General features: G+C 73.2%; 49 protein-coding genes and 1 tRNA gene (1 of these 50 running past the window's edge). 27 read left to right on the forward strand and 23 right to left on the reverse strand.

Annotated elements, in window-relative coordinates; all coding sequences use genetic code 11:
* The coding region (locus ACFVZH_RS23960) for a homocysteine S-methyltransferase family protein (RefSeq protein WP_384900077.1) at positions 1-2,291 on the reverse strand (2,291 nt) is incomplete at its 3' end.
* Positions 2,292-2,535: 244 nt separating this feature from the next.
* On the opposite strand from ACFVZH_RS23960, the gene ACFVZH_RS23965 reads away from it, so the two are divergent.
* The 6 genes from ACFVZH_RS23965 to ACFVZH_RS23990 all read left to right on the forward strand — a co-directional run bounded on the left by ACFVZH_RS23965 (position 2,536) and on the right by ACFVZH_RS23990 (position 9,994).
* Positions 2,536-3,300, forward strand: a complete 765-nt coding sequence (locus ACFVZH_RS23965; RefSeq protein ID WP_384900079.1) for an IclR family transcriptional regulator — start codon at positions 2,536-2,538, stop codon at positions 3,298-3,300.
* Between the two features lie 278 nt (positions 3,301-3,578).
* On the forward strand, positions 3,579-4,337 hold the full coding sequence (locus ACFVZH_RS23970; RefSeq protein WP_384900081.1) for an MIP/aquaporin family protein: 759 nt from the start codon (positions 3,579-3,581) through the stop codon (positions 4,335-4,337).
* Positions 4,338-4,371: 34 nt separating this feature from the next.
* Entirely contained in the window at positions 4,372-5,898 is a 1,527-nt protein-coding gene (glpK, locus tag ACFVZH_RS23975) for a glycerol kinase GlpK (RefSeq protein ID WP_384900083.1), read from the forward strand.
* A gap of 5 nt (positions 5,899-5,903) precedes the next feature.
* Positions 5,904-7,508: an FAD-dependent oxidoreductase gene (locus ACFVZH_RS23980; RefSeq protein ID WP_384900085.1), complete on the forward strand. Its 1,605-nt coding sequence runs from the start codon at positions 5,904-5,906 to the stop codon at positions 7,506-7,508.
* Positions 7,509-7,608: 100 nt separating this feature from the next.
* Positions 7,609-8,670 (forward strand): LLM class flavin-dependent oxidoreductase, encoded by a 1,062-nt coding sequence (locus tag ACFVZH_RS23985; protein WP_384900087.1) that lies wholly within the window; start codon positions 7,609-7,611, stop codon positions 8,668-8,670.
* Between the two features lie 142 nt (positions 8,671-8,812).
* Positions 8,813-9,994 carry a PAC2 family protein gene (locus ACFVZH_RS23990; RefSeq protein WP_384900089.1) on the forward strand — a complete coding sequence of 394 codons (1,182 nt, stop codon included), beginning with the start codon at positions 8,813-8,815 and terminating at the stop codon, positions 9,992-9,994.
* Positions 9,995-10,066: 72 nt separating this feature from the next.
* On the opposite strand, the gene ACFVZH_RS23995 is transcribed toward ACFVZH_RS23990, so the two are convergent.
* From ACFVZH_RS23995 to ACFVZH_RS24020, 6 genes are all read right to left on the reverse strand, one after another.
* Positions 10,067-11,038: a superoxide dismutase gene (locus ACFVZH_RS23995; protein WP_384900091.1), complete on the reverse strand. Its 972-nt coding sequence runs from the start codon at positions 11,036-11,038 to the stop codon at positions 10,067-10,069.
* 172 nt (positions 11,039-11,210) lie between these two features.
* Complete coding sequence (locus ACFVZH_RS24000; RefSeq protein ID WP_384900093.1) at positions 11,211-14,267, reverse strand: NPCBM/NEW2 domain-containing protein; 3,057 nt, start codon at positions 14,265-14,267, stop codon at positions 11,211-11,213.
* 115 nt (positions 14,268-14,382) lie between these two features.
* Positions 14,383-15,612: a cysteine--1-D-myo-inosityl 2-amino-2-deoxy-alpha-D-glucopyranoside ligase gene (gene mshC, locus ACFVZH_RS24005; protein ID WP_384900095.1), complete on the reverse strand. Its 1,230-nt coding sequence runs from the start codon at positions 15,610-15,612 to the stop codon at positions 14,383-14,385.
* A gap of 150 nt (positions 15,613-15,762) precedes the next feature.
* A complete protein-coding gene (locus tag ACFVZH_RS24010; RefSeq protein WP_384900097.1) occupies positions 15,763-16,569 on the reverse strand; it encodes an SCO1664 family protein in 807 nt (268 codons plus the stop codon).
* Positions 16,566-17,156: a DUF3090 domain-containing protein gene (locus tag ACFVZH_RS24015; protein ID WP_384900098.1), complete on the reverse strand. Its 591-nt coding sequence runs from the start codon at positions 17,154-17,156 to the stop codon at positions 16,566-16,568. Before ACFVZH_RS24015 ends, ACFVZH_RS24010 begins: the two co-directional genes overlap by 4 nt.
* A 67-nt stretch (positions 17,157-17,223) precedes the next feature.
* The gene (locus ACFVZH_RS24020) at positions 17,224-17,913 is read right to left on the reverse strand and encodes a histidine phosphatase family protein (RefSeq protein WP_384900100.1); all 690 of its coding nucleotides are present in this window, start codon (positions 17,911-17,913) and stop codon (positions 17,224-17,226) included.
* 152 nt (positions 17,914-18,065) lie between these two features.
* On the opposite strand from ACFVZH_RS24020, the gene corA reads away from it, so the two are divergent.
* Positions 18,066-19,058, forward strand: a complete 993-nt coding sequence (gene corA / locus ACFVZH_RS24025) for a magnesium/cobalt transporter CorA (protein WP_384900102.1) — start codon at positions 18,066-18,068, stop codon at positions 19,056-19,058.
* Positions 19,059-19,070: 12 nt separating this feature from the next.
* Here corA and ACFVZH_RS24030 read toward each other — a convergent pair whose 3' ends face one another.
* Both ACFVZH_RS24030 and ACFVZH_RS24035 read right to left on the reverse strand, forming a co-directional pair.
* Positions 19,071-19,856, reverse strand: coding sequence for a ferritin-like domain-containing protein (locus ACFVZH_RS24030; RefSeq protein ID WP_384900104.1), 786 nt, complete (start codon positions 19,854-19,856; stop codon positions 19,071-19,073).
* A gap of 222 nt (positions 19,857-20,078) precedes the next feature.
* Positions 20,079-21,128 carry an LLM class F420-dependent oxidoreductase gene (locus ACFVZH_RS24035; RefSeq protein ID WP_384900106.1) on the reverse strand — a complete coding sequence of 350 codons (1,050 nt, stop codon included), beginning with the start codon at positions 21,126-21,128 and terminating at the stop codon, positions 20,079-20,081.
* A 129-nt stretch (positions 21,129-21,257) separates the two neighbouring features.
* Between ACFVZH_RS24035 and ACFVZH_RS24040 the strand changes: the two genes are divergently transcribed.
* Together ACFVZH_RS24040 and ACFVZH_RS24045 are read left to right on the forward strand one after the other, a co-directional pair.
* Positions 21,258-22,235 carry an aldo/keto reductase gene (locus ACFVZH_RS24040; protein WP_384900107.1) on the forward strand — a complete coding sequence of 326 codons (978 nt, stop codon included), beginning with the start codon at positions 21,258-21,260 and terminating at the stop codon, positions 22,233-22,235.
* Positions 22,232-24,499 (forward strand): helix-hairpin-helix domain-containing protein, encoded by a 2,268-nt coding sequence (locus ACFVZH_RS24045; protein ID WP_384900109.1) that lies wholly within the window; start codon positions 22,232-22,234, stop codon positions 24,497-24,499. The genes ACFVZH_RS24040 and ACFVZH_RS24045 overlap by 4 nt, the downstream gene beginning before the upstream one ends.
* A 227-nt stretch (positions 24,500-24,726) precedes the next feature.
* On the opposite strand, the gene ACFVZH_RS24050 is transcribed toward ACFVZH_RS24045, so the two are convergent.
* Positions 24,727-25,443 carry a hypothetical protein gene (locus ACFVZH_RS24050; protein WP_384900111.1) on the reverse strand — a complete coding sequence of 239 codons (717 nt, stop codon included), beginning with the start codon at positions 25,441-25,443 and terminating at the stop codon, positions 24,727-24,729.
* Between the two features lie 47 nt (positions 25,444-25,490).
* Here ACFVZH_RS24050 and ACFVZH_RS24055 point away from each other — a divergent pair, with 47 nt between their 5' ends.
* Positions 25,491-25,679, forward strand: coding sequence for a DUF5703 family protein (locus ACFVZH_RS24055; RefSeq protein ID WP_015032473.1), 189 nt, complete (start codon positions 25,491-25,493; stop codon positions 25,677-25,679).
* 73 nt (positions 25,680-25,752) lie between these two features.
* On the opposite strand, the gene ACFVZH_RS24060 is transcribed toward ACFVZH_RS24055, so the two are convergent.
* The 3 genes from ACFVZH_RS24060 to ACFVZH_RS24070 all read right to left on the reverse strand — a co-directional run bounded on the left by ACFVZH_RS24060 (position 25,753) and on the right by ACFVZH_RS24070 (position 28,435).
* Entirely contained in the window at positions 25,753-26,583 is an 831-nt protein-coding gene (locus ACFVZH_RS24060; protein WP_384900114.1) for a chaplin, read from the reverse strand.
* A 140-nt stretch (positions 26,584-26,723) separates the two neighbouring features.
* On the reverse strand, positions 26,724-26,957 hold the full coding sequence (chpH, locus tag ACFVZH_RS24065) for a chaplin ChpH (protein WP_030218232.1): 234 nt from the start codon (positions 26,955-26,957) through the stop codon (positions 26,724-26,726).
* Positions 26,958-27,109: 152 nt separating this feature from the next.
* A complete protein-coding gene (locus tag ACFVZH_RS24070; protein WP_384900117.1) occupies positions 27,110-28,435 on the reverse strand; it encodes a M20/M25/M40 family metallo-hydrolase in 1,326 nt (441 codons plus the stop codon).
* A 207-nt stretch (positions 28,436-28,642) separates the two neighbouring features.
* Here ACFVZH_RS24070 and ACFVZH_RS24075 point away from each other — a divergent pair.
* Both ACFVZH_RS24075 and ACFVZH_RS24080 read left to right on the forward strand, forming a co-directional pair.
* A tRNA-Leu gene (locus ACFVZH_RS24075) sits at positions 28,643-28,730 on the forward strand.
* 53 nt (positions 28,731-28,783) lie between these two features.
* Entirely contained in the window at positions 28,784-29,710 is a 927-nt protein-coding gene (locus tag ACFVZH_RS24080; RefSeq protein ID WP_384900119.1) for an RluA family pseudouridine synthase, read from the forward strand.
* Here the strand turns inward: ACFVZH_RS24080 and ACFVZH_RS24085 are convergent.
* From ACFVZH_RS24085 to ACFVZH_RS24095, 3 genes are all read right to left on the reverse strand, one after another.
* The gene (locus tag ACFVZH_RS24085; protein WP_384900121.1) at positions 29,694-30,323 is read right to left on the reverse strand and encodes an MBL fold metallo-hydrolase; all 630 of its coding nucleotides are present in this window, start codon (positions 30,321-30,323) and stop codon (positions 29,694-29,696) included. The genes ACFVZH_RS24080 and ACFVZH_RS24085 overlap by 17 nt on opposite strands.
* The gene (locus tag ACFVZH_RS24090) at positions 30,323-31,408 is read right to left on the reverse strand and encodes an S-(hydroxymethyl)mycothiol dehydrogenase (protein ID WP_384900123.1); all 1,086 of its coding nucleotides are present in this window, start codon (positions 31,406-31,408) and stop codon (positions 30,323-30,325) included. The genes ACFVZH_RS24085 and ACFVZH_RS24090 overlap by 1 nt, the downstream gene beginning before the upstream one ends.
* Before the next feature lie 233 nt (positions 31,409-31,641).
* Positions 31,642-32,343, reverse strand: a complete 702-nt coding sequence (locus tag ACFVZH_RS24095; protein ID WP_125749411.1) for a FadR/GntR family transcriptional regulator — start codon at positions 32,341-32,343, stop codon at positions 31,642-31,644.
* Between the two features lie 146 nt (positions 32,344-32,489).
* Here ACFVZH_RS24095 and ACFVZH_RS24100 point away from each other — a divergent pair, with 146 nt between their 5' ends.
* From ACFVZH_RS24100 to ACFVZH_RS24110, 3 genes are read left to right on the forward strand one after another with little or no spacing between them, the layout of a single operon-like run.
* Positions 32,490-33,011, forward strand: coding sequence for a gluconokinase (locus ACFVZH_RS24100; protein ID WP_384900125.1), 522 nt, complete (start codon positions 32,490-32,492; stop codon positions 33,009-33,011).
* A 55-nt stretch (positions 33,012-33,066) separates the two neighbouring features.
* Positions 33,067-34,464: a gluconate:H+ symporter gene (locus tag ACFVZH_RS24105; protein WP_384900127.1), complete on the forward strand. Its 1,398-nt coding sequence runs from the start codon at positions 33,067-33,069 to the stop codon at positions 34,462-34,464.
* Between the two features lie 51 nt (positions 34,465-34,515).
* Positions 34,516-34,941 (forward strand): ASCH domain-containing protein, encoded by a 426-nt coding sequence (locus tag ACFVZH_RS24110; protein ID WP_384900128.1) that lies wholly within the window; start codon positions 34,516-34,518, stop codon positions 34,939-34,941.
* A gap of 106 nt (positions 34,942-35,047) precedes the next feature.
* On the opposite strand, the gene ACFVZH_RS24115 is transcribed toward ACFVZH_RS24110, so the two are convergent.
* On the reverse strand, positions 35,048-36,703 hold the full coding sequence (locus tag ACFVZH_RS24115) for an FAD-binding dehydrogenase (protein WP_384900130.1): 1,656 nt from the start codon (positions 36,701-36,703) through the stop codon (positions 35,048-35,050).
* Positions 36,704-36,795: 92 nt separating this feature from the next.
* Between ACFVZH_RS24115 and ACFVZH_RS24120 the strand changes: the two genes are divergently transcribed.
* From ACFVZH_RS24120 to ACFVZH_RS24140, 5 genes are all read left to right on the forward strand, one after another.
* Complete coding sequence (locus ACFVZH_RS24120) at positions 36,796-37,461, forward strand: TetR/AcrR family transcriptional regulator (protein ID WP_384900132.1); 666 nt, start codon at positions 36,796-36,798, stop codon at positions 37,459-37,461.
* Positions 37,458-38,222 carry a glucose 1-dehydrogenase gene (locus ACFVZH_RS24125; RefSeq protein WP_384900134.1) on the forward strand — a complete coding sequence of 255 codons (765 nt, stop codon included), beginning with the start codon at positions 37,458-37,460 and terminating at the stop codon, positions 38,220-38,222. The genes ACFVZH_RS24120 and ACFVZH_RS24125 overlap by 4 nt, the downstream gene beginning before the upstream one ends.
* Before the next feature lie 95 nt (positions 38,223-38,317).
* On the forward strand, positions 38,318-38,854 hold the full coding sequence (locus ACFVZH_RS24130) for an NUDIX hydrolase (protein ID WP_384900136.1): 537 nt from the start codon (positions 38,318-38,320) through the stop codon (positions 38,852-38,854).
* Between the two features lie 21 nt (positions 38,855-38,875).
* A complete protein-coding gene (locus ACFVZH_RS24135; RefSeq protein WP_384900138.1) occupies positions 38,876-39,271 on the forward strand; it encodes a YidH family protein in 396 nt (131 codons plus the stop codon).
* On the forward strand, positions 39,268-39,585 hold the full coding sequence (locus ACFVZH_RS24140) for a DUF202 domain-containing protein (protein WP_384900140.1): 318 nt from the start codon (positions 39,268-39,270) through the stop codon (positions 39,583-39,585). The genes ACFVZH_RS24135 and ACFVZH_RS24140 overlap by 4 nt, the downstream gene beginning before the upstream one ends.
* Before the next feature lie 24 nt (positions 39,586-39,609).
* On the opposite strand, the gene ACFVZH_RS24145 is transcribed toward ACFVZH_RS24140, so the two are convergent.
* Entirely contained in the window at positions 39,610-40,539 is a 930-nt protein-coding gene (locus tag ACFVZH_RS24145) for an NADP-dependent oxidoreductase (RefSeq protein WP_384900142.1), read from the reverse strand.
* Between the two features lie 147 nt (positions 40,540-40,686).
* Between ACFVZH_RS24145 and ACFVZH_RS24150 the strand changes: the two genes are divergently transcribed.
* On the forward strand, positions 40,687-41,598 hold the full coding sequence (locus ACFVZH_RS24150; protein ID WP_384900144.1) for an MBL fold metallo-hydrolase: 912 nt from the start codon (positions 40,687-40,689) through the stop codon (positions 41,596-41,598).
* Between the two features lie 80 nt (positions 41,599-41,678).
* Here the strand turns inward: ACFVZH_RS24150 and ACFVZH_RS24155 are convergent, their stop codons facing one another.
* A complete protein-coding gene (locus ACFVZH_RS24155; protein WP_384900146.1) occupies positions 41,679-43,019 on the reverse strand; it encodes an enolase C-terminal domain-like protein in 1,341 nt (446 codons plus the stop codon).
* 132 nt (positions 43,020-43,151) lie between these two features.
* Here ACFVZH_RS24155 and ACFVZH_RS24160 point away from each other — a divergent pair, with 132 nt between their 5' ends.
* Positions 43,152-44,174 (forward strand): phosphotransferase family protein, encoded by a 1,023-nt coding sequence (locus ACFVZH_RS24160; RefSeq protein ID WP_384900147.1) that lies wholly within the window; start codon positions 43,152-43,154, stop codon positions 44,172-44,174.
* A 6-nt stretch (positions 44,175-44,180) separates the two neighbouring features.
* Entirely contained in the window at positions 44,181-45,413 is a 1,233-nt protein-coding gene (locus ACFVZH_RS24165; RefSeq protein WP_384900149.1) for an acyl-CoA dehydrogenase family protein, read from the forward strand.
* A gap of 28 nt (positions 45,414-45,441) precedes the next feature.
* On the opposite strand, the gene ACFVZH_RS24170 is transcribed toward ACFVZH_RS24165, so the two are convergent.
* From ACFVZH_RS24170 to ACFVZH_RS24180, 3 genes are all read right to left on the reverse strand, one after another.
* Positions 45,442-49,848 (reverse strand): hypothetical protein, encoded by a 4,407-nt coding sequence (locus ACFVZH_RS24170; RefSeq protein WP_384900151.1) that lies wholly within the window; start codon positions 49,846-49,848, stop codon positions 45,442-45,444.
* Positions 49,849-49,872: 24 nt separating this feature from the next.
* Positions 49,873-50,466: a TetR/AcrR family transcriptional regulator gene (locus tag ACFVZH_RS24175; protein WP_384900152.1), complete on the reverse strand. Its 594-nt coding sequence runs from the start codon at positions 50,464-50,466 to the stop codon at positions 49,873-49,875.
* Positions 50,467-50,553: 87 nt separating this feature from the next.
* Positions 50,554-51,387, reverse strand: coding sequence for an SDR family oxidoreductase (locus ACFVZH_RS24180; RefSeq protein WP_384900154.1), 834 nt, complete (start codon positions 51,385-51,387; stop codon positions 50,554-50,556).
* A gap of 139 nt (positions 51,388-51,526) precedes the next feature.
* On the opposite strand from ACFVZH_RS24180, the gene ACFVZH_RS24185 reads away from it, so the two are divergent.
* The 4 genes from ACFVZH_RS24185 to ACFVZH_RS24200 all read left to right on the forward strand — a co-directional run bounded on the left by ACFVZH_RS24185 (position 51,527) and on the right by ACFVZH_RS24200 (position 55,877).
* Complete coding sequence (locus ACFVZH_RS24185; protein ID WP_384900156.1) at positions 51,527-52,807, forward strand: exo-beta-N-acetylmuramidase NamZ domain-containing protein; 1,281 nt, start codon at positions 51,527-51,529, stop codon at positions 52,805-52,807.
* Positions 52,808-52,999: 192 nt separating this feature from the next.
* A complete protein-coding gene (locus ACFVZH_RS24190; protein WP_384900158.1) occupies positions 53,000-54,298 on the forward strand; it encodes a serine-threonine protein kinase in 1,299 nt (432 codons plus the stop codon).
* A gap of 167 nt (positions 54,299-54,465) precedes the next feature.
* Positions 54,466-55,080: a hypothetical protein gene (locus ACFVZH_RS24195; RefSeq protein ID WP_384900159.1), complete on the forward strand. Its 615-nt coding sequence runs from the start codon at positions 54,466-54,468 to the stop codon at positions 55,078-55,080.
* 17 nt (positions 55,081-55,097) lie between these two features.
* A complete protein-coding gene (locus tag ACFVZH_RS24200; RefSeq protein ID WP_384900349.1) occupies positions 55,098-55,877 on the forward strand; it encodes a 3-keto-5-aminohexanoate cleavage protein in 780 nt (259 codons plus the stop codon).
* Positions 55,878-55,940: 63 nt separating this feature from the next.
* Here the strand turns inward: ACFVZH_RS24200 and soxR are convergent, their stop codons facing one another.
* Positions 55,941-56,210, reverse strand: partial view of a redox-sensitive transcriptional activator SoxR gene (soxR, locus tag ACFVZH_RS24205; protein WP_384900161.1) — the 3' portion only. The gene runs 210 nt beyond the window's last position; 270 of the gene's 480 nt are visible here — the last part of the coding sequence; its start codon lies off the right edge, out of view; the stop codon is at positions 55,941-55,943.

A 56,210-nucleotide genomic window follows, 5' to 3' on the forward strand; every position in this document is an offset into this window, starting at 1 on the left:
TTGTAGCCGTTGTTGGACAGGATGATGTCGACGAGGTTCTTGCCGATGTCGTGGACGTCGCCGCGGACGGTGGCCAGCACGATCGTGCCCTTGCCGGCCGCGTCGGACTTCTCCATGTGCGGCTCCAGATACGCCACCGCGGTCTTCATGACCTCGGCCGACTGGAGCACGAACGGCAGCTGCATCTGCCCGGAGCCGAACAGCTCGCCCACGGTCTTCATGCCGTCGAGCAGGGTCTCGTTGACGATGTCGAGGGCGGGCCGGGACGTGAGGGCCTCGTCGAGGTCGGCCTCCAGGCCGTTCTTCTCGCCGTCGACGATCCGGCGCTTGAGGCGCTCGTCCAGGGGCAGGGCGAGGAGTTCCTCGGTCTTGCCGGCCTTCATCGACTTGGTGTTGACGCCCTCGAAGAGCGCCATCAGCTTCTGGAGCGGGTCGTAGCCCTCGGCGCGGCGGTCGTAGATCAGGTCGAGGGCGGTGGTGACCTGCTCGTCGTCGAAGCGGGCGATCGGCAGGATCTTCGAGGCGTGCACGATCGCCGAGTCGAGGCCGGCCTTGACGCACTCGTCGAGGAAGACGGAGTTCAGCAGGATGCGGGCGGCCGGGTTGAGGCCGAAGGAGATGTTGGAGAGGCCGAGCGTGGTCTGGACGTCCGGGTGGCGGCGCTTCAGCTCGCGGATGGCCTCGATGGTGGCGATGCCGTCCTTGCGGGACTCCTCCTGACCGGTACAGATCGTGAAGGTCAGGGCGTCGATGAGGATGTCGGACTCGTGGATGCCCCAGTTGCCGGTGAGGTCGTCGATGAGCCGCTCGGCGATGGCGACCTTGTGCTCGACGGTACGGGCCTGGCCCTCCTCGTCGATGGTGAGGGCGATCAGCGCGGCGCCGTGCTCCTGGGCCAGCCGGGTCACCTTGGCGAAGCGGGACTCGGGGCCGTCGCCGTCCTCGTAGTTGACGGAGTTGATGACCGCCCGGCCGCCGAGCTTCTCCAGGCCGGCGCGCAGGACGTCGACCTCGGTGGAGTCCAGGACGATGGGGAGGGTGGAGGCGGTCGCGAAGCGGCCGGCCAGCTCCTCCATGTCGGCGACGCCGTCGCGGCCGACGTAGTCCACGCACAGGTCGAGCATGTGCGCGCCCTCGCGGATCTGGTCGCGGGCCATCTCGACGCAGTCGTCCCAGCGGCCGTCGAGCATGGCCTCGCGGAACTTCTTGGAACCGTTGGCGTTCGTCCGCTCGCCGATCGCCAGGTACGCGGTGTCCTGGCGGAACGGCACGGTCTGGTAGAGCGAGGCGGCGCCGGGCTCGGGCTGGGGCGAGCGCTCGGGGGGCGTGATGCCGTGGACGCGCTCGACGACCTGGCGCAGGTGCTCGGGCGTCGAACCGCAGCAGCCGCCGACCAGCGAGAGGCCGTAGTCGCGGACGAAGTTCTCCTGCGCGTCGGCCATCTCCGGGGGCGTCAGGGGGAAGTACGCGCCGTCCTTGGTCAGGATCGGCAGACCCGCGTTCGGCATGCACATCAGCGGCGTGCGCGAGTGGCGGGCGAGGTAGCGCAGGTGCTCGCTCATCTCGGCCGGGCCCGTCGAGCAGTTCAGGCCGATCATGTCGATGCCGAGCGGCTCCAGGGCGGTCAGCGCCGCGCCGATCTCCGAGCCGAGCAGCATGACGCCGGTGGTCTCGAAGGCGAGGGAACAGATCAGCGGCACGTCCAGGCCGAAGGCGGCCATCGCGCGGCGCGCGCCGACCAGGCTCGCCTTGGTCTGGAGCAGGTCCTGGGTCGTCTCGACGATCAGGGCGTCCGCGCCGCCGGCCAGCAGGCCCTCGGCGTTCTGCTGGTAGCCGTCCCGCAGCACCTCGTACCGGGTGTGGCCGAGGGAGGGCAGCTTGGTGCCCGGTCCGATGGAGCCCAGGACCCAGCGCTGCCGGCCGTCCCGGGAGCCGTACGCGTCGGCGACCTCGCGGGCGATCCGGGCGCCCGCCTCGGAGTGCTCGAAGATGCGGTCGGCGATGTCGTACTCACCCGCGGCCGAGTGGTTGGAGCCGAACGTGTTCGTCTCGACGCAGTCGACGCCGGCCTCGAAGTACGCCTCGTGGACCGAACGGACGATGTCGGGGCGGGTGATGTTCAGGATCTCGTTGCAGCCTTCGAGGTCCTGGAAGTCCTCGAGGGTGGGGTCCTGGGCCTGGAGCATGGTGCCCATGGCTCCGTCGGCGACGACGACCCGGCTCGCGAGCGCCTCGCGGAGGGCTGCGGCACGGGTCCGGCTGTCAGCGGAAGGGGTCGGCAACGAGGCCATGGATGAGCTCCCTGGGATGCGACGGCTGTCGGCTTTGCACCCTCGGTGGAGGGTGCACGTGGCCAGCGTAACCGCGCTCGGCCCGGGGTGGACACGGCGTCCCACGGGGCGGACGGCATCCTGTGTGCGGGGACTCCCGGTCCGACCCGTTCTTGGCCGACACTGTCAGGTGTAACGCAAGGTCGGCATCGACCGATAGTGTTCAGCATTGTCGAACAGTGTGAGAGGGATAAGGGGCCGGGCGATGGCGAAGAACATCCAGTCGCTTGAACGGGCGGCGGCCATGCTGCGACTGCTCGCCGGCGGCGAGCGCCGGCTCGGCCTGTCGGACATCGCGTCCTCACTGGGACTCGCCAAGGGCACGGCCCACGGCATCCTGCGCACCCTCCAGGCGGAGGGCTTCGTCGAGCAGGAGCCGGCCTCGGGGCGCTACCAGCTGGGCGCGGAGCTGCTGCGGCTCGGCAACAGCTATCTGGACGTGCACGAGCTGCGGGCGCGCGCCCTGGTCTGGACGGACGACCTGGCCCGGTCCAGCGGCGAGAGCGTGCACCTGGGGGTACTGCACCAGCGGGGCGTGCTGATCGTGCACCACGTCTTCCGGCCGGACGACAGCCGCCAGGTCCTGGAGGTGGGGGCGATGCAGCCGCTGCACTCCACGGCACTGGGCAAGGTCCTCTCGGCGTACGACCCGGTGGCGCACAGCGAGGTGCTGGAGGTCGAGCGGGAGGCGTTCACGCCCCGCACGACCACGGCGCCGGTCGAGTTCGAGGAGCTGCTCGACCTGGTGCGGGCGCGCGGCTGGGCGGCGGACGCCGAGGAGACCTGGGAGGGCGTGGCCTCGGTGGCGGCGCCGATCCACGACCGGCGGCGGATGCCGGTGGGCGCGGTGGCGGTGACCGGCGCCGTGGAGCGGCTCTGCCCGGGCGGGGAGCTGCGGCCCGAGCTGGTGGCGGCGGTACGGGACTGCGCCCGCGCGGTGTCGCGGGACCTGGGGGCCAACCGCTTCTGACACGCCGCGGGGACACACCTCCCGCGGCTCCCGCGCACGACCGAACCCGTCGGTAACGATCCCGTTATCGGCGGGTTTTTCGTGTCCGGGACCCTTGACGCGCTGTTGAGCCGGGGGCAAAACTTCCGTTCACCGGTCGGCATTGCCGAACACCTAACGGCAATACACGCTATGGTGTGGCAGTGCCAAGGGCCGGTAACGCCCTCAACACGAGGGCGCGGACCACCGGAGGGACCCGGGGTTCGCCTTCCCCTGGACGAAGGACAAAGGAGTCGCGGGTGTCCAGCTCCGACATCTTCCTCGGCGAGACCATCGGTACCGCCGTTCTCATTCTGCTCGGCGGCGGTGTGTGCGCCGCCGTCACGCTCAAGGGCTCCAAGGCCCGCAACGCGGGCTGGCTCGCGATCACCTTCGGGTGGGGCTTCGCCGTCATGACGGCCGTCTACATGACCGCTTCCCTCTCGGGCGCCCATCTGAACCCCGCCGTCACGGTCGGCATCGCGATCAAGGACGGGGAGTGGGGCAACGTCCCCGTCTACCTCGCGGGCCAGATGCTCGGCGCGATGATCGGCGCCGCGCTGGTCTGGGTGGCCTACTACGGCCAGTTCCAGGCGCACCTCGCCGACCCCGAGGCATCGGGCACGAAGCCGATCGAGGGCCCCGGCCCGGTGCTCGGCATCTTCTCCACCGGCCCCGAGATCCGTAACACCTGGCAGAACCTGGCGACCGAGATCATCGGCACCGTGGTGCTCGTGCTGGCCGTGCTCACCCAGGGCCTCAACGACAGCGGCAAGGGCCTCGGCGTCATAGGCGCCCTGATCACCGCGTTCGTCGTGGTCTCCATCGGCCTCTCGCTCGGCGGCCCGACCGGCTACGCGATCAACCCGGCCCGTGACCTCGGCCCGCGCATCGTGCACGCCCTGCTCCCGCTGCCGCACAAGGGCACCTCCGACTGGAGCTACTCCTGGATCCCGGTCGTCGGACCGCTGATCGGTGGCGCCATCGCCGCGGGTATCTACAACATCGCGTTCGCCTGAGCCGTCTTTCCTCCAGACCCCCTTGGAGCACACCGTGACCGACGCACACACCTCCGGCCCGTTCATCGCGGCCATCGACCAGGGCACCACCTCCTCGCGCTGCATCGTCTTCGACAAGGACGGCCGGATCGTCTCCGTCGACCAGAAGGAGCACGAGCAGATCTTCCCGAAGCCGGGCTGGGTCGAGCACGACGCCGCCGAGATCTGGACCAACGTCCAGGAGGTCGTCGCCGGCGCCCTGACGAAGGGCGGCATCGCCGCCTCCGACGTCAAGGCCATCGGCATCACCAACCAGCGCGAGACCACGCTGCTCTGGGACAAGAACACCGGCGAGCCCGTCCACAACGCCCTCGTCTGGCAGGACACCCGCACCGACGCCCTCTGCAAGGAGCTCGGCCGCAACGTCGGCCAGGACCGCTTCCGCCGCGAGACCGGCCTGCCCCTCGCCTCGTACTTCTCCGGCCCGAAGGTCCGCTGGCTGCTCGACAACGTCGAGGGCCTGCGCGAGCGCGCCGAGCGCGGCGACATCCTCTTCGGCACCATGGACTCCTGGGTCATCTGGAACCTGACCGGCGGCACCGACGGCGGCGTCCACGTCACCGACGTCACCAACGCCTCGCGCACCATGCTGATGAACCTGCACACCATGGAGTGGGACGACAAGATCCTCCAGTCCATGGAGATCCCGGCGACCCTGCTGCCCGAGATCCGTTCCTCCGCCGAGGTCTACGGCCAGGTCAAGGGCGGCGTCCTGGACGGCATCCCGGTCGCCTCCGCGCTGGGCGACCAGCAGGCGGCCCTGTTCGGCCAGACCTGTTTCGCCGAGGGCGAGGCGAAGTCCACGTACGGCACCGGCACCTTCATGCTGATGAACACCGGCGACAAGATCATCAACTCCTACAGCGGCCTGCTGACCACGGTCGGCTACCAGATCGGCGACGCCAAGCCGGTCTACGCCCTGGAGGGCTCGATCGCCGTCACCGGTTCGCTGGTGCAGTGGATGCGCGACCAGATGGGCCTGATCAAGTCCGCCGCCGAGATCGAGACCCTCGCGTCCTCGGTCGAGGACAACGGCGGCGCCTACTTCGTCCCGGCCTTCTCCGGCCTGTTCGCCCCGTACTGGCGCTCCGACGCCCGCGGTGTGATCGCCGGCCTCACCCGGTACGTCACCAAGGCGCACATCGCCCGCGCCGTGCTCGAGGCCACCGCCTGGCAGACCCGCGAGATCACCGACGCCATGACGAAGGACTCCGGCGTCGAGCTGACCGCGCTCAAGGTCGACGGCGGCATGACCTCCAACAACCTGCTGATGCAGACCCTCTCGGACTTCCTGGACGCGCCCGTCGTGCGTCCGATGGTCGCCGAGACCACCTGCCTCGGCGCCGCCTACGCCGCCGGCCTCGCCGTCGGCTTCTGGCCGGACACCGACGCGCTGCGCGCCAACTGGCGCCGCGCGGCGGAATGGACCCCTCGCATGGACGCCGACAGGCGTGACAGCGAGTACAAGAGCTGGCTCAAGGCCGTGGAGCGGACCATGGGCTGGATCGAGGACGAGGAGTAAGACACATGACCACCCTGCAGAGCGTCCCTGCCCTCGGGACGCACCCGGCGTCCGGCTCTCTCCCGAGCCGCGCCGAGACCCGGGACCAGCTTTCCAAGGCGACGTACGACCTCCTGGTGATCGGCGGTGGCATCCTGGGCATCTCCACCGCCTGGCACGCCGCGCAGTCGGGCCTGCGGGTGGCCCTGGTGGACGCCGGCGACTTCGCCGGCGCCACCTCCTCCGCCTCCTCGAAGCTCCTCCACGGCGGTCTGCGCTACCTGCAGACCGGCGCGGTCAAGCTGGTGGCGGAGAACCACTTCGAGCGGCGTGCGGTCTCCCGTCAGGTGGCACCGCACCTCGCCAACCCCCTCACCTTCTACCTGCCCGTCTACAAGGGCGGCCCGCACGGCGCGGCCAAGCTCGGCGCCGGCGTCTTCGCCTACAGCGCCCTCTCGGCCTTCGGCGACGGCGTCGGTCACCTGCTCTCCCCCGCCAAGGCCGCGCAGGACGTGCCGGAGCTGCGGACGGACAACCTCAAGGCCGTCGCCGTCTACGGCGACGACCAGATGAACGACGCCCGCATGGCGCTGATGACGGTCCGCGCGGCGGTCGACGCCGGCGCCACCGTCCTCAACCACGCCGAGGTCACCGGGCTGCGCTTCACCCGCGGCCGGGTCACCGGCGCCGAACTGAAGGACCGCACCAGCGGCGACGAGTTCGGCGTGACCGCCCGTCTCGTGCTGAACGCGACCGGCCCGTGGGTCGACCACCTGCGCAAGATGGAGGACCCCAACGCGGCCCCCTCCATCCGCCTCTCCAAGGGCGCGCACCTGGTCCTCAAGCGGACCGCGCCGTGGAAGGCCGCGCTGGCCACCCCGATCGACAAGTACCGCATCACCTTCGCCCTCCCCTGGGAGGACATGCTGCTCCTCGGCACCACCGACGAGGAGTACGAGGGCGACCCGGGCCAGGTCGAGGTCACCGAGAAGGACACCGCCCAGATCCTGGACGAGGCCGCCTTCTCCATCCGCGACCAGCAGCTGTCGCGCGACCTCATCACCTACTCCTTCGCCGGTCTGCGGGTGCTCCCCGGCGGTCCCGGCGACACCTCCAAGGCCAAGCGCGAGACGGTCGTCACCGAGGGCCGCGGCGGCATGCTGTCGGTGGCCGGCGGCAAGTGGACGACCTTCCGCCACATCGGCCGTACGGTCATGAAGAAGCTGGAGCAGCTCCCCGGCCACCCGCTGGGCGAGGACTACGAGCCGGTGTCCACGCTGCCGAAGCGGCTGCCGCTGCCCGGCATAGCCAACCCGAACGCGGTCGCCCACCGGCTGCTGGTCGACGGTCCGGCCCCCGGCCCCCGGATGGCCGCCGACACCGCCAAGCACCTGGCGACGCACTACGGCTCGCTGTCGTTCGACATCGCCCGCATGGCGAACGAGAACCCGGAGCTCGCCCGCCGCATCCACCCGGACGCGCCGGAGATCTGGGCGCAGGTCGCCTACGCCCGCGACCACGAGTGGGCCGAGACGGCGGACGACGTGCTGCGCCGCCGTACGACGCTGACGATCCGCGGTCTCGCGACGGACGAGATCCGCTCCGAGGTCGAGTCGATGCTGCGGAAGTAACTCCCGCGGACACAGGGGCGGTTCCTCGTCGAGGAGCCGCTCCTTCGGCGTGCCACGCGCCGTCCACACGGCCGCAACACTCGGCGCGCAGAGTGGACGCATGAAGTTTCAGGTGCTGTCGATCGTCCACCACTCCCCGCACCCGCTGACCGGCGAACTCCTCTCCGCCGCCGACCGGTTGGAGCAGGTGGTCACGCTCGGGGAGACCGCCGAACGGCTCGGCTTCGACGCGTACGCGGTGGGAGAGCGGCACGCGGGCCCGTTCCTCTCCTCGGCCCCGACCGTCCTGCTCGCCGCACTCGCCGCCCGCACCACCCGGATCAGGCTGCTCACCGGCGTCACCGTGGTCGCGATCCTCGACCCCGTCCGGGTCGCCGAGGACTACGCCACGCTCGACCAGCTCTCCCGGGGCCGGCTCGAACTCGTCGTCGGCAAGGGCGCGGAGGCCGGGCACTTCGACCTCTTCGGGCTGGACGAGGAGCGGCAGTGGGACCTCCAGAAGGAGAAGTACGAGCTGCTCCGCCGGCTCTGGACGGAGGAGGGCGTCGACTGGGAGGGCGAGTTCCGCCCGCCGCTGAAGGACGTCACCACGGTGCCGCGCCCGTACGCGGGACCGCCCCGGATCTGGCACGGCTCGGCCACCAGCCTGAACTCCCCCGAGCTCGCGGCGAAGCACGGCGACCCGCTCTTCACGGCCAACGCGATCCAGCCGAGGGAGGCGTACGCGAAGCTCATCGCCCACTACCGCGAGAAGTTCGAGGAGTACGGCCACGACCCGGCCCACGCGCGCGTGGCGGCCGGTTCCGGCGGCCTGCTCATCGCCGACACCGCCGAGCGGGCGGTCGCCCGCTACAAGGACCTGTACGAGGCGAAGGTGCGGCAGAGCTTCAAGCCGCACCTGGAGGGCAGGGCCGGGTACAACACGCCGTTCCGCACCATCGAGGACGCGATCGCGGACGGCCCCCAGCTGATCGGATCGCCGCAGCAGATCATCGACAAGATCCTCGGCTACCACCGGCACTACGGGCACGACCTGCAGTCGGTCACGGTCGACACCTTCGGCCAGTCGACGGCCGAGCAGACCGAGACGCTCCAGCGCTTCGCGGAGGAGATCGCGCCGGTGGTGCGGAGGGAGGCGCCGAGCACGCTCTGGGAGGAGTGAGGCCGCCGTGTGCGGAGGGGAGTTCCTGGGTAGTCGATCAAGGCCGCACGGGTTTTCGGGGATGTCCGGGGGCTGCGGACGGACCGCCGGAAAGCCTTAAGGTTGGTCCGTACGACAGGAACTTCGAATAAGGAGGCGCTGGGTGATCGAGCTCGAGGGGGTACCCGAGCTGATCGACCCGGTCATGGTGGCCGCGTTCGAGGGCTGGAACGACGCCGGCGACGCCGCCTCCACCGCGGTCGCCCACCTGGACCGGGAATGGAAGGGCGAGGTGTTCGCGGCGCTGGACGCCGAGGACTACTACGACTTCCAGGTCAACCGGCCCACGGTCTTCCTGGACAACGGCGTCCGGAAGATCACCTGGCCGACGACCAGGCTCTCCGTGGTGCGGGTCGGCGGCGACAAGCCCCGCGACCTGGTGCTCGTCCGGGGCATCGAGCCCTCCATGCGCTGGCGCTCCTTCTGCAACGAGCTGCTCGCCTTCGCCCACGAACTGGGCGTGGAGATGGTGGTGATCCTGGGCGCGCTGCTCGGCGACACCCCGCACACCCGTCCGGTCCCGGTCAGCGGGGTCACGTCCGACCCGGACCTGGCGCGGACGATGGACCTGGAGGAGACCCGGTACGAGGGCCCGACCGGCATCGTGGGCATCCTCCAGGAGGCGTGCACGCACGCGGGCGTGCCGGCGGTGAGCCTGTGGGCCGCGGTGCCGCACTACGTGTCGCAGCCGCCGAACCCCAAGGCGACGCTCGCGCTCCTCAACCGCCTGGAGGACCTGATCGGTCTGCGCATCCCGCTGGGCGAGCTGCCGGAGGACGCGCGGGCCTGGCAGCTGGGCGTGGACCAGCTGGCCGCCGAGGACAGCGAGGTCGCCGAGTACGTGCAGACCCTGGAGGAGGCGCGGGACACGGCGGAGCTGCCGGAAGCCTCGGGCGAGGCCATCGCCCGCGAGTTCGAGCGGTATCTGCGGCGGCGCGAGCCCGGCACGGGGCCCGGGCCCGGCATGGCGACGGACGGCGGCGACTCGCCGTTCCTGCGGGACACCGGCAGCGGCCGGACGCGACCGCCGAAGCCGGAACAGCCGGGGCCCGAGGCCGTACCGGGCGCGGAGGCGACACCGACGCCGGAGGCGGCCCCGGACACGGAAGCGGCCCCGGGCACGGAGGCGGCCCCGGAACCGGGCGCGAAGGCGGCGCCGGAATCCGACACGGAGGCCGCCGCCGCACCGGGGGGCGAGCCCGACCCGGGCGGTGAGCCGGACGCCGGCCCGGGCGCCGAGCCCGAGCCGCCGGCCGAGGGCCGGGGCGGCGAAGCAGCGGAGTGACCGGTACGGGAGGGGTGGCGCGGCCGCCCCTCCCGTTCGGCTTTCCGGGCCCGTGCGCGCCCGGGCGGGGGATCAGACCCGCGGCACGGACACCGCGTCGTACGCGACGGTGGTGGGGTCCGGGTCCAGGCCGAACCGGGCGTTGGGCAGGTAGATCCGGTCGCCCCAGGCCGCCGCGGTGGTCGGGACGCGGAAGCGCTCCGGGTCGGTGATCCGGGCGATGGCGGTGCCGCGCGACCCGGTCGCGTCGAGCCGGACCACGTCGATCTGGTTGACCGCCTGCTGGACGACGTACAGGTCGCGGCCCAGGAGCAGCAGTCCGTCGCCGTTCGGGATCCGCAGGTCGCCGAGGTCGACCGTGCGGGCGAGTCCGGTGCGCGGGTCGACCCGCATCAGGGAACCGCCGTCCTTGGCGCAGTTGACCACGAGCAGGGCCCGGCCGTCGGGGGTCCGCTCGATGCCGTTGGCGGTGAAGTCGGCGCCCTGGGTCCAGTCGCCGCCGAGCGGCACGGTGGTGATCTCGTCGCCGGGCTCGCCCGTGCGGCCGATGGCGAGCCGGTACAGCTGCGGCTGGAAGGAGTCGGTGAACCAGGCGGCGCCCGGGGTGAGGACGACGTCGTTGACCATGGTGCTGTCCGCGCCGAGCCCGGTGAAGTGGCGCAGCAGCGCGCCGGAGCGGGCGTCGACGACGCGGATCTCCCGGCTCCAGCCGCCGGAGAGGAAGAGCCGCCGCTCGGCCCGGTCGATCTTGAGTCCGACGGTGATGTGCCCGTCGCCGAGGCCCTGGTGGACGATCCGGCCCTCGCCGGTGGCCAGCGAGGCCCGGTAGACGGCTCCGTCGCGGAGCGAGCCGAAGTAGGCGTACGGGCTGCGGCCGATGGCCACGCCCTCGGGCTGGAAGCCCTTCGGAAGCGGAATGTCGGTGGGCCACCGCCCGGGGGCGGCCGCCTGCGCCGTGCCCGCGGCTAGGGGGCCGGTGAGAGCCGCCGCGCCGAGGGCGACGGCGGCTCCCAGGAATCCTCTGCGTGCGAGGGGATGCTCCACTGCGTGCCCTTTCGTACAAACGGTCTACTGGCACGCACAGCCCATCACGACGCACGCTCCGCGCAGGGGACTTGGCCTGATCTCGCTCGCGCGAGGCTCAGATCGGCCGCAGGAGACCGGCAGCGGGTGATCGGCCGCAGGGAACCGGGCGCGGCCGATCACCCGCCGGAGATCAGGCGCAGCTGAAGCGGGCCGCCGCCCAGTCCCCGTGGTCGCCGCTCTTGGACCCGTTGGTGTCCGTGATCTTCAGCCGGACGTGTCGGGCGCCGGTCACGTCGACGTTCACGGGCAGGGTCGCGGAGGCGCCGGTCAGCCGGGGCGAGGTCCACAGGACCTTGCCGTCGGCCTCGACGGAGAAGGCCACGTCCCCGTAGCCGTTGATCTCGTCGTCGATGCCGACGTCGGCGGTGAGGGCGGTGCAGCGGCCGCCGAGGTAGACCTCGATGTCGGAGTCGGCGTGGGCGCCGATCCCCTTCTCGTAGGTCGTGCCCGCGAGGGTGAGGCTCCGGCCGTCGGCGGCGCCGGACTCGCCGTTGGAGCGGTCGCGTTCGGGCGGTCCCCAGCCGTTGGTGGAGCGCAGCCAGACGAGGTCGCTCGCCCAGGCGTCGTCCGTGGGCGGCGGGGGCATCACGCCGACCGCGAGCCGCTGGGTGGCGGTGCGGTCGGTGCCGGCCGCGCGGTGGCGGGCGGTCGCCGTGAGGGTGGCCTCGCCGGGCTTGGCGTCGGCCGCGGGGGTGACCGTCACCTCGACCCGGCGGGTGGTGCCGGCCGGGACGCGGGCGAGGGGCGCCGCCGGGGCGACCTGCCAGCCGGCCGGGACGTCGAGCGAGACCCGTACGTCGGTGGCGTCCCTGGTGCCGGCGGTGACGTCCACGGCGACGGTGCCGGGAACGCCGGCACCCAGCTCCTGCCCGGCGGGGGCGGCCAGGACGGCGGAGGCGCCCGGTACGGCGCCGCCGACCGCGCTGGTGTCGGTCAGCCGCAGTTCGAAGTCACGGGCGGTGGAGAGGGCGGCCGTCTTGACCCGGACCACTCCCCCACGCTCGTCGCGGTCGTACCACCAGCCCTCGGCGGCGGCGTCGAAGGCGGCACGGGAGGCGAGAGCGGGCAGCTTGCGCCCGTCGAGCCTGACCGCGCCGGGGGCGTCGCCGGTGTGGACGGTGAAGGCATACGGCCGGACGGCCGGCTTGCCCGTGTACGTGCCCTTGCTCGCGCCGATGCGGACGGTCACGTCGCCCGGGCCGGCGTTCGGGGCGCGCACCTCGGCACGCTGGGTGGCGTACCGGCCGGTGCGGTGCTCGCGGGTGACGCCGTCGTCCTCGTACAGGTCGAAGGACGAGCTGCCCTTGGGGTAGACGTCCCAGGCGATCGGGTCGCCGGGGGCGCGGTCGGTGTACGAGCGGATGCCGCCGGGCCACATCGGGACGGCCGCCCCGGCCCGTACGAAGAGGGGCAGGGTGTCGAGCGGGGCGCTGTAGTCGTCGATCGTCACCGGGCCCTGGTAGGCGCGCCCGTTCCAGTAGTCGATCCAGGTGCCCTCGGGCAGGTAGATGGCGTCGCGTTCGACGGCGTCCTGGTAGACGGGGGCCACCAGGAAGTCCTCGCCGCTGAGGAACTCGTACTTGGCGGCGTCGCTCGCGGCCTTCGGGTCGTCCGGGTACTCCAGGGCGAGCGGCCGGGCGAGGCCGACGCCGGTCTTCGTGGCCTGGTACGCGTGGCTGTAGATGTACGGGAGCAGGGCCTCGTGGAGCTTGAGGGAGGCGCGGTTGATCGTGGTGTACGGCTCGCCGTAGCGGAAGGGCTGCTTGTCGTTGGCGGCCCAGCCGTCCATGGTCATGGTGACGGGCAGGAAGGTCTTCCACTGGAGGTCGCGGGTGTACGTCTTGGCGCTGCCGCCGAAGATGCCGTCGACGTCACCGGTGGTGTAGGCGAGGCCGGACATGGACGCGCCCGCGTAGGTGGGTATCTGCCAGCGGATGTACTCCCAGCTGCCGGACTGGTCACCGGACCACTGGACGCCGCAGCGCTGGGCACCGGACCAGCTCTCGGGGGCCCAGGTGAAGCCCCGGGCGTCGCTGTACGCCTCGATGCCGGCGTGGGCGTCCTTGCAGCCGTCGAGGGCGAACTTGTAGCCCTCGCCGACCCAGGCGACGTCGAGCTTGGCGACCCGCTGGCCGGCCTTGACCTGCTCTTCGAGCTTGCCGATGCCGTCCTCGGTCCACAGGCCCAGCTTCATGCCCCGCTCGCCGAGTCCCGCGGACGCCTCGGCGAGGTTCTCGTAGCCGCAGCCGTAGCCGTCGTTGACGAGCATCCAGCCGTTGGGCATGTCGTGGGCGGCGTAGCCGTCGGCGACCTTCAGGGCGTCCAGGGTGCGGCGCTCGCCTCGGTTGGCGTTGTGGAGGTAGCAGTCGGCGTCGCCGATCTCCAGGCCGTACACGGGCGGCAGGAAGGGCTTGCCGGTGAGCCGGGTGTACTGGCCGATGACGTCCTTGGCGGCGTCGCGGCCGGTGCCGGCGAAGTAGTAGGCGTCGAAGCGCTGTTCCTTCGCGGTGGTGGTGACGGGCTCGGTGAAGGCGTAGGTGTTGGGGGCGTAGGTGTTGCGGTAGACGCCGTAGCCGGCGGAGGAGAGGTAGAAGGGGACGGAGTTGGGGTGGCCGCCGTCGTTCCAGTTGTAGTCGACGCCGACCTCGACGGTCTTGTCGCGGTGGGAGGTGTTGCCGCGGCCGTTCTGCATGCCGGCGCCGTAGAACTGCTCCGTGGCGCCTCGGGCGAGGGTCTGGACGGTGCGGTCCTGGTTCCAGGTGAGGCCCTGGGTCTCGGTCCAGAGCGGGGTGCCGTCGGCGCGGACGGCCGCGAAGCGGAGCGGTGCCTTGTAGGCGCGCAGGGTCACGTCGGCGGTGGCGAGTTCGTACCGGTCGCCGAGGTCCCGCCAGCGGGTGGCGGGCGGCGGGCCCTGGGGGAGGGTGATGTCGGTGCCGGTGGGGTCGGTGAACTTCCCGTCGGGGGCGAGTTCGATGCGGAAGGTGTCGGCGGTGACGAAGGAGACGCGGGCCTCGGCCCGGCCGGCGGTCAGCCGGTAGACGGAGCCGTCGGCGGCGAAGCCGGTCACGTCGCCCACGGTGGTGTCGGACGGGTCGGCCGTGGCGGTGGCACCGGGTCCCGCGAGGGTGGCGACGAACCCGAGGAACGCTCCGACGACTGCTGCTCTCATGCGCATTGATGATTGCATGGGGCCTATTTAGCGCAGATTCGAGCATCGCGACAGGACAAAAAGGAACCGCCCCCGGACTTCTTGAGGAAGTCCGGGGGCGGTTGCACAAAAGGGAGTTGTGTGGGAACGGCTCCTACAGGGCGACACCGAGGAGGGCGTCGACGGCGCGGGAGACCAGTCCGGGGGCGGAGTCGTCGTCGCCGCCCTCGGCCGTCTGCCGTGCGGCCCAGCGGTCCACCGCGGCGAGCGCGGCGGGGGTGTCCAGGTCGTCGGAGAGGGCCTCGCGGAGCTCCTCGACGAGCGCGTCGGCGGACGTGCCGTCGGGGCGGGACACTGCGGCGCGCCAGCGGCCGACGCGCTCCACGGCGTCCTGGAGGACCTGGTCGGTCCACTCCCAGTCGGCGCGGTAGTGGTGGGAGAGGAGCGCGAGCCGGATGGCGGCCGGGTCGACGCCGTCGCGGCGGAGCTTGGAGACGAAGACCAGGTTGCCCTTGGACTTCGACATCTTCTCGCCGTTCAGCGCGACCATGCCAGCGTGCACGTACGCCTTGGCCATCGGGTACTCGCCGGTGAGGGTCTGGGCGTGGGAGGCACCCATCTCGTGGTGCGGGAAGATCAGGTCGGAACCGCCGCCCTGCACGTCGAAGCCCATGCCGAGGTGGTCGAGGGCGATGGCGACGCACTCGATGTGCCAGCCGGGGCGGCCGGGGCCGAGGCTCGCGCCGTCCCAGCTCGGCTCGCCCTCGCGGGCGGCCATCCAGAGCATCGGGTCGAGCGGGTTCTTCTTGCCGGGGCGCTCCGGGTCGCCGCCGCGTTCGGCGGAGAGGTGGCGCATCAGCTCGGCGGTGTAGTTCGAGACCTGCCCGAAGTGCGGGTCGGCGTCGACGGAGAAGTAGACGTCGCCCTCGAGCTCGTAGGCGGCGCCCGTCTCCCGGAGCCGCTCGACGAGCGGGACGATGCCCGGTATGGCCTCGACGGCGCCGATGTAGTGCTGCGGGGGCAGCATCCGCAGGGCGGTCATGTCCTCGCGGAACAGGGCGGTCTCGCGCTCGGCCAGGCCGACCCAGTCGACGCCGTCGCGGATCGCGCGCTCCAGGAGCGGGTCGTCCACGTCCGTCACGTTCTGGACGTAGTGCACCTGCCGCTTGGTGTCGAGCCACACGCGCTGAACGAGGTCGAACGCGTTGTAGGTCGCCGCGTGACCCATGTGGGTCGCGTCGTACGGCGTGATGCCGCAGACGTAGATACGGGCGACGGGGCCGGGGGCGAGGGTGACTCGTCCGCCGGTCGCGGTGTCGTGGATCCGGAGGTCGCGGCCCTTGCCGGGAAGGGCGGGGACCTCAGAAGCGGGCCAGGCATGCATGACCCGAGCGTAACCGGACAGGTGTTCCGGATACGAACCGGATCCGGGATCTTGACCAATTAGGCACTCTTGCGGGTCGGCGGCGTGCGTGCATACCCCCCAGGGGTGCCCACCCCCGCCCATGCCTTGGCCGAAACCTTTCGGTCCGGCTCAGACGGGTGGCCAGGGGATCGCCGGCCACTGTCCCGACGGTTCCGGATGCCGCCCCGTGGCGCACAGGGCCTCCACGCGGGCGCGTACCGCGGCCACCTCGGCGGCGGTCAGCAGTTCCGCCAGACGGGCGGCGAGCGCCGCTCCGGGGGCCAGGGAACGGCCGAGGCCGTCGAGCACCCCGGCCGCCTCGGCGGGCAACTCCTCGCCCGCCCAGCCCCACAGCAGCGTCCGCAGCTTGTCCTCGACGTGGAAGGTCACCCCGTGGTCGATCCCGTACAGACGACCATCCGGGGTCGGCAACAGGTGCCCGCCCTTGCGGTCGCCGTTGTTGATGACCGCGTCCAGGACGGCCAGCCGCCGCAGATCGGGGGTGTCCGCGTGCACCAGGAGCGCGGTGCGGTCCTCGTCCACCTGGGCCGGCCCGACGGCCTTCCAGCCCTCGCCGGCCTCGTCGTCCTCGGTGAGGGCCAGCAGCCGCGCCCCGGGGTCCGCCTCGATCCACAGCTGGACCATGCCCTCCCCGTACGGCCCGTCGCGGAGCACCGTCGGCGGGATCAGCCCCCAGCCGGTGGCCTCGGAGAGCTCGTACGCGGCGACCTCGCGCTGCGCGAGGGTGCCGTCGGGGAAGTCCCAGAGCGGCTGCTCCCCCGCGACGGGCTTGTAGACGCAGGCCGCCTCACGGCCCTCGTACGCGACCGAGCAGTACAGCACGGCGTTGGACGCCTCGCGGACCCGGCCGCGCACGGTCAGCTCACCGCGGGCGAGCAGCTCGGCGTCCGGCGGGATCGGGGGGCTGCTGCTCATGCTCCGCGACGGTATCCGTTCTGGCGCGGGCAGACGTGCCCCTCGGGGTCCAGCGGCAGGCTGCACAGCGGGCACGGCGGCCGGCCCGCGTTGACGACGTCCAGGGCCCGCTTGGCGAAGGCCCGGGCCTGGGCCCCGCTGAGGCGGACCCGCAGCATCGGCGGGCCGTTCTCCTCGTCCTGGAGCAGCCGCTCCTCGGCCTCGGCGAGGTCCTCCTCGGAGTCCACGTCGAGTTCCACGAGGGCCTGCGCCTCGACGATCATCCGCTGCTCCTCGCCGTCCCAGGCGAGCGCCATGGTGCCCACCCGGAACTCCTCCTCGACGGGGGCGTCGAGCGGGGCCGTGTCGGCGATCTCGGCGGGCGCGACGGCGGGGACCGGGGCGTTGCCCCCGGTGCGGCGCACGACCTCGTCGAGGAGTTCGTCTATGCGCTCGGCGAGTGCGGCGACCTGTGTCTTCTCCAGGGCCACGCTGGTGACCCGGCCGGAGGCCGAAGCCTGGAGGAAGAACGTACGGCGGCCAGGCAGCCCGACCGTGCCGGCCACGAACCGCTCCGGCGGGTCGTAGAGGAACACCTGACGGGACACGTTCCCGACTCCCTTGGGTCTCGACAGTCGTACTACAGCGGCGCGTCCACCCTACTGCTCACGGGGATCACGGTGCGCCCGCACCACCCCCGACCTCCGCCGTCCCGCCGGCGTCGGGGTGGTCGCGGGGGGCGAGAGCCGCGAAGTCCCCCGTGTCGCCGAGCCGGACGAGGAAGGGACGCAGGCGCGTGTAGCGGATGACGGTGACCGAACACGGGTCGACGTGGATGCGCTGGAAGAGGTCGAGGTGGAGCCCCAGGGCGTCCGCGACGATCGACTTCACGATGTCCCCGTGGGAGCACATGAGGTACGTGGCGTCCTCGCCGTGCTCGGCCTCCACGCGGGCGTTCCAGTCGCGCACCGCCTCGACGGCGCGGAACTGCATGGCGCGCATGGACTCGCCGCCCGGGAAGGCAGCGGAGGAGGCGTGCGCCTGGACGACGTCCATCAGGGGCTCGTCGTTCAGCTCGGCCAGCTTGCGGCCGGACCAGTCCCCGTAGTCGCACTCGTTGATCCGGTCCTCCACGTGGAACGGGAGGTCCGGGCGGGCGCCCAGGAGCGGCCGCAGGGTCTCCTGGCAGCGCTGGAGGGGGCTGGAGACGGCGGCGGCGAGCGGGACGCCCGCGAGGCGGCCGGGGAGGGCCGCGGCCTGCGCGGCCCCGCGCTCGTCGAGCGCGATCCCGGGCGTGCGCCCGGCGAGGACCCCGGAGGTGTTGGCGGTGGAGCGTCCGTGCCGGACGAGGATCAGCGTGACCATGCGGGCCAGCCTAGGTCCTGTCGTGCCGGTCGGGCCGGGCCGGCGACGCCCGGCACCCCGAACTTCCCGCACGCGTGCGGGGCGGGCCGAGCTGCGGGCCGGCCGCCATCGGCGGCCGCACGCGCGTGCGTGGCGGGGCCGTTCGGGGGAGAATGCGCCGCGTGATCGTGGACTCTGCCATCTACCGCGACGGGCGCCGCACGGACGGGCCCGCCGACCTCTCCGACGCCCTGGAGGAGGCCCGGGCGACCGGGGACGCCTTTCTGTGGGTGGGGCTGCACGAGCCCACGGCGGCGGAGTTCGACCATGTCGCCTCGGAGTTCGCGCTGCACCCGCTGGCCGTTGAGGACGCGCTGAAGGCACATCAGCGGCCCAAGCTGGAGGTCTACGACGACTCGCTGTTCATGGTCCTCAAGCCGATCGTGTACGAGCCGGAGAGCGACCGGGTGTCCTCCGGCGAACTCATGATCTTCGTGGGCGACTCGTTCGTCGTGACGGTCCGCCACGGCGGGGGCGCGCCGCTGATGGCGGTGCGCAAGCGCCTGGAGGCCGACCCGAAGGTCCTGCGGCACGGGCCGACGGCGGTGCTGTACGCGGTGAGCGACGCGATCGTCGACCACTACCTCGACGTGACGGCCGAGCTCCAGGTCGACTTGGAGGAGCTGGAGGCGGACGTCTTCGCGCCCACCGGGGGCAATCCGGCGAACACCGCCGAGCGGATCTACACGGCGAAGCGGCAGGTCCTGGAGTTCCGCCGGGCCAGCGGGCCGCTGGCCGGCCCGATGGCCCGGCTGACGGCCGGCACCGTGCCGTTCGTGAACGAGGAGGCCCAGCCCTTCTTCCGCGACGTCAACGACCACCTGCTGCGCTCCAACGAGCAGGTGGAAGGGCTCGACCGGCTGCTGTCCGACGTGCTCTCGGCCCATCTGGCACAGATGGGGGTGCGCCAGAACGACGACATGCGGAAGATCTCGGCGTGGGCCGCCATGGCCGCCGTCCCCACGATGGTCGCCGGGATCTACGGCATGAACTTCGAGCACATGCCGGAGCTGCGCTGGGAGTGGTCGTACCCGGCCGTGATCATCGTGATGACGGGCATCGTCATCACGCTGTACCGGGCCTTCAAGCGCCGCGGCTGGATGTGAGGCGGGGCGGCCTCAGAAGGCGGGGGCGGGGACCGCGGGACCGCCGAGCGCGTCGAGCCGCTCCGGCATCCGCAGGCTCACCATCCGGTGCCAGCCGGCCGCCCGGTCGTACGCGTACACGCCGTGGATGCCGGCGGCCAGGACGGCCGCCTTGGGCCGGGGCCACTCCAGGATCCGCCGCATGTGCCGCATGACGGCGAGGCTGACGTCCCGGTAGACCGTGATCTCGGCGAGCGCCGACTCGCGCAGGGTCCGCTGGATGAGCCGGCCGTGGCCCGCGCGGGCGAGCCGGAGCAGCTCCTCGTGGCAGTAGGCGAGGTGGTTGTCCTCGTCGTTGCAGATCATCCGGATCGCCTTGCCGAGCTCCGGGTGGTCCCCGAAGTACTTCACCAGGAGCTGCATCTGCTCGGCGGCGCGCTCCTCGGTGACCCTGCTGTGCGCGAGGTAGACGACGACGTCCTCCTCGGTCAGCGGCTCGTCACGGCGGAGCTTGTCGTGCGCGAGGCCGATCCCGCGCTCTTCCAGCAGCATCGTGTAGTCGGTGTCGGGCGGTACGGGGACGGGTTCGAGGCCGCGCTTCCTCATCAACGCGTTGAAGATCCGGCCGTGCTTGTCCTCGTCGGCGCCGTGCCGGGTGATCTTGGGCGTGAGATCCCGCATCCCGGGGGCGACGAGTGCCGCGATCCGGGCGTTCTCCCAGCCGCCCTGCGCCTCGCCGCTCGCGGCGATGGAGCAGAAGAGCCGGAACGACTCGTCGTTGTCGATGATTTCCTGGAACAGGCCCTTGGCCGTGAGCATCGCCGCCACCTCCGTGCGGACGCCCGCACTCCGGTACGTCCGGGAAGAACGAGTCAAGTCCGGTCCCGCGCGGCGGGCAACAGCAGGGGTCGACAGCTCGGCCGAAAGAGTGAGACCCGGGGGCGTAACCGGGGACCCCCCGCCGGCGTTGTGCTGCATGACGGCCGTGGCGGGGAAGACCCCCGAGCCCCCACCACGGCCGCAGAACCCTTCTCGGCGGAACTACGCCAGTCCGGCGTGCTCCATCGCCTCCACGCCCGCCCGCAGGGCCGCCAGCCTCTCGTCGAGGGTGAAGCCGGCCGGGGCGAGGGTGAGGGTCGTGACCCCGGCCTCGGCATAGGCCGTCATCCGCTCCGCGATCCGCTCGACGGAGCCGAGCAGCGTGGTCTGGTCGATCAGGGAGTGCGGGACGGCGGCCGCGGCCCCCGTCTTGTCGCCGGCCAGGTACTTGTCCTGGATCTCGGCGGCCTCCTTCTCGTAGCCCATCCGCTGCGCGAGGTGGTTGTAGAAGTTCTGCTTGCGGCTGCCCATGCCGCCGACGTACAGCGCGGTGTACGGGCGGAAGACGTCGGCGAGGGCGCCGACGTCGTCGCCGAGGGCCAGCGGCAGCGTCGGGCAGACGTCGAAGCCGTCCATGGTCAGGCCGGCCTTCTCGCGGCCCGCCCGCAGGTGACGGAGCGCCGTCTCCTCCAGGTGGTCGGCGGAGGGGAAGATCAGCAGGGCGCCGTCGGCGATCTCGCCGGTCTGCTCCAGGTTCTTGGGGCCGATCGCGGCGATGTAGAGCGGGATGTGCTCGCGCTCCGGGTGGACGGTGAGCTTGATGGGCTTGCCCGGGCCGTCCGGGAGCGGCAGGGTCCAGTGCTCGCCCTCGTAGCTGAGCCGCTCGCGCGTCATGGCCTTGCGGACGATCTCGACGTACTCGCGGGTCCGGGCCAGCGGCTTGTCGAACCGCACGCCGTACCAGCCCTCGGAGACCTGCGGTCCGGAGACGCCGAGACCGAGGCGGAACCGGCCGCCGGTGAGCGAGTCGAGGGTGGCGGCGGTCATCGCCGTCATGGCGGGCTGCCGGGCCGGGATCTGCATGATCGCGGAGCCGACGTCGATCCGTTCGGTCTTCGCCGCGACCCAGGCGAGGACCGTCGGGGCGTCCGAGCCGTACGCCTCCGCGGCCCAGCAGACGTCGTAGCCCAGCCGGTCCGCCTCCTGGGCGACCGCGAGGTTGTCGCCGTCCATGCCGGCGCCCCAGTAGCCGAGGTTGATGCCGAGCCGCATTCCACACACCCCTTACCCATCGGTAACGTCCCTGTGGGCGGGACTCTAGCGCGCGGTCGGGGCATCCGTCAGGGCACGGTTGTCCACAGGCTCTCTCCGCGTGGTGCCCTGGCCAGTAATCTCGCGCCCATGGAGCAGAGGCATCTCGGACGCACCGGCCTGCGCGTGTCGCGCATCGGACTCGGCACCCTCACCTGGGGCCGGGACACCGACGAGCACGACGCCGCCGAGCAGTTGAAGGCGTTCTGGGACGCGGGCGGCACCCTCGTCGACACCGCCGACGTGTACGGCGGGGGCGAGGCGGAGTACCTGCTCGGCCGGCTGATGGACCGGCTGGTGCCCCGGCAGGACCTCGTCCTGTCCACCAAGGCCGGCAGCGTCCCCGACCCCGACCGGCGCACCGACGGCTCGCGCGGCCATCTGCTCGCCGCGCTCGACGACTCCCTCGCACGCCTCGGCACCGACCACGTCGACCTGTGGCAGCTGCACGCGTACGACCCGTACACGCCGCTTGAGGAGTCCCTCCAGGCGCTCGACATCGCCGTACGTACCGGGCGCGCCCGGTACGCGGGCGTCGCCAACTTCTGCGGCTGGCAGCTGGCCAAGGCCGGCACCTGGCAGCTCGGCGGTGACCGCACCCGGCTCGCCGGGGCCCAGCTGGAGTACTCGCTGCTCCAGCGCGGCGTGGAACGCGAGGTGCTGCCCGCCGCCCTCGACCTCGGCATAGGTCTGCTCCCCTCGTCGCCCCTGGGACGCGGCGTCCTGACGGGCAAGTACCGCGCCGGGACCCCCACGGACTCGCGCGGCGCCTCCGAGACGATGGCGCCCTTCGTCGAGCCCTACCTCGACGACGCCGCGGGCCGGATCGTGGACGCGGTCACCACCGCGGCCGACGGCCTCGCGACGACCCCCCTGCACGTGGCCCTCGCCTGGGTCCGCGACCGGCCCGGCGTGACCGCGCCGATCGTCGGCGCGCGCACGGCACGCCAGCTCACGGCCGCGTTGTCGGTGGAGACCCTTAGTCTTCCTGACGAGATCTGCCGAGCGCTCGACGATGTGTCGGCGCCCGTGCACCGCTATCCGGATCACGACTGGAGCACCTTGTGACCGAGCCTTCCGGGGAGACCGCGCCCGAGGCACCCGAGGACGCCGAGCCCACCCCCGACCTCCACGAGGAGGCCGTACCGGACGCGACCCCCGAGGCCACCACCGACGCACGGGAGCCCGGCGCGGGCGATGCGGCCGTCCAGGAGGCCGACTCGGCCGACGGCGAAGCCGGTGAGGCCGGGGACGCCGGCGCGGCCGACGTGGATGCCGAGGAGACCGACACGGCCGAGGGCGAGGGCGAGGCCGGAGCCGAGAGCGAGGAGGCCAAGGCCGCCGACGCGCCCGAGTTGAGCGACGCGCAGGCCGAGCTCGCCGCGCAGCGGGAGCTGCGGGCGAGGATCGAGGCGCGGAAGGCGGAGAAGGAAGGCACTGTGGCGAGCGGTGCCAAGCTGAGCGGCACCGCGGCGGACCTCCTCGCGGCGGTACGGGCCGTGGAGGGGGGCGCGGCCTCGGGCGGCACGTTCTTCGAGGCGGCCGAGCCCGCCCCGCGGCGCCCCTCCCCCGAGGCGGCCCCGGCCATGACCGTGCGGCCGGCCGCCCCGGAGCGGCCCTCGGCACCGGCGCCCGCCACCACGGCGGCCGTGCGGGAGGTGCTCGCCAAGGGCGGCGCGCCCGAGGCGCTGGCCGGACAGGTGGCCGCCGTGCTCGGCGAGGGCGCGGCCGCGGCCCTGGGCGAGGACCCGTGGCAGCTGCTCGCGGTGCCCGGCGTGCGGCCGGAGCAGGCCGACGGTTTCGCGCGGGCGCTGCTCGGCGCCGCGTGCGGCCCGGACGACCCGCGCCGGACCGTCGCGCTCACCGTGTGGCTCCTGGAGCGGGCCGCGCTCCAGGGACACACGGCGCTGGAGATCCAGGCCGTGCGCGCCGGGCTCGCCGGGCACGCGGTGCCGGACCCCGACCAGGCCGTCGAGACGGCCGTCTCCGAGGGCGCGGTCCTCGTCTTCCAGGAGGAGGAGACCCCGGAAGAGGAACCCGGCGAGGACGAGGAGGAGTCGGCGGAAGCGCCGGCCCCGCCCGCCGCCGAGGGGCCGGCCTCGCCCGTGCTGCTCGGGCTCGACCGGTACGCGATGGCGGAGGAGAGCCTCGCGGACGGTCTGGCCCGTCTGGTCAGGACCGCGACGGCCCGGACCTGGGAGGGCCCCGAGCTCGATCGGGCCGCCGGTGCGCACGGACTCGTCCTGCACACGGGCGGCGAGGCGTCGCGCGCCGAGCCGCTGGCACTCGCCGCGGCGGCCCGCGAGCGGGGTCTGCGGGCCCTGGTCGCCGTCCACAGCGACGCGGCCCGGCGCGGGCCGGGCGCCGCCGGAGCGGCCGTGGTGACGGTCGCCGGGCTGCTCTCCGGGACGTCCGGTCCCGGGCGCGACGAGGACGGCGCCCTCGCCCTGGACCTGCTGGTGGTGCTCGACGCGCCGCAGCTGGACGTGGAGACGGCCGCCGTCCTCGTGGAGTCGCTGCCGGACGGCTGCCGTCTGGTGCTGAGCGGCGACCCGGAGGTGCTGGGCGCGCCCGGCGCCGGACGGGTCTTCGCCGACGCGCTCGCGGCCGGGGTGTGCCCCCGGATCGCCTCGCGCCTCCCCGACCCGGGGCCGCTGGGCGAGCTGGTGTCGGGCATCGGGATCGGCGAGCTGAACCAGGTGGCGGCCCCCGACAAGGAGGTCGTGATCGTCCCCGTGCGGGACGCCGGCGAGGCCGTGCACCGTACGGTCCAGCTGGTGGCGGACTCGGTGCCCCGGGCGATCGGCGTGCCGTCCGACCAGACCCAGGTGGTCACGGTCGGCCACGGCGGCTCCGCGGGCACGCGCGCGCTGAACGCCGCCCTCAAGCAGCGGCTCAACCCCGGTCCCGGCCGCTTCGGCGGCTACGACCCCGGCGACCGGGTGGCGTACGCACCGGCGCCGGGCCGGACGGTCACGGGGACGGTCCTCTCGGCCGACGCCGAGGGGCTGCGGCTGCGCTGCGGGGACGAGGACCTGCTCGTACCGAAGGAGCGGGTGGAGTCGGCGCTGCGGCACGGCTGGGCGCTCACCGCGCACCAGGCGGCCGGGGCGCGCTGGCCCGCCGTGGTCGTGGTGCTGCCCGGCGACGCCGCCGGCGGTCTGAGCCGGCCCTGGGTCTACACGGCCTTCGGCCGCGCCGAGCGCCACCTCTCGGTGGTGCACGGAGTGGACCAGGCCCTGGCCCGCGCGGTGGCCGAGGAGGTCGCTCCGGAGCGCACCACACGGCTGCGTCCGCTTCTGGAGGGACTGCTCGCCACTCCCGAGGAGTAGACGAAAACCCGGGACCGGGACGGCCGGAGGGCCGGGGACATCGCGCTGAGCGACGTCCCCGGCCCTCCGGCGTTCCTGGTGGTCTGGGTTGGTCCCGGGGAGCCCGGGTAGTCCCGGGGGGCCCAGGGGCCCGGGGGGCCCAGGGGCCCGGGTAGTCCCGGGGTCCCCAGGGGTCCCGGGTAGTCCCCAGGGGTCCCGGACGGTCCCTTGGGGGCTTTCCGTGTTCCTCAGGAACCGGCGCCCGCGTGCTCGCCCGCGCCGGCGACGGCCCTGCGCCCGTCGGGCCCGGCGTCTCCCCCGGCCCCGGCGTCCTCCACGTCCTCGTCCTCGTCCTCGTCGAAGACGGAGCTGACGTCGAAGCGGCAGACGATCCGTTCGGGGTCGGCGTGCTCGAAGGGGGCGTTGAGCCACTCCCCCGGTTCCGGGAGCTCGTCGGCGGCGGTGACCCACAGGGTGGAGTCGCCCTCCTCCAGGCCGAACTCCTTGTGCCGGGAGGCGATCTCGTCCGGCTCGTACTCGCCGAAGAGCACCCCGATCGCGGCAAGCGGCGACACGGCGGCCCTGCCGGCCGCGCCGGGGGTGTCCCCGTCGCCGTCCAGCTCGGCGAGACGCCGGGCCTGGGCGAGCAGGCGCTGCGGTTCCGCCACGGCATAGTCGCGCCGGATCAGGAGGCTGAGGGCATGAGGTTCGTCAGGTCCGGCGTACGGCGGCAGCGCGCCGTCCGCTCCGGGGATCTCGAAGGGCGTGACCTCGTCGTAGCGGTCGTAGAGGAGTTCGTCGTACACCTCGGCCGCCGCGGCGAGGGCGTTGAACGCCTCGTAGACGGCCGTGTCGTCGTCTCCCGTGCGGAGTTCGACCGCCGCGAGGTGACGGTCCAGTGCGGTCTTGACCGCCTCGGCGGCGGCACGTACCTCGGCAGCGGTGGGCTGCGCAGCATCAGACATGGGACAGACGCTATCCGTACCGGGCCCATGCCCGCACAATAGATGCGATGCCGGAATACGAATTTGTCGATGTGTACGTGCCGCGCGGTGTCTCCCGCAAGGAGGCGACGCGCCTGCTGACCGACCACGCCGAGTACGGACACTGGGAGTTGGACCGCCTGAGCCTGCACCGCGACGGGAGCCGCAGAGTACGGCTCAAGCGGCGGATCATCCGCCAGGTCCGGGCGACCTGGTAGCGGTCACAGGACAACGAGAAGGGGCCCCGCGGTCTGCGGGGCCCCTGTGCGTGGTGCGTCCGGCGCGACGCGGTCAGGCGGCGCCGCGGCTGCGCCGGTAGATCAGCGAGCCGGCGAGCAGCAGCCCGGCCCCGGCGGGAACGATCACACCGAGGGGACCCGAACCCGTCTCGGCCAGCTCCTCGACGGGCTTCGGCGGAGTGACGACGTGCGTACCGGGCGTGTTCGGCCCGCCCTCGTCGCCGGGCGTACCGGGAGTGCCGGGCGTACCCGGAGTTCCGGGAGTGCCGGGGGTGCCGGGCGTACCCGGGGTGCCAGGCGTACCAGGGGTGCCGGGAGTCCCCGGAGTACCCGGAGTGCCGGGGGTTCCGGGCGTACCCGGAGTGCCGGGCGTGCCAGGGGTACCCGGGGTGCCGGGCGTACCCGGCCCCTCCTCGCCGTACCCCGTGTCCCCGCCGTCGTCCCCGTAGCCGCCGTCGTCGCCGTATCCGCCGTTCCCGCAGTCGTTGTCCGCGACGGCGTTGCCCAGGCCGACGCCCGTGAAGCTGTTGCCGCACGCGTTGACGGGGATGTCGATGGGGACCTGGACGTGGTTGCCGGAGGCCACGCCGGGAGAGCCTCCGGCGTGGCCGCCGACGGAGGAGCCGCCGCCCCGAGGGGAGGTGTTGGCACACTTGTTGCCCATCGCCGGATTCATGAGTCCGACGACGTTGACGGTGTTTCCGCAGGCGTTCACCGGTACGTGGACCGGGACCTGGACGGTGTTTCCGGACGCGACGCCCGGGGAATTCGTGGCCGTACCGTTCGCGCCGGAATCGGCGTGCGCATATCCGCCGCCGACGGCGGCGAAAACGCCTCCGGCGGCCGCGACGGTGATAAGGCCCTTGCGCGTGACCTGTCGCATAGCTGTTCCCTGCCTGCTCGGCTTCGAAAGAGTGCCACCGGGTGGAAACACCCGGGGCGGAAATGGCCACCGGCCCCGGAGTGCATGGCACGCACTCCGAGGCCGGACCGGCTCACACCCTCACGGGGCGAGGCGCAACGTCAGGCGTTGACGCAGGTGTTGCCGAAGGCGGGGTTCAGCAGGCCGATCACGGAGACCGTGTTGCCGCACAGGTTCACGGGAACGTGAACCGGCACCTGGACGACGTTGCCCGAGAGGACACCGGGGGAACCGATGGCGGCACCCTGGGCACCCGCGTCGGCGACGGCCATGCCCGCACCCGCGAGAACGAGACCGCCAGTGGCAGCCGCAGCAGCGACGACCTTCTTGATCATTATTCCTCCTAGTTGGCAATGCGGCCCCAGCCGCGGACCGCATCACCTGTAACGAGGGGGAATGGTGGGGGCTACGAGTCACCGAGTTCATTCACTCGTTCCGGTCACATGCAAACGGGCGGACGAATTCGGGGGCTTCCTGCCCGCGTGTCTCAGCAGGCGTCGATGAAACGGTCCAGGACGCGCACGCCGAACTTCAGGCCGTCGACCGGCACCCGCTCGTCCACGCCGTGGAACATGCCGGCGAAGTCGAGCTCCGGCGGCAGCTGGAGCGGGGCGAAGCCGAAGCAGCGGATGCCGAGGTCGTCGAAGGACTTGGCGTCGGTGCCGCCGGAGAGCATGTACGGCACGGCGCGGGCGATCGGGTCCTCCGCCCGCAGCGCCAGCTGCATGGCGTCCACCAGGGCCCCGTCGAAGCTGGTCTCCAGGGCCTTGTCGCCGTGCACGTCCTCGCGCTTCACCCGCGGCCCGAGGATCCGGTCGAGGTCGGCCAGGAACTCCTGCTCGTACCCGGGCAGGAAACGGCCGTCGACGTGCGCGGTGGCCTGGCCGGGGATCACGTTCACCTTGTAGCCGGCGCCGAGCATGGTCGGGGCGGCCGAGTTCCGCAGGGTGGCGCCGACCATCTTGGCGATGCCGCCGAGCTTGGCGAGGGTGCCGTCCATGTCCTCGGGGTCGAGCGGGGTGCCGAGCGCGTCCGAGAGCTCGTCCAGGAACGACCGCACGGTCTTGGTGACCCGCACGGGCCACTGGTGGCGGCCGAGGCGCCCCACGGCCTCGCACAGCTCCGTGATCGCGTTGTCGTCGTTGGTCATCGAGCCGTGGCCCGCGGTGCCCTCGACGGTGAGCCGCATCCAGTGCATGCCCTTCTGGGCCGTCTCGACGAGGTAGAGGCGCAGGTTCTCGTTCACGGTGAAGGAGAAGCCGCCGACCTCGCCGATCGCCTCGGTGACCCCGTCGAAGAGGTCCCGGTGCTTGTCGACGAGGTGCCGGGCGCCGTAGGTGCCGCCGGCCTCCTCGTCGGCGAGGAAGGCGAGGACGATGTCGCGCGGGGGCTTGCGGCCGCTGCGCAGCCGGTCCCGTACGACCGCGAGGGTCATCGCGTCCATGTCCTTCATGTCGACGGCCCCGCGGCCCCACACGCAGCCGTCGGCGACCTCGCCGGAGAAGGGGTGGTGGGTCCAGTCCTCGGCGTTGGCCGGGACGACGTCGGTGTGGCCGTGGATCAGCAGGGCGGGCCGCGACGGGTCCTCGCCCTCGATGCGGGCGACGGTGGAGGCCCGCCCCTTGTGCGACTCGATGATCTTCGGCTCGAGTCCGACCTCCGCGAGCTTCTCGGCGACGTACTCGGCCGCCGCCCGCTCTCCCGGGCCGGAGTGGTCGCCGTAGTTGCTGGTGTCGATGCGGATGAGATCGCGACAGAGGTCCACGACCTCGTCCTCGCCCCTGATGCCCTGGGCCGTGTTCGACTCGCTCACGCTGCTTCCTCCCACTACGTGCCCCACGTGTTTCCTTGTGATCACCCCATCCTCCCGCGTGTCCCCCTCACCCCCAAGACCACCCGTCGCCCGACATGCGGCTGTCACATGACAGCGGCCGAGCAGGGGTGGTGATCGACCCCCTCGAATCTTTGCTATTGTTCTGTTCGTCGGAAGGGCCGAGCGGCCAGGAAGACAAAACACCTAGTCCGGGTGGCGGAATGGCAGACGCGCTAGCTTGAGGTGCTAGTGCCCTTTATCGGGCGTGGGGGTTCAAGTCCCCCCTCGGACACCAGCGAAAGACCCCACGTCATGTGGGGTCTTTCTTGTTTACGGCGGTAGGACCCGGTGCGACGCAGAAGCAAGGCCCCCACTTCGCCCCTCCCTCAGCGGGACGGGATCGACCCTGTGCGGGTGCGGTTGCCGGAGGATCCCGACGGGGTCTGGGGGACGGTGCGGGCATACCTGGTGGACCGGTACGGGGGTGCGATCGGGGCCGGGCGGGTCGAGGAGATGGTGGCCGGGGGGCGGTTCGTGGGGACGGACGGGCCGGTCGGCGGGGACGAGCCCTACACGGCGGGGCGGTACGTGTGGTTCCACCGGGATTTTCCCGCCGAGGTGCCGGTGCCGTTCGAGATCGGGGTGGTCCACCGGGACGAGCGGATCATGGTGGTGGACAAGCCGCACTTCCTGGCGACGATGCCGCGGGGGCGGCATGTGACGGAGACGGCGCTCGCGCGGCTGCGGAGGGATGCGGGGCCGGCGCGGTTGCAGCCGGCGCATCGGCTGGACCGGCTGACGGCGGGGCTCGTGCTGTTCGTGGTGCGGGAGGAGGACCGGGGGGCGTACCAGACGCTGTTCCGGGACCGGCTCGTGCGGAAGGAGTACGAGGCGGTGGCGCCGTACGACCCGGGGGTGGAGCTGCCGGTGACGGTGCGCAGCCGGATCGAGAAGGAGCGCGGGGTGATGGCCGCCCGTGAGGTGCCGGGCGAGCCGAACGCCGAGAGCCGGATCGAGCTGGTGGAGCACCGGGGCGGGCTGGGGCGGTACCGGCTGGAGCCCGTCACCGGGCGGACGCATCAGCTGCGGGTGCACATGAACGCGCTGGGGCTGCCGATCCTGCACGATCCGGTGTACCCGGTGGTGCGTGAGGACGGGCCGGAGGACTTCGGGCGGCCGCTGCAACTGCTGGCGCGGAAGCTGGAGTTCACCGACCCGTTCACGGGCGAGGAGATGCGGTTCGAGAGCCGGCTGGCTCTCAGTGGCCTCGGTTGATCCACTCCTGGAGGTGGGGGGCCTCGTCGCCGATCGTCGTCGGGTCGCCGTGGCCGGTGCGGACGACCGTCTCCGGAGGCAGGGTGAGGAGCTTCTCCCGGATCGAGTCGACGATCGTCGGGAAGTCGGAGAAGGACCGGCCGGTGGCGCCGGGGCCGCCCTGGAAGAGGGTGTCGCCCGTGAAGACCGTGCCCAGGTCGGGGGCGTACAGGCAGACCGCACCGGGGGCGTGACCCGGGGTGTGGAGGACGGTCAGGTCGATCCCGGCGATGGTGAGGACCTGGCCGTCGGCGAGGTCTCCGTCGGGGCTGTGGTCGGGGTGGGTCTGCTTCCAGAGCGGCTGGTCGGCGGGGTGGAGCAGGATGCGGGCGCCGGTGGCGGCCGCGAGCGCCGGGGCCGCGTCGACGTGGTCGTTGTGGGCGTGGGTGCAGATGATCGCCCGCAGCGCGCGGCCGTCGAGGGCGGCGAGGATGGCGTCGGCGTCGTGGGCGGCGTCGATGACGACGGCCTCGGAGTCGTCGCCGACGATCCAGACGTTGTTGTCGACGTCCCAGGTGCCGCCGTCGAGGCTGAAGGTGCCGGAGGTGACGAGGTGGTCGATGCGGGCGGCCATCACAGCACCACCACCGAGCGGAGGACGTCGCCCTGGTGCATGCGGGCGAACGCCTTCTCGACGTCGCCGAGGCCGATGGTCTCGGTGACGAAGGCGGCGAGGTCGATGCGGCCCTGCTGGTGCAGGTCGATCAGCATCGGGAAGTCGCGGGAGGGCAGACAGTCGCCGTACCAGGAGGACTTGAGGGCGCCGCCGCGGCCGAACACGTCGATGAGGGGCAGTTCGAGCTTCATCTCGGGGTTGGGGACGCCGACGAGGACGACGGTGCCGGCGAGGTCGCGGGCGTAGAACGCCTGCTGGTACGTCTCGGGGCGGCCGACGGCCTCGATGACGACGTCGGCGCCGAAGCCGCCGGTGAGCTCGCGGATCGCCTCGACGGCGTCGGTGGAGCGGGAGTTGACGGTGTGGGTGGCGCCCATCGCCGTGGCCGTCTCCAGCTTCCGGTCGTCGATGTCGACGGCGATGATCTTCGCGGCTCCGGCGAGGCGGGAGCCGACGATCGCCGCGTCGCCGACGCCGCCGCAGCCGATGACGGCGACGGTGTCGCCGCGGCCGACGTTCCCGGTGTTGATGGCGGCGCCGATGCCGGCCATGACACCGCAGCCGAGGAGGCCCGCGACCTCGGGGGCGACGGCCGGGTCGACCTTGGTGCACTGGCCGGCGGCGACGAGGGTCTTCTCGGCGAAGGCGCCGATGCCCAGGGCCGGGGAGAGCTCCGTGCCGTCGAGCAGGGTCATCTTCTGCTTGGCGTTGTGGGTGGCGAAGCAGTACCAGGGGCGGCCGCGCAGACAGGCGCGGCAGGTGCCGCACACGGCACGCCAGTTGAGGATGACGAAGTCGCCGGGGGTGACGTCGGTGACGCCCTCGCCGACCGACTCGACGATTCCGGCGGCCTCGTGGCCGAGGAGGAAGGGGAACTCGTCGTTGATGGCGCCCTGCTTGTAGTGGAGATCCGTGTGGCAGACGCCGCACGCCTGGATCTTCACGACGGCCTCGCCGGGGCCGGGGTCGGGGATGACGATCGTCTCGACCCGTACCGGTTCGTTCCTGCCGGGGGCGATGACCCCCTGGACGTGCTGCGGCATCGCGAACTTCCTTTTCTCCGAACGGATCTTGTAAGGCTCTTGCGTACCACTATCTCCTGACAAAAGGCGAGACCCCCGCAGGCCGTGCCCGCGGGGGTCCCGTCGTGCCCGTGGGGGCGGTCGGTCCCGGTGGGTCGCGGCGGTCGTACGGACCCGGCGGCTGCCGATCGAGGCGAAGTCGAGGACCGGTTCGAACGCCTCGCCGGCCGGCGAGCGACATGGAGCGCAGGAGCTTACGGAGCCAGTACGTCCAGTTCCTGGAGGGCGCCCACCGCGATCTGGCGGGTGAGCTCCTCGGCGCGGGCCGCGTCGCGCTCGCGGACGGCCTCGGCGACCTGGACGTGCAGGGTGACGGCCGCCGGGTCGGGGTCCTCGAACATGACGTGATGGTGGGTGCGGCCGGTGAGGACCTCGGCGACGACGTCGCCGAGGCGGGCGAACATCTCGTTGCCGGAGGCGTTGAGCACGACGCGGTGGAAGGCGATGTCGTGGACGAGGTACTCCTCCAGGCGCCGGCCGCGCGAGGTGGCCACCATGCCGAGGGCCTGTTCGGTGAGCTCGCGGCACTGCTCGGGGGTGGCGTGGAGGGCGGCCAGGCCGGCGGCGACGGGTTCGACGGCCGAGCGGAGCACAGTGAGCGAGCGGAGCTGGCGGGGCCGGTCGGCGCCGGCCAGGCGCCAGCGGATCACCTGGGGGTCGTACACGTTCCAGCTGGCGGTCGGGAGCACGGTCACGCCGACGCGGCGGCGCGACTCGACGAGGTGCATGGACTCCAGGACCCGGACGACCTCGCGGACCACGGTCCGGGAGACGTCGAAGCGCTGGGCGAGTTCGTCGGTGCGCAGCACGGTGCCGGGCGGGTACTCCCCCGCGGTGATCGCGAGACCCAGGGTGGCGAGGACGTGGGAGTGGAGCCCCTGGGCCGGTGTCGTCATGGTCGCAAGCCTATGCGGGCCGGCGCGGGTGATCACCTCGGGAATTAAAAGTACTACTTTTATGTCACAGGCTCTTGAATACGTCGTACGCAATGGGTTTCATGAGCGCGACGGATCGATGTCGAAGAAGACAGCGAGGCACCACCATGCGCACCACCCCCCACCCCCAGGTCGTCGTCGTGATGGGCGTCGCCGGGACCGGCAAGACCACGATCGGCCCGCTGGTCGCGGAGGCGATGGCCCTCCCCTACGCGGAGGGCGACGACTTCCACCCCGCGGCGAACGTGGCCAAGATGTCGGCCGGCACACCCCTGGACGACACCGACCGGGAGCCCTGGCTCGACGCCATCGGGAAGTGGGCGCACGACCGGGCCGGGCTCGGCGGCGTGGTGAGCAGCTCGGCGCTGAAGCGCAGCTACCGGGACCGGCTGCGCGCCGCGGCCCCCGGCGTGGTCTTCCTCCATCTGACCGGCGACCGGGAGCTGATCGAGCGGCGCATGGGGGCCCGCCGGGGCCACTTCATGCCGACGGCGCTCCTCGACTCCCAGTTCGCCACCCTGCAGCCGCTGCAGGAGGACGAGGCCGGCGTCGCCGTCGACGTCTCCGGCACCCCCGAAGAGATCGCCGCCCGGGCCGTCGCCGCCCTGCGCGGCCTCGCCGCCCGCTGACCCCCGTCCCCGTCTCCCGCTCCCCCGCTCTCCTGCCCGTACGAAGGACTTCACCGTGCCCAGTCTCAGCGTCGAGATCCTGGCAGCGGACGCCGCCGAACCGATCACCTCGGCAGGCAACGCCCAGCTCGGGATCGCCGTGCTCGCCGGCATCGCCGTCATCGTCCTGCTCATCACCAAGTTCAAGCTGCACGCGTTCCTGGCGCTGACCATCGGGTCGCTGGCGCTCGGCGCGTTCGCGGGTGCCCCGCTCGCGGCCACCATCAAGTCGTTCAGCGCCGGCCTCGGCAACACCGTGGCCGGTGTGGGCGTGCTCATCGCGCTCGGCGCGATCCTCGGCAAGCTGCTCGCCGACTCCGGCGGCGCCGACCAGATCGTGGACACCATCCTGGCGAGGACCGGCAAGCGGGCCATGCCGTGGGCGATGGTCCTGATCGCCTCGGTGATCGGCCTGCCGCTCTTCTTCGAGGTCGGCATCGTGCTGCTGATCCCGGTGGTGCTCATGGTCGCCAAGCGCGGCAACTACTCGCTGATGCGGATCGGCATCCCGGCCCTGGCCGGCCTGTCCGTGATGCACGGCCTCATCCCGCCGCACCCCGGCCCGCTCGTCGCGATCGACGCGGTCGGCGCCAACCTGGGCGTGACCCTCGCGCTGGGCCTGGTCGTCGCCCTCCCCACCGTGATCATCGCCGGTCCGGTGTTCTCCCGGTACGCCGCCCGCTGGGTGGACATCCAGGCCCCGGAGAAGATGACCCCGACCCGGCCCTCCGAGGACCTGGAGAAGCGCCCCGGCTTCGGCGCCACCGTCGCGACCGTCCTGCTGCCCGTCGTCCTGATGCTGGTCAAGGCGCTCGTCGACATCGTGGTCGACGACCCCGAGAACGGCGTGCAGAAGGTCACCGACGTCATCGGCTCGCCGCTGATCGCGCTGCTCACGGCCGTCATAGTCGGCATGTTCACGCTGGGCCGCGCGGCTGGCTTCACCAAGGAGCGGCTGTCCTCCACCGTCGAGAAGTCGTTCGCCCCGATCGCGGGCGTCCTGCTGATCGTCGGCGCGGGCGGCGGCTTCAAGCAGACCCTGATCGACATCGGCGTCGGCCAGATGATCCTCGACCTCTCGAAGAACTGGTCGATCCCGGCCCTGCTGCTGGCCTGGCTGATCGCGGTCGCGATCCGGCTCGCGACCGGCTCGGCGACCGTGGCGACGATCTCCGCGGCCGGCCTGGTGGCCCCGCTCGCCGAGGGCATGTCGACCGGTGAGGTGTCGCTTCTCGTCCTCGCGATCGGTGCCGGTTCGCTCTTCTTCAGCCACGTCAACGACGCCGGGTTCTGGCTGGTGAAGGAGTACTTCGGGATGGACGTCGGCCAGACGATCAAGACCTGGTCGGTGATGGAGACGATCATCTCGGTCGTCGGCATCGTGTTCGTGCTGCTGCTCTCGCTGGTGCTGTAGCACCCGCGCCGTCCGGCACCGGGGCCGGTCGTGGCTGACAGACTGTCGGCCATGACCGGCCCTCACGCGCTCAAGCCCCTGCTCCTCGCCTATCCGGGACCCCTGCGGGACCGGCTCGTCGCGGCGGTCCTCCGCGGCGAGAAGACCGCCACGACCGGACTCCTCGTCGAGTGGCAGGTCGAGGACGAGGACCTGCCCGAGGTGGGCGAGCGCTCGGCCCTGATCGACTCGGACGGGCGCGAGGTCGCCGTCGTGGAGGTGACGGAGGTCCGCGTCCTGCCCCTCGGCGAGGTCGACCTGCGGCTCGCGCTGGACGAGGGCGAGGGGTACCTGTCGGTTCCCGCGTGGCGGGCGGCCCACGAACGCTTCTGGCACAGCGCGGACATGCGCGAGGGGCTCGGGGACCCGGACTTCACCGTGGACGACGGGACGATGGTGGTGGCGGAGCGGTTCCGGGTGGTGGAGCGGCTTCACTGAGCGCCGTCGGGTCGGCCGACCACCGCCGTATCGGCCGACCGCCGTCGCGTCGGCCGACCGCCGCCCTGTCAGCCGAGCACCGCCGTGGCAGCCGACCGCCCCCGTGTCAGCCGACCGCCTTCGCCGCCGCCCGGCCCGCCGCGCGGCCGGAGAAGATGCAGCCGCCGAGGAAGGTGCCTTCGAGGGAGCGGTAGCCGTGGACGCCGCCGCCGCCGAAGCCGGCCGCCTCGCCCGCGGCGTACAGGCCCTCCAGCGGCTCGCCGCCCTCCGTGAGGACGCGGGAGTCGAGGTCGGTCTCCAGGCCGCCGAGGGACTTGCGGGTGAGGATGTTGAGGCGGACGGCGATGAGCGGGCCGGCCTTGGGGTCGAGGATGCGGTGCGGGGCGGCGGTGCGGATGAGTTTGTCGCCGAGGTACCTGCGGGCGCCGCGGATGGCCGTGACCTGGAGGTCCTTGGTGAAGGGGTTCGCGATCTCGCGGTCCCGGGCGGTGATCTCGCGGCGGAGGGCGGCCTCGTCGATCAGCGGCTCGTCGGTGAGCGCGTTCATGCCGCGGACCAGGGCGGAGAGGTCGTTCTCGACGACGAAGTCGACGCCCTTGTCCATGAACGCCTGAACGGGCCCGGGGACGTCGGCGCGGGCGCGTCCGATGACGTCGCGGATCGACTTGCCGGTGAGGTCGGGGTTCTGCTCGGAGCCGGAGAGGGCGAACTCCTTGCCGATGATCCGCTTGTCGAGGACGAACCAGGTGTGGTCGTGGCCGGTCCGCATGATGTGTTCGAGGGTCCCGAGCGTGTCGAAGCCGGGGAACAGCGGGACGGGGAGCCGCTTGCCGGTCGCGTCGAGCCAGAGGCTGGAGGGGCCGGGGAGGATGCGGATGCCGTGCCGGGCCCAGATGGGGTTCCAGTTCTCGATGCCCTCGGTGTAGTGCCACATCCGGTCGCGGTTGATGTGGTGGGCGCCGGCCTTCTCGGCGACGCCGAGCATCAGGCCGTCGACGTGGGCGGGGACGCCGGAGAGCATGCGGGCGGGCGGGGTGCCGAGGCGCTCGGGCCACTGGGCGCGGACGAGGTCGTGGTTGCCGCCGATGCCGCCGGAGGTGACGATCACGGCCTGGGCGCGCAGTTCGAAGGTGCCGGTGGCCTCGCGGGAGCTGGCGGTGCCGCGTTCGGCGGTGGAGGGTTCCAGGACCTCGCCGGTGACGGTGTCGACGGTTCCCGCCGTGCGGCCGAGGGCGGTGACCCGGTGGCGGAAGCGGAACCGGACCAGGCCGCGGGCGACGCCCTCGCGGACCCGCTGCTCGAAGGGGGCGACGAGCCCGGGGCCGGTGCCCCAGGTGATGTGGAAGCGGGGTACGGAGTTGCCGTGGCCGGTGGCGTCGTAGCCGCCGCGCTCGGCCCAGCCGACGACGGGGAAGAAGCGCACCCCGCGCGCGTGGAGCCAGGAACGCTTCTCGCCGGCGGCGAAGTCGACGTACGCCTCGGCCCATTTCCTCGGCCAGTGGTCCTCGGTCCGGTCGAAGCCGGCGGTGCCGTACCAGTCCTGGAGGGCCAGTTCACGGCTGTCCTTGACACGCATCCTGCGCTGCTCGGGCGAGTCGACGAGGAAGAGCCCGCCGAAGGACCAGTGGGCCTGGCCGCCGAGGGACTGCTCGGGCTCCTGGTCGAGGAGGATCACGGTGCGGCCGGCGTCGACCAGCTCGGCGGTGGCGACGAGACCGGCGAGGCCGGCCCCGATCACGATCACATCAGCGTCGTAGGACATGGACCGCATCTTGGATACACGGATGTATCCAGTCAACCGTTTCGGCTCGCCGGGCCCTCCCGTTTTCTAATGTCGAGCATTAATATGGATGCATGGCACGGACATCGGGACCCGAGACCCGGGAGAAACTGATCCTCGCGGCGGAGGAGCTCTTCGCCGCCCAGGGCGTCCACGGCGCGCAGCTGCGGGACGTCGTGGCGCTGGCCGGACAGGCGAACCCCTCCGCGGTGCAGTACCACTTCGGCTCGCGCGCCGGACTGCTCGACGCCGTGATGGCCGGCCGGCAGGCCCGTACGGAAGCGGTGCTCGCGCCCCTCTTCGAGGCCGTCGGCGCCGCGGCCGAGGGCGACGACCTGAAAGGGCTGGTCGCCGCCCTCGTCACCGCCGAGGCGAGCGAACTGCGCACCGACCGGGGCCGCCGCTGCCTGCGGATCTCGGCCCAGCTCAGCCACGAGAGCGGGGTGCGCACCCGCACCCCCCACCCCACGCTCGCCGGCACCGCCTACTGGCGCCTGATCGAGCGCGTCGCGGACCGCCTGGCCGACACCGGACTGCCGGAGCCGCTGCTCCTGGAGCGCCTCGACCTGGCGCTCACCGTGGTGGGCGCCGCCATGGCGGACCGGGCCCGGCAGTACCTCGACGGCACCGAACCCCTCACCGGCGAGGCGCTCTTCCTCGCCGATCTGGTGGAGACCACCACCGCCCTGCTGCGTGCCGCACAGCCGGAGCAGGCGCACCCCCGAAAGGACCCTTCATGAACGACCTCACCGGCAGGACCGTGCTCATCACCGGCGGCGCCCGCGGCCTGGGCGCCGAGGCCGCCCGGCAGGCGGTGGCCGCCGGCGCGAACGTCGTCGTCACCGACGTCCTGGACGAGGACGGCAAGGCGACCGCCGACGCGCTCGGCGAGCGGGCCCGCTTCTTCCACCACGACGTGACCTCCGAGGAGGAGTGGGCGGCGGCCGTCGCGTACGCGGTGGCGGAGTTCGGCGGGCTGCACGGTCTGGTGAACAACGCGGGCATCTCCACCGGCGCCTTCCTGGAGACCGAGTCCGTCGAGCACTTCCGCAAGGTCCTCGACATCAACCTGACCGGTGTCTTCATCGGCATGAAGGCCGCGATCCCGGCGATGAAGGAGGCCGGCGGCGGCTCGATCGTCAACATCTCCTCCGCCGCGGGCCTGATGGGCCTGGCGCTGACCGCCGGCTACGGCGCCTCCAAGTGGGGCGTGCGCGGTCTGACGAAGATCGGGGCGGTGGAGCTCGGTACGTCGAAGATCCGCGTCAACTCGGTCCACCCGGGCATGACGTACACCCCGATGACCGCCTCCGTCGGCATCGAGCGCGGCGAGGGCAAGTACCCGAACACGCCGATGGGCCGGGTCGGCGAGGCCGACGAGATCGCCGGCGCCGTCGTCTTCCTGCTCTCGGACTCCGCCTCGTACGTGACCGGCGCCGAGCTGGCGGTCGACGGCGGCTGGACCACCGGCCCGACGGTCAAGTACGTCATGGGGCAGTGAGCCCGGCGGGGCCGTGAGGCCGTCGGGCCCGTGAGCCCGGCGGGACCGTGAGGCCGGCGGGGCCGTGAGGCCGTCGGCGGTGCTTGGATGGCGGGATGAGCGCCTCCGAAGAGATTCTCGACGTCGTCGACGAGCACGACCGGGTGATCGGACAGGCCCCGCGCGGTGAGGTGTACGCGCGGGGCCTGATCCATCGCTGCGTCTTCATCCGGGTCAGGGATGCCGAGGGCCGGATCTTCGTCCACCGGCGGACGGCGGAGAAGCTGGTCTTCCCCTCCCTCCACGACATGTTCGTCGGCGGTGTCGTCGGCGCGGGCGAGTCCTATGACGAGGCCGCGCTGCGCGAGGCCGAGGAGGAGCTGGGCGTCTCCGGGCTGCCCCGCCCCGAGCCGCTCTTCACCTTCCTGTACGACTCCGGAGGCGTGGCCGGAAAGTGGTGGTCGGCGGTCTACGAGGTCCGCTGCGAGCTGCCGGTGGACCCGCAGGTGGAGGAGGTCGCCTGGCACGGCTTCCTCACGGACGACGAGCTGGGCGCCCGGCTCGGCACCTGGGAGTGGGTGCCGGACGGGCTCGCCGCGTACGAACGGCTGCGGGCGCACGAGGCCCGGACAGGGCGCCGGGCAGGGCCGTGACCCGGCCGTTAGGGTGCACGTGTGAGCGATTTCGTGCAGACCCTGCGGCTCTGGTTCGCGCCGCAGCGGGTCCGGGCCGAGGGCGATACCCCCGACTACCGTTTCTCCCTCGCCAACGAGCGGACCTTTCTGGCCTGGATCCGGACGGCGCTCGCTCTCGTCGGCGGCGGGTTCGCCGTCGACCAGTTCCTGCCGGACCTGCGCTGGGGAGTGCGCGTCGGGCTCGCGCTCGCGCTGCTCGCGGCCGGCGTGCTGTGCGCCCTGCGCGCGGTGAACCACTGGGTGCGCTGCGAGCGGGCGATGCGGCGTGGCGAGGATCTGCCCGGGTCCCGTTTCCCCGCGGTGCTGAGCCTGGCCGTGGCCGGGGTGGCGCTCACGATGGTGGTGCTCGTCGTCTTCGGCTGGGCCGGACGGTGAGCGCGGCCGCCGACGCGCGGGACCCCGGGCTCCAGCCGGAGCGGACCCGGCTCGCGTGGCGGCGTACGACCCTGTCGTGCACGGTCGTCGCGGTGCTCGCCGTGAAGCTGACCGTCAGCAGCGAGATCGGGTCGAAGGAGCTGACCGGACTCGCGCTCTCGGCGCTGGTGTGGGTCGCGTTCCTGGCCGTCTCGCACCGCCGGATCCGGTCCCTGGGCGCGGCACGGCCCCTTCCCCTCTCCCACCGCAGCGCGCTGCTCGCCGCGGCGTGCACGATCGCGCTGGCCGTCTTCGGGGCCGCGCTGATCTGGTGAGACCGGCCCGAGCGGCCGGCCCCCTTACGGGACGGTCACCACGACCTTGCCGTTCAGGCCGCCCTCGGCGTTGGCGCGCTGGGCGTCCGCCGCGCGCTCCAGGGGGAAGGTCCTGGCCACCCGGACGGTGAGGACGCCCTCGTCGACGAGGTCGGCGAGGACCGCGAGGTCGGTGGGGTCGGGCCGGACCCAGAAGTAGCGGCCGCCGAGGGCGAGGACCTCGCCGTCGGCGATCGAGGCGAGGCGGCCGCCGGGGGCGAGCAGCCCGGCGGAGAGCCTGAGGTACGGGCCGCCGAGGGTGTCGAGGACGGCGTCCAGGCCCAGCGGGGCGAGGGCGCGGACCTGGTCGGCGAAGGTGGACTCGTCGTAGCGGACGGGCTCGGCGCCGAGCGCCGCGACCTGTTCGAGGCCCGCCTCGCGCGCCGCGCCGATGACCCGGCAGCCGAGGTGCCGGGCAATCTGCACCGCCATCGAGCCGACGCCGCCGGCCGCCGCGTGCACCAAGACGGTGTCGCCGGGGCCGGCCAGCAGCGCCTGGTGGAGCGCCTGGTAGGCGGTGAGGCCGACGAGGGGCAGGGCGGCGGCCTCCTCGAAGCCGACGCTGCGGGGCTTGCGGGCGAGGGTGCGGACGGGGGCGGCGACGTACTCGGCGAAGGTGCCCCGGGAGAGGAAGTCCTCGCGTACGTAGCCCATCACCTCGTCGCCCTCGGCGAACTCGGTGACCGAGACGCCGGGCCGGACGACGACGCCGGAGACGTCCCAGCCGGGGATCACCGGGAAGACCGCGTCCATCATGCCGTCGAGGTATCCGGCCTGACACTTCCAGTCGACGGGGTTGACCGCGGCCGCCCGGACCTTGACCAGGACGGCGTCCGGCCCGATCTTGGGGTCGGGCCGCTCGCCGTACTCCAGGACCTCGGGACCGCCGTACCGGCTGTAGCTGATCGCCTTCATACCCCCGACCCTCCGCGCGGCCCCGGGGACCCGCAAGTCGGGGCGGGGCCCGCGGCCGTTGCGGACGCTCCGGCTCCGACTTCCCCCCGGTCCGGCACGACTGGCACTCTTCCCCTGTCCAGTCGGGCTCTCAACCGGGGGAATCCCTTGTCTGCCACCGATCCCTATGTGGTCGCGCTCGCGCCGAACGTCCACGCCTTCGTCCAGCCCGACGGAGGCTGGTGCCTGAACAACGCCGGCTTCCTCGGCGACGCGCGCGAGTCCCTGCTCGTCGACACCGCCGCCACCGAGCGCCGGGCGCTGCTGCTGCGCGAGGCGGTGCTCGCGGCGGGCCTGCCGCTGCCGTCGACCGTCGTCTCCACGCACCACCACGGCGACCACACGTACGGCAACGGGGTGTTCCTGCCGGAGGCGCGGATCGTCGGGCACGAGAACTGCCGGAGCGAGCAGCTCGCCGCCGGTCACCAGCTCCATCTGCTGTGGCCGCAGACCGACTTCGGGCGGGTCGACATCCTGCCGCCGTCCGTGACCTACCGCGACCGGCTGACGCTGTACGTCGGGGACGTCGAGGTGCGGGTGATCCACCCGGGCGCGGCGCACACCACCGGCGACTCGATCGTGCACCTGCCGGAGCAGGGCGTCGTCTTCACCGGTGACCTGGTCTTCCACGGCGGGACGCCGTTCCTGCCGATGGGTTCGCTCGCCGGTTCGCTGCGCGCGCTGGACCTGCTGCGCTCGCTCGACGCGCCGACGGTCGTGCCGGGGCACGGCCGGGTGACCGACCCCTCCGCGTACGACGCGACGGAGCGCTACCTGCTCTTCGTGCGGGAGCTGGCCGCCGAGGGGTACGCGAAGGGCGAGAGCCCGCTGGAGACGGCGCGGCGCGCGGAGCTCGGGGAGTTCGCCGCCTGGCGGGAGAGCGAGCGGCTCGTCGCCAACGTGCACCGGGCGTACGCGGAGCTGGAGGGCCTGCCGGAGGGTGCGCCGCTCGACCCGGTGGCGGTGTTCGGCGACATGGCGGCGATGAACGGCGGGGTGCCGGTGGCCTGCCACGCCTGACGGCGGTGGGGTGCCGGTGGCGCGTCAGGCCCGGCGGCGGGATGCCGGTGGCGCGTCGGGCCCGGCGGCGGGGCTTCGGATCACCAGCGCGGGACCCGGGGGGCGCGCCATCCCGGGTCCGCGACGCGCATCGCCGCCGCGTCGTCGCGGTCCCGCAGGGTGCCGTCGTCCTCCAGCCAGCGGCGGTGCAGGGCGGCCAGCGCGTCCCGGTCGAGCGCGACGCCGAGGCCGGGCGCGTCGGAGACGGTGAGGCGGCCCGCGCGGAAGACGGGCCGGGGGGTGACGACGTCCTCGGTCTGCCACGGGTAGTGGGTGTCGCAGGCGTACCGGAGCTCGGGCAGGGTGGCGGCGACCTGGGTCATGGCGGCGAGGCTGATGCCCAGGTGGGTGTTGGAGTGCATGGAGAGTCCGATGCCGTACGTCCGGCAGAGCGCGGCCAGTTCGCGGGTGCGGTGGAGCCCGCCCCAGTAGTGGTGGTCGCAGAGGACGATCCGTACCGCTTCCTTCGCGAGGGCCTCCGGGACCTCCTCGAAGGTGGTCACGCACATGTTGGTGGCGAGCGGTACGTCCGTGCCGGCGGCGATCGCGGCCATGGCGTCGGTGCCGCTCGCCGGGTCCTCCAGGTACTCCAGGACGTCCCCGAGCTCGCGGGCGACGGCGAGGGACGTCTCCACCGACCAGGCCCCGTTGGGGTCGAGGCGGAGGGGGCGGCCGGGGAACGCCTCGGCGAGGGCCCTGATCGCGGCGATCTCCCGCTCGGGCTCGAACACCCCGCCCTTGAGCTTGAAGGAGCGGAAGCCGTACTCCCGGTCGAAGCGGCGGGCCTGGGCGACGATGCCGGCCGGGTCGAGGGCGGCGCCCCAGTCGTCCGTCGGGCCGCCGCCGGGGTGGGCGTCCCAGCGGTGGAAGAGGTAGGCGCTGTACTCGACGGTGTCGCGGACCTTGCCTCCGAGGAGGGCGTGGACGGGCAGGCCGAGGGTCTTGCCGAGGGCGTCGAGGCAGGCGGTCTCGAAGGCGGAGACGACGGAGAGGCGGAGCTTGTCGGCCGTCCGGACACCCCGCAGGCCGCCGGCGTCGACGCCCTCGTCCCGGGGCGCGACGCCGGCGGCCGGCCGGTCGATGCCCTCGTCCGGGGCGCCGGCCGATGACGGGTCCGGCCCGGCGGCGGCCGCGAGGGCGAAGAGGCCGTTCACGTCCGTGACCGAGTGGCCGGGCAGCGCCTCCGCCAGCGGCCGGGCGAGGTCCAGGTAGACGCTGTCGCCGTACGTCTCCCCGAGGCCGCTGGCCCCTCCTGCCGTGACCACTTCCACCACGAGCCGCGGCGTGGCGGGCTGATGGACGCCCTGGACGTTGAGGAGGGGCGGGTCGGAGATGAGGATCGGGGTCAGCCGGACTTCTTCGACGATCAGCTTCGCATCCATATGTGAACCCTATTCAGGGATGCGACCAGGGACCAGGGTGCGGCGGACACTTTCCCGGCGAGCCCCTGGACGACATACCGACTGGTCGGTCATCATGAACGCCGACCGAAGCCGATCCGGAGGTACGCACGTATGAGCTCCGCCCCGCCGCCAGGACTCGACCCCGAGCAGCTGCGCCGCTTCCTCGACCGCGAGCGGCCCGGCCTGGTGGCCGGCCCCCTCGAAGCCCGGCTGATCGAGGGCGGCCGGTCGAACCTGACGTACGTCGTGAGCGACGGCACCGGCCGCTGGGTCGTCCGCAGACCGCCGCTCGGCCACGTCCTCGCCACCGCCCACGACATGCGGCGCGAGCACCGCGTCATCAGCGCCCTGGCCGGGACCGGCGTGCCCGTCCCCCGGTGCGTCCTGCTCGGCGAGGACGAGTCCGTGCTCGGGGCGCCCTTCTACGTCATGGAGTTCGTCGAGGGGACGCCGTACCGCTCGGCCCGCCGGCTCGCCCCGCTCGGGCCCGAGCGCACCCGCGCCGCCGTCCTCGGCCTGGTCGACACGCTCGTCGAGCTGCACGCCGTCGACCCGGCGGCCGTCGGGCTCGCCGACTTCGGCCGGCCCGAGGGCTTCCTCGACCGGCAGCTGCGCCGCTGGGGCAAGCAGCTCGACGCCTCGCGCGGCCGCGAGCTGCCCGGCATCGACGAACTGCAGGCCGCCCTCGGCCGCGCCCTGCCCGCGTCCCCGCCGCCCACCGTGATCCACGGCGACTACCGGCTCGACAACGTCCTCATCGGCGACGACGACCGCATCCGGGCCGTCCTCGACTGGGAGATGTCCACCCTCGGCGACCCGCTCACCGACCTCGGCCTCCTCGTCATGTACAGCACGCCGCTCGACCTGCCGGACTCCCCCGTCTCCACGACCGCCACGGCCCCCGGCCACCCGAGCCCCGCCGAACTCGTCGAGCGCTACGCGGCCCGCTCCGGCCGCGACACCTCCGCCCTCGCCTGGTACACGGCCTTCGCCTGGTTCAAGCTCGCCGTGATCCTGGAGGGCATCCACTACCGGTACACGCTCGGGCAGACCGTCGGCGCCGGCTTCGACCGCATCGGCGAACTCGTCCCCGTCTTCATCGAGCACGGCCTCACGACCCTTCAGGAAGGCTGATCCGCCATGGACTTCGCGTACGACGCACGCACCGAGGAACTGCGGGCGAGACTCCTCGCCTTCATGGACGAGCACGTGTACCCGGCGGAGGCCGTCGCCGAGGAGCAGCGCGCCGGGCTCGCCTCGCCCTGGGACCAGCCGCCGGTCGTCGCCGAGCTCAAGGCGGAGGCCAAGCGGCAGGGCCTGTGGAACCTGTTCTTCGTGGACCAGCACGGCCTTCCGGACGCGGAGTACGGGGCCGGGCTGACCAACCTCCAGTACGCGCCGCTCGCCGAGATCACCGGCCGCAGCCCGCACCTCGCCCCGACCGCCCTCAACTGCGCCGCCCCCGACACCGGGAACATGGAGCTGCTCGCCCAGTTCGGCGACGAGGCACAGAGGAAGCAGTGGCTGGAGCCGCTGCTCTCCGGCGAGATCCGCTCGGCCTTCGCGATGACCGAGCCCGAGGTCGCCTCCTCCGACGCCACCAACATCGAGACCCGGATCCGGCGCGACGGCGACGAGTACGTCGTCGACGGACGCAAGTGGTACATCTCCGGGGCCATGAACCCCGACTGCCGGTTCTTCATCGTCATGGGCAAGACGGACCCCGACGGCGCCGACCTCCGCCGCCAGCAGTCGATGATCCTCGTGCCCCGCGACACCCCCGGCGTCGAGGTGCGGCGCGCGATGCAGGTGTACGGGTACGAGGACCACTCCCACGGCGGCCACGCCGAGGTGCTCTTCCACGACGTCCGCGTCCCCGCCTCGCACCTCGTCGGCGAGGAGGGCGGCGGCTTCGCCATCGCCCAGGCCCGGCTCGGCCCCGGCCGCATCCACCACTGCATGCGGCTCATCGGCATGGCGGAGCGGGCCGTCGAGCTGATGTGCCGCCGCGCCGTCTCCCGTACGGCCTTCGGCAAGCCCCTCGCCCAGCAGGGAGTCGTCCAGAACTGGATCGCCGACGCCCGGGTGACGATCGAGCAGCTGCGCCTCCTCGTCCTCAAGACGGCCTGGCTCATGGACACCGTCGGCAACCGCGGCGCCCACACCGAGATCCAGGCCATCAAGATCGCGACCCCGCGCGCGGTCGTCGACATCATCGACAAGGCCGTCCAGGCGCACGGGGCCGGCGGCGTCTCCCAGGACTTCCCGCTCGCCGAACTCTGGGCCTCGGCGCGGACCCTGAAGCTCGCGGACGGGCCGGACGAGGTCCACCAGCGGTCGCTGGCGCGCCGGGAGCTGAAGAAGTACCTGTAGGGCCGCGGGGCCCCGCCGGCCCGCGGTCTCAGCCCAGGCGCAGGCAGAGGATGCCCGTGGCCGTGCGGACGCAGAGCCGTTCGTCGTCGAGCCAGTCCATGCCCAGGATCTCCCCGCCCGGGTGGATCCGGTGCAGGACCTCCGTGGTGTCGGCGGCGAACAGCGTCAGCACACCGTCGGCACCCGCGGTCAGGACCGTGGGGCGGCCGTGGCGGGTCTGCAGCCTGAAGGCGGTGACGCGGACCCGGTCGGGGCGCGGGACGATGTCCGGCTCCCCCGGGTCCGCGCGGAACGACGCCGGGAACCGGCTGCGGACGGCGAGCTCGCCGCCGCGGGTGAGGTGACCGAGCACGGGACCCCGCGGCCACCGGCCCAGGTCGTGGACGATGTCCACCGAGCTCAGCCGCATCGCGAGCCGGACCGTGTCGTCCGGCAGCGATCGCACCGTCAGGTAGGGCTCGGGCGGCGGCGCTTCGTCACTGCTGCCGTCCGTTCGGTGCTGGTACCCGACGGCGGCGGCGAGGACCCGCGCGCCGTCCGCCACGAGCCGCACCGAGCGGACGTCGTTCAGGTTGACGAGCACCGGAGCCTTCACGCGGCCTTCGGCCGTGTACAAGGCGAGGTAGCGCTCGCCCCTCTCGTAGCGGCCGATGCAGGCGACGTACCGGGAGACCCCGGCGCCCGGTACGGGGAACGCCTCGACCAGTCCGCGCGTCAGGGGGAAGGAGACCCGGGGCCCGGTCGCCCAGACCCGCACCCCGACCGGCTGCCGCCGCTTCCGCCCCTTCCCGAGCCGGCCCCGGAGGAGGACCGGGGCACCCGGGTGGACGTCGACCGCCGGGCCGTCGTCCCGCTCCTCCACGCGGTCCAGTACGGCGCCGGTCGCGCCGTCCAGGAGACGCGCTCCGTCGGCGTCCTGGACGACGACCACGGGCCGGCCGGAGCTGAGCCCGGCCCGGACGCGCGTCGCGGAGTCGTCGACGGACTCCCCGTCCTCGGGCGGCGGGCCGAGGTGCCAGCCCTTCGCGGACCAGGCGTCGGCCCCGAGGGAGACCAGCCGGAGCCCGTCCGGTCCGTGGCCGGCCGCGAGGAGGCGGCCCACCGCCGCGTCGGTGCGGGTCCTGCCGAGGACGGTGCCGTCGGCGGCCCGTGCGGTCACGGCGTACGTGGTCGCGGAGAGGCACATCGGCCCGGCCTCGGTCTCCGGCCCGGAGGCCGGGGTGATCAGCAGGGCGGAGCCGTAGGGGTGCCCTGACCACTCGACGACCCGGAGGTCCTCGGCGGGCAGGGTGGTCCAGGCCCCCACCATGCGCCCGACCAGGGGGAGATGGGTGGCCACGGCGACCGTGCCCCGGTGGAGTGCGAGGGCCTCGGCGCCACGGCCGCGCAGGGCGCGGTACCGCTTCCGCTCGACGGTCAGGGTGTCGGCGGGGTCGCCGGGCGCGGCAGACGCGCGCGTGAGGTCCCAGACCGTCAGACGGGCCCGGCGCCACCGCTCGGTCCACCGGTGGACCCGGGTCGCGGCGACGCGGAGCCGCCCTTCGTGGTGACCGACGGCCAGCTGGGCGCCGTCGAAGGAACGCCACAGCAGCGGTCGGCGGCGGGCGGCTCTCAGAGTGAGCGGCGGGGCGTCCCCCGACGCGGTCGCCAGGGTGACCGTGCCGTCCCGGTCGAGGGCGGCGACCAGGCACTCCCCGCCGAGGTCGGTCACCGCGCAGTCCACCGTGCGGCGCGGCGCGGCCACGGCGCCGATCAGGTCGCGGGTCTCCACGTCCCACACCCAGATCCGGTCGTCGGTCCTGAGCCCGGCCCAGGGGCGGGTGGGGCAGCCGTGGACGGCGGTGATGCGGCCCAGGTCGGCGGGGAGTTCGGCGAGGAGCTCGCCGCCCTCGGTGTCCCAGGCCCGTACGGGTCCGCCGTGCTCGGCGGCCACCAGGGCGGCCCGGCCGCGGACGGGGACGACGGCCGCGCCGCGCACGCCTCCCTCGAAGGTGCCGAGCGTGGTGTACGGCACCGGGGCCACCTGCGCCCATTCGGTGTCCCAGCGCAGCCGCGGATACCGGAGCCGTACGGCCCTGGCCAGGTCCCCGGCACCGGACTGGAAGGCGGACAGCCGCAGTTGGGCGGCGCGCGTGCCGGGGTCGGTGGTGGTGTGCAGCAGGGCGGCGCAGCGCCCGACGGCCCGGGCGGCGGCGCGGGCCGGCTCCGTCCCGGCGCGGTGCAGGACCCGCTGGAGCGCGGAGACGGGCGCGGTGAGCAGGTAGGCGGGGTCGAGGGCGAGGACGTCCAGCAGCTCCGTGCCCTCGGCGTGCTCGGCGAGGTGGCGGCGGACGTACGGGGGTGCTGCGGCCCAGTCGGGGCCGTCCGGGCCCGCCGGGACCAGTCCGGCGAGCGCGTGGGCGACGCGGCTCCGGGCGCCCGGGTCGAGCGTGCCGCGCAGGGCGTCGGCGTACGCCTGGTGATAGAGGTGGTAGACCGAGCGTCCGTCGGCGTCGAGCTCCTCGACGAGGTGTTCGCCGACGGCTCCGAGCAGCCAGGCGATGTCCTCCCAGGCGAAGGCGGGGGCCGCGGTGCGGGTCTCGTCGTCCGCCGCGCAGGCCCCCGCGATCGTGCGCCAGACCTGGTCCGGGGGGAGGCCGGGGCCCTCGGCGAGGGCGAGGGCGGCGAGGAGGGCGAGGCCGCGGGACCGGTCGGCGCCGAGCTGGTGGCGCAGGACGCGGAGGAAGGTGACGCCGGGGGTCTCGCCGACCTCGGGCACGCGCGCCCGCCAGTCGGGCCGGGAGGTGTCGACGGGGCGGGCCGAGCGGCCGAGGTAGCGGGCGGCGATGCGGGCCGAGAGGAAGCTGCCGCGGGCCCGGGCGGCTATCTCGCGGGCGACGGTCTCGGCGCCGTCGTCGTCGTACGGGCCGCTGCTGCCGGGCCCGTCGGGTGCCTGGAGGAGGCGGCGGGCGTAGTGGGCGACGTCCTGGCCGCTGCTCTCCCGGGCGGCGTCGAGGTCGAGGACGGCGGGTTCGCCGCCGAAGGCGTCGACGACGTGGGGCCGGGCGCCGACGAGGAGCCGTACGCAGGGGACGCGGAGCAGCGGGCACAGCAGGTCCGTCGCGATCCGGCGGGCCTCGGTGTCGTCGCCGTGGGCCTCGCCGGCCTCGTCGAGGGCGTCGATGATCAGGTGGAGCGGGGCCCGGCGGGCGGCGAGGGCGCCGAGGAGGGCCTGCGGGGTGGTGGCGGTGATCCCGGCGGCGTCGGCGACGGCGGCGACCAGGTCTTCGAGGAAGCGGTGCCGGGCGTGGACGGCGGTGGGGGCCGGGGTGTCCGCCGTACGGCCGCCGGAGCGCAGGAGCAGTTTGCCGAGCAGTGCGGACTTGCCGACGCCGGGGCCGCCGGTGACGATCAGGCCGCGCCCCCAGGTGTGGTCGCCGTGGGCCAGCCACCGGCCGATGCGGTCGAGTTCGGCGGTGCGGCCGACGAAGTACGAGCCGCCGCGTCCGGGTGCGGTGTGTTCGAAGCCCTGCCCGCGCGGGGCGAAGTGGTCCACGAGGTCGGCGCGGCGACGCAGGCCCTCGGGGCCGGTGCGGGCGAGCCGGGCCGCCAGTTCGGCGACGTCGCCCTCGTCGTGGCGGGCCTCGGGGCGGTAGCCGGTGTTCTCGAAGGAGAAGAAGGCGTAGCCCTCGGTCTCGACGTGGGCGCGGGCGGTCTGGCGTATCCCGGCGCCGCGGTAGATGTCGTTGACGGTGTCGACGACCTGCTCGACGGAGAGGTACTGCTGCTTGAGGGAGACCGAGAGCCGGGCGAGCGCGGTCTCGAGTGCGGCGGCGAAGACCATCGGGGAGGCGGCTTCCCCGGCGCGGGCGACGGCGATCACGGCGAAGTCGGTGAGGCGGCGGGCCGTGCCGGTGCGGCCGCCGGGGTCGCCGCCTCCGGTGCCGCGGCCGTCGGCGGCGCCCTGCCGCAGTGCGGTGCGCAGCCGTTCGGCGGCGGCGGCCGCGTCGGCGCCGCCCTGTCCGGCCCAGCAGGTGTCGATGACGAGGAGGACCCGTTCGGCGCCGGATTCGAGGACGTAGCGGGTGAGGTCCTCGGCGGCGAGCGCGGTGCCGGCGAGCCGGTCGGGGTGGCTGTCGGAGCAGAGCAGGTAGTGGCGGCCGGGGCCTTCGACGCCGTGGCCCGTCCAGTAGAGGACGACGGCGGCGCCGGTGCCGTCCGTCCGGTAGGCCCAGTCGAGGACGCGGTCCCGGGTCGCGGCGAGGCCGGCGTCGGTGATCCGCTCGTCGACGCGGTAGCCGAGTCCGCCGAAGAGCCGGACGGTGGCGCGTAACTCCTCGGGCATCAGGGGCAGTTCGGGGGCGTGCCGATAGCTGCCCGTGCCCACGACGACAAGTCTGCGGTCGATGCCCGCCGGCCCCTGTGTCGTCCCGTCCGTCCCGCCCGCCCCGTCCACGGGCCAGTTATACCCGAAGGGGTGTCAGGGGCGGAGGGCCCGGAGCAGGAGGTCGGCGAGGTGGCCGGCGACCTGCTCGGGGGTGAGGGGGCCGTCGGGGCGGTACCAGGTGGAGAGGTGGTGCACGGAGCCGAAGTGGTAGTCGACGACCAGGTCTGCGGGGGTCGCCGAGGAGAACACCCCGGACCGCTGCCCTTCCTCGACGAGGGCGCGGAACCGCTCGTGGTAGCGGCGCCGCTCGGAGCGGACCTGCTTGTTCTTCTCCGGGCTGAGGTGGTGCATGGAGCGGAAGAAGATGGCGGCGTCGTCGAGGTTCTCGATGGTGGTGACGACGACGTCGGCGGCGGCGGCGCGCAGCCGGTCCTCGATGGGGGCGTCGGCGTCCGCGTAGGAGTCGAGCCGTTCCTGCTGGAGGCGCAGGACCCGGGAGTAGACCTCCTGGAGGAGGTCCTCCTTGGAGCCGAAGTAGTGGTAGAGGGCGCCCTTGGTGACCCCGGCGGCCTCGACGATCTCCTGGACGGAGGTGCGGTCGTAGCCCTGTTCCGCGAAGAGCCGGGTGGCGGCGGCGAGGAGCCTCTGGGGGACGGGCGCGCCGCCTCCGTCCGTCGTCCTGGCCATGCTCCGCCACCTTCCTTCGTGATCATCCGTGATCGTCCTGGGTCGGGGAACGCCGTTCCCGTCCGTAGATCTTCCCATCCGCCGGGGCTACTCCTGGCGAGTGCCCGCCTCCCAGGCCCGCTGGACGTGGTTCATGGTGCCCAGCCAGCGCTCCGGGTCGGTCGCCCGGTTGCGGTAGTAGCCGGCGACCTCGGGGTGCGGCAGGACGAGGAAGCGGTCGGCGGCGATGGCGTCGAGGAGGGCGTCGGCGACGTCCTCGGGCTCGATCGCGGTGGGGGCGAGGACGAGCTCGCCGGCCGTTCCGGCGGCGGTCAGCATGTCCGTGCGGACACCCTGCGGGCAGATCGCGTGGACCTGGAGGCCGCGGTGCCGGTAGGTGAGGGAGAGCCACTCGGCGAAGGCGTACGCGCCGTGCTTCGAGACGCTGTACGGCGCCGCGCCGATCATGGTGAGCAGTCCGGCGGCGGAGACGGTGGAGACGAACCGGCCGCTGCCGCGCTCCAGCCAGTCCGGGAGCAGGGCCCGGGCCGCGCGGACGTGGGCCATGACGTTGACGTCCCAGGCGGCGGCCCAGACGTCCTCGTCGGCGAAGACGTCGCCGGGCGAGGAGAGTCCGGCGTTGGCGCACCAGACGTCGACGGTGCCGCCGAGGGCCTCCCGGGCCTCGTCGACGACGGAGGAGGCGTCGCCGGGGACGGCGACGGCGCCGATCTCCTCGGCGACGGCCTTGGTGCGGGCGGCGTCGAGGTCGTTGACGACGACGCGGGCCCCCTCGGCGGCGAAGCGGCGGGCCAGGGCGGCGCCGATGCCGCCACCGGCTCCGGTGACGACGACTCCGGCGCCCCGGAGCCCGTCCGCGTCCTCGCCGGCGCCCCTGCCGGCGCTCCCGCTCGTGTCCGCGCTGCTCGTGTCCGCGTTCATGGACCCACCTCTCGGCTGTGACGACCCGGGCAGACTAACCGGTCGGTATGGAAAGGCGGAAGACCCGTTCCGCACGCCTCGTTCCCCGGGGCGGTCAGGAGCGCTAGCGTGCGTGCCCATGTCACCCCGAGGAGGTTCCATGAGCCTGTCCCGACGGAGTCTGCTGGCCGCCGGAGGCGCCCTCGGGGCGGTGGCGGCCGCGGCCCCCACCGCCTCGGCCACCGCCCCCGCCTCGGCCACCACCCCGGCCCCTGGTCGCGGTCACGGTCACGGCCGCGTACGGACCGGCTTCGAGCGGCTCGCGGAGGACGGGTACGCCCTGCTGGCCGGCGAGCGGGTCGGGATCGTCACCAACCCGACCGGGATCACCGCGGACGCGCGGCACGTCGTGGACGTGATGCACGCCGACGAACGGGTGGACCTCGTCGCCGTCTTCGGCCCCGAGCACGGCTTCCGGGGCACCGCGCAGGCGGGCGGCTCCGAGGGGCGGTACGACGACCCGGCGACCGGACTGCCCGTCTACGACACGTATCTGAAGAGCGGGCAGCCGCTGGCGGACGTCTTCACCGCCTCCGGGGTGGACACCGTCGTCTTCGACATCCAGGACGCCGGCGCGCGCTTCTACACGTACATCTGGACGCTGTACGACTGCATGGCGGCCGCCGCGCTCGCCGGGAAGCGGTTCGTGGTCCTGGACCGGCCGAACCCGGTGACCGGCCGCGCGGCGCTCGGCCCCGTCCTGGACCGGGCGTTCGCCACCTTCGTGGGACGCGAGCCGATCGCGCAGGCGCACGGCATGACGGTCGCCGAGCTGGCCCGGCTGTTCAACGGCGAGTTCCTGGCCGCGCCCGTGCCCCTGGAGACCGTACGGATGACGGGGTGGCGGCGCACGGACTTCTTCGACGCGACAGGGCTGCCCTGGGTACCGCCCAGCCCGAACATGCCGACGCCGGACACCGCGCTCGTCTACTCCGGTACCTGCCTCTTCGAGGGGACGAACCTCTCTGAGGGGCGCGGCACCACCCGCCCCTTCGAACTCCTCGGCGCGGAGGGGATCGACCGGCGGTGGGCGGAGGCCGCGAACGCCCTCGGCCTGCCCGGCGTCCGCCTCCGCGAGGCGTACTTCGCGCCGACCTTCTCCAAGTTCCAGGGCAGGACCGTGGGCGGGGTCCAGCTCCACGTCCACGACCGGGAGTCCTTCGACCCGGTGCGCACCGGGATCGGGCTCCTGGTCACCGCCCGGAGCTCGTGGCCGGGGTTCGCCTGGCGCCCGGACAACTGGATCGACAAGCTGACCGGCTCGACCCGGGTGCGCACCCTGATCGACGCGGGCGCGGGCGTCGACGAGGTCGTCGGGGCGTGGGAGACGGACCTGGCGGCCTTCCGGGCGGTCCGCGAGGAGTACCTGCTCTACCGGTGACCGCGGGGCCACCCACGGCTCGGCGATCCACTTCCCCCGTCCAGACGTGGGGCGGCCGCGCCGACCACCCGCCCCACGTCTGGACGGGGCCGTGCGCGGGCATGCTGGCCATGGAGCCGCCGCCCGCGCACGCGCGCGCCCACGGCATGGCGGCCCACCTCGACGTGGAGGGGCGGTCGGGCCGTGACCGGGATGAGTGTGGAGCCTTACCGGGAGATCACCTTCGACAAGGACGGCGACGGGCCGCCAGGGCAGTCCGCAGGGCTCGCCGCACTGGCCCGGCAGGGCGTCACCGACCTGGTGGTGCTCGCGCACGGGTGGAACAGCTCGCCGTCCGGCGCCACCCGCCTCTGCTCGGACTTCTTCGCCCCCTTCCCCGGCCTGTTCGCCCCCGGCGTCGAGGCCGGGTACGCGGGGCTGATCTGGCCCTCGATGATGTTCACCGGCGAGCCGGTGCCGGACTACCGGGCCCTCGTGACGGTCCTTCCGGAGAAGGAGCCGGTCCTCGGCCGGATCGCCGAGCTGCTCGCGTCGGCGCCCGCGGACGAGCGGGCGTTCTCCGAGTTCGGCGCGCTGCTGCGCGCGCTGGCGGACGTGCCCGACGCGGACGACCCGGGTGCCGCCGCGGCGCGGGAGTCGCTGCCGGAGTTCCTGGTCGCGGACCCGGTGGAGGTGTGCGCCCTGTTCACGGCGGCGCTGGAGGACGGCGCTCCCGGGGAGCGGACCGGCGGGGACGACGGAGCGGGCCTCGGCGAGGGTGTCGGGGAGGGTGCCGGCGAGGGCTTCGGCGAGGGGCTGAAGCGGTACTGGAAGGGCGCGCGGGAGGCGCTCCGGCAGGCCACGTACTACGTGATGAAGAAGAGGGCGGGCCAGGTCGGCGAGCACGGACTCGGGCCGCTGCTCGGCGAGGTCGCCCGCAGCGCCCCCGGCCTCCGCGTCCACCTCGTGGGGCACAGCATGGGCGCCCGGCTCGTCTCGTACGCGCTGCGCGGACTGCCCGCGGGGGCGCGGCCGGTCGCCTCCGTGACGCTCCTTCAGGGCGCGTTCTCGCACTACGCCTTCGCGGCCCGGCTGCCGCACGACGCCCGGCGGTCCGGTGCGCTGCGGGACGCCCAGTACCGGGTGCGGGGCCCACTGGTGGCCTCCTACTCGCGGCACGACAAGGCACTCGGGGTGATGTACCCGCTGGCGTCCCGGCTCGCGGGCGACTCCGCGTCGGTCACGGGCGACTCCCCGGCGCTCGACGGCGTCCGGGCCGGGCTGCTCGGTACCGACGACCCGCGCTGGGGGGCGGTCGGGCACGACGGCGTGAGGGCGGTGCCGGGCACGGTGGAGCGGACCCTGGAGGAGGTGCTGCGCGAGGGCGTGCCGGTGTCGGGGTGCGTGAACGTCGACTCGGCGGCCGTGGTCGGCTCGCACAGCGACATCCTGCGGCCCGAGCTGGCCCGGCTCGTGGTGGGGGCCGCCCGCCCCGGCCGTCCGGCCGCGTGACCTGGGCCGCTCCTGGTTCCGAGCACACCGGACGCGCCGGTTCCGGTGTGCACCAGGGGTCCCTGCCGTCCCGTTGATGGCTGCCATCCGGATATCGATGGAACATCGCGGGCCGCTCGTTCGTCCCTCTGATATCGCGGAAGGACCAGCGGCGGAGGTGGCGAGAGATGGCCGCTTTCCGGAGTCTCGCGAGACAGGTGCGCGATCCGGGGTGCGACACGGCGCTGCGCAGGTACTCGCTGCGCAAGTGTCTGGAGCGGTTCGCGCCGTACGGGCACCGGGCGACCTGGGACCATCTGTGCCGCCGGCACAGATTCGGGCCCGAGGACCGGGAGCTCGACCCGGGGCGGCTGGTGGCCGCCCTCGACGAGCTGGAGGAGGCGCGGGCCGTGTGGCTCGCGTACGAGGAGGAGTTCGCCGCCCGGCGGCGGCGCGAGAAGCACGAGGGGCTCCGGGGTCTCGGCGCCCTCGACGACTGGCACCGGCGGGTCTGGGGCGGCAACGGGGTCGTCCGGTGCGGCGACCCCGCCGTGCACCCGTCGGACCCGCTGCCCGAGGTGCTGCGGCGGCTGATCACGGCCCTGGAGGGCGACCCGGGCGACGGCTGCCCGGTGTGCGCCGGGCCCCGCATCGAGTGGGCCGGGCCGGGTGACGCGTACGAGCCGTGGCTCGGGCCCGTGTGCGGGGACTGCGGCGTGGGCGTTCCCCGCGCGGTGCTCACCTCGGGCGCGCTGGCCAGGGCCCGCGGGGACCGCCGCCGCCCGCTGGCGTCGGCGGCGTGAGACGGGCGTCCCCCGCCCTGCTCCAGGTCTGCCTCAACGGATCACGGGGGCCCGGGGACACGGCGGCGGTGCCGATGTCGCCGGAGTCCCTTGCCGCGTCCGCGGCCTCGGCGGTGACGGCGGGGGCCCGCGAGATACGCGTGCACCCCCGCACGCCGTGCGGTCGTACGTCGCTGTCGCCGCGCGTGCTCGCGCCCGTCCTGACGTCGCTCGGGGCGGCGCTCGGAGCGGCGGGCGCCGGGGCCGGCGTACCGGCGGGGGCGCCGGTACGGATCACGACGGCGATGTCCGCCGAGCCCGACACGGAACGCCGGGTGGAGCGGGTGCGCTCCTGGGCCGCCCTCCCCGGTCTCGTCTCCGTCGACTGGCACGAGCCGGGCGCCGAGGAGGTGGCGTCGGCGCTCCTGTCGCGCGGGATCGCGGTCGAGGCCGCCCTGTGGTCCGGTACGGACGGCCCGGCCCGCTTCGCCCGCTCACCGCTGGCGCCCCGGGTGGCACGGGTCCTGGCGAGGGCCCACACCCCCGCGGCGCGGGCCGGTCCCCCGGCCGGCCCGGTGGCGGCGGCCGAAGCCGTGGCCCTGGCCCTGCTCTCCGACATCGCCCGCCCGGCGGGCGTACCGCTGCTGCTCCACGGTGTGGACGGCGGCGCGTGGCCGGTGCTGCGGCTGGCCCGCCGGCTGGGGCTGGCCCGCCGGATCGGCCTGGAGGACACCCTGCTGCTGCCGGACGGCACCCGGGCCCGCTCGAACGCCGAACTGGTGGCGGCGGCCGTCGCGGGGCCGGGCGTCGTGCAATAGAAGGCGTCGACCTCAAGGAAGGTCGACCTCATGGGGGCGTCGACCTCAAGGAGGCGTCGTCCTCTAGGACGCGTCGTCCTTGGCGGGGCGGCGGACCGGGAGGAGGCGGGAGCCGGCCATGCGTTCGCCGATGACGTCGTCCGGGTTGGAGAGGACGCAGGTCTCCAGGGAGAGGCAGCCGCAGCCGATGCAGTCCGTCAGGTGGTCGCGGAGCCGGCCGAGCTGGGTGATGCGCGCGTCGAGTTCGGTGCGCCAGGCCGCCGAGAGGCGGGCCCAGTCCTCGTTCGTGGGCGTGCGCTCCTCGGGGAGCTGGGCGAGCGCCTCGCGGATCGT

It is taken from the genome of Streptomyces sp. NPDC059534 (assembly GCF_042743475.1).
Classification (GTDB): domain Bacteria; phylum Actinomycetota; class Actinomycetes; order Streptomycetales; family Streptomycetaceae; genus Streptomyces.

Coding starts and splice junctions, on each gene's coding strand:
- ACFVZH_RS24050 (WP_384900111.1), bottom strand. CDS start 25,443: ATGTCTGATGCTGCGCAGCCCACCGCTGCCGAGGTACGTGCCGCCGCC.
- ACFVZH_RS24185 (WP_384900156.1), top strand. CDS start 51,527: ATGAGCCTGTCCCGACGGAGTCTGCTGGCCGCCGGAGGCGCCCTCGGG.
- mshC (WP_384900095.1), bottom strand. CDS start 15,612: ATGCATGCCTGGCCCGCTTCTGAGGTCCCCGCCCTTCCCGGCAAGGGC.
- ACFVZH_RS24145 (WP_384900142.1), bottom strand. CDS start 40,539: ATGAAGGCGATCAGCTACAGCCGGTACGGCGGTCCCGAGGTCCTGGAG.
- ACFVZH_RS24100 (WP_384900125.1), top strand. CDS start 32,490: ATGCGCACCACCCCCCACCCCCAGGTCGTCGTCGTGATGGGCGTCGCC.
- ACFVZH_RS24125 (WP_384900134.1), top strand. CDS start 37,458: ATGAACGACCTCACCGGCAGGACCGTGCTCATCACCGGCGGCGCCCGC.
- ACFVZH_RS24040 (WP_384900107.1), top strand. CDS start 21,258: ATGGAGCAGAGGCATCTCGGACGCACCGGCCTGCGCGTGTCGCGCATC.
- ACFVZH_RS24160 (WP_384900147.1), top strand. CDS start 43,152: ATGAGCTCCGCCCCGCCGCCAGGACTCGACCCCGAGCAGCTGCGCCGC.
- ACFVZH_RS24190 (WP_384900158.1), top strand. CDS start 53,000: ATGAGTGTGGAGCCTTACCGGGAGATCACCTTCGACAAGGACGGCGAC.
- ACFVZH_RS24060 (WP_384900114.1), bottom strand. CDS start 26,583: ATGCGACAGGTCACGCGCAAGGGCCTTATCACCGTCGCGGCCGCCGGA.
- ACFVZH_RS23980 (WP_384900085.1), top strand. CDS start 5,904: ATGACCACCCTGCAGAGCGTCCCTGCCCTCGGGACGCACCCGGCGTCC.
- ACFVZH_RS24020 (WP_384900100.1), bottom strand. CDS start 17,913: ATGGTCACGCTGATCCTCGTCCGGCACGGACGCTCCACCGCCAACACC.
- corA (WP_384900102.1), top strand. CDS start 18,066: ATGCGCCGCGTGATCGTGGACTCTGCCATCTACCGCGACGGGCGCCGC.
- ACFVZH_RS24095 (WP_125749411.1), bottom strand. CDS start 32,343: ATGACGACACCGGCCCAGGGGCTCCACTCCCACGTCCTCGCCACCCTG.
- ACFVZH_RS24035 (WP_384900106.1), bottom strand. CDS start 21,128: ATGCGGCTCGGCATCAACCTCGGCTACTGGGGCGCCGGCATGGACGGC.
- ACFVZH_RS24030 (WP_384900104.1), bottom strand. CDS start 19,856: ATGCTCACGGCCAAGGGCCTGTTCCAGGAAATCATCGACAACGACGAG.
- ACFVZH_RS24110 (WP_384900128.1), top strand. CDS start 34,516: ATGACCGGCCCTCACGCGCTCAAGCCCCTGCTCCTCGCCTATCCGGGA.
- ACFVZH_RS24195 (WP_384900159.1), top strand. CDS start 54,466: ATGGCCGCTTTCCGGAGTCTCGCGAGACAGGTGCGCGATCCGGGGTGC.
- chpH (WP_030218232.1), bottom strand. CDS start 26,957: ATGATCAAGAAGGTCGTCGCTGCTGCGGCTGCCACTGGCGGTCTCGTT.
- ACFVZH_RS24000 (WP_384900093.1), bottom strand. CDS start 14,267: ATGCAATCATCAATGCGCATGAGAGCAGCAGTCGTCGGAGCGTTCCTC.
- ACFVZH_RS24085 (WP_384900121.1), bottom strand. CDS start 30,323: ATGGCCGCCCGCATCGACCACCTCGTCACCTCCGGCACCTTCAGCCTC.
- ACFVZH_RS24055 (WP_015032473.1), top strand. CDS start 25,491: ATGCCGGAATACGAATTTGTCGATGTGTACGTGCCGCGCGGTGTCTCC.
- ACFVZH_RS23965 (WP_384900079.1), top strand. CDS start 2,536: ATGGCGAAGAACATCCAGTCGCTTGAACGGGCGGCGGCCATGCTGCGA.
- ACFVZH_RS24180 (WP_384900154.1), bottom strand. CDS start 51,387: ATGAACGCGGACACGAGCAGCGCGGACACGAGCGGGAGCGCCGGCAGG.
- ACFVZH_RS24155 (WP_384900146.1), bottom strand. CDS start 43,019: ATGGATGCGAAGCTGATCGTCGAAGAAGTCCGGCTGACCCCGATCCTC.
- ACFVZH_RS24090 (WP_384900123.1), bottom strand. CDS start 31,408: ATGCCGCAGCACGTCCAGGGGGTCATCGCCCCCGGCAGGAACGAACCG.
- ACFVZH_RS24120 (WP_384900132.1), top strand. CDS start 36,796: ATGGCACGGACATCGGGACCCGAGACCCGGGAGAAACTGATCCTCGCG.
- ACFVZH_RS24175 (WP_384900152.1), bottom strand. CDS start 50,466: ATGGCCAGGACGACGGACGGAGGCGGCGCGCCCGTCCCCCAGAGGCTC.
- ACFVZH_RS23985 (WP_384900087.1), top strand. CDS start 7,609: ATGAAGTTTCAGGTGCTGTCGATCGTCCACCACTCCCCGCACCCGCTG.
- ACFVZH_RS24115 (WP_384900130.1), bottom strand. CDS start 36,703: ATGTCCTACGACGCTGATGTGATCGTGATCGGGGCCGGCCTCGCCGGT.
- ACFVZH_RS24165 (WP_384900149.1), top strand. CDS start 44,181: ATGGACTTCGCGTACGACGCACGCACCGAGGAACTGCGGGCGAGACTC.
- ACFVZH_RS24010 (WP_384900097.1), bottom strand. CDS start 16,569: ATGAGCAGCAGCCCCCCGATCCCGCCGGACGCCGAGCTGCTCGCCCGC.
- ACFVZH_RS24130 (WP_384900136.1), top strand. CDS start 38,318: ATGAGCGCCTCCGAAGAGATTCTCGACGTCGTCGACGAGCACGACCGG.